This is a genomic window from Massilibacillus massiliensis, from assembly GCF_900086705.1.
GTDB lineage: Bacteria > Bacillota > Negativicutes > FLKF01 > FLKF01 > Massilibacillus > Massilibacillus massiliensis.
In genome coordinates this window covers 981580-1039250 of sequence record NZ_LT575483.1, presented here as the reverse complement: position 1 = coordinate 1039250, position 57671 = coordinate 981580, and the positions used below count along the sequence as shown (strand labels likewise).

The 57671-nt window shown below is 40.5% G+C and carries 53 protein-coding genes (1 of these 53 running past the window's edge); 28 read left to right on the top strand and 25 right to left on the bottom strand.

Annotated elements, in window-relative coordinates; all coding sequences use genetic code 11:
- The 3 genes in view from BN6559_RS05285 to alsE are tightly spaced (at most 53 nt apart) and all read left to right on the top strand, a layout consistent with a single transcriptional unit that may run on beyond the window.
- Positions 1-94, top strand: partial view of a PTS fructose transporter subunit IIB gene (locus BN6559_RS05285; protein WP_110953768.1) — the final stretch only. The gene continues 218 nt to the left of window position 1, outside the view; only the last 94 of its 312 coding nucleotides appear in the window; its start codon lies beyond the left edge, outside the window; the stop codon is at positions 92-94.
- 53 nt (positions 95-147) lie between these two features.
- A complete protein-coding gene (locus BN6559_RS05280) occupies positions 148-1257 on the top strand; it encodes a PTS fructose transporter subunit IIC (RefSeq protein WP_110953767.1) in 1110 nt (369 codons plus the stop codon).
- Positions 1258-1305: 48 nt separating this feature from the next.
- Positions 1306-1998, top strand: a complete 693-nt coding sequence (gene alsE / locus BN6559_RS05275; protein WP_110953766.1) for a D-allulose 6-phosphate 3-epimerase — start codon at positions 1306-1308, stop codon at positions 1996-1998.
- Positions 1999-2217: 219 nt separating this feature from the next.
- On the opposite strand, the gene BN6559_RS05270 is transcribed toward alsE, so the two are convergent.
- The 4 genes from BN6559_RS05270 to dcuC form a co-directional block, all read right to left on the bottom strand.
- Positions 2218-2658: a PTS sugar transporter subunit IIA gene (locus BN6559_RS05270; RefSeq protein ID WP_110953765.1), complete on the bottom strand. Its 441-nt coding sequence runs from the start codon at positions 2656-2658 to the stop codon at positions 2218-2220.
- Positions 2655-4133, bottom strand: coding sequence for a BglG family transcription antiterminator (locus tag BN6559_RS05265; RefSeq protein WP_110953764.1), 1479 nt, complete (start codon positions 4131-4133; stop codon positions 2655-2657). The genes BN6559_RS05270 and BN6559_RS05265 overlap by 4 nt, the downstream gene beginning before the upstream one ends.
- 475 nt (positions 4134-4608) lie before the next feature.
- On the bottom strand, positions 4609-6021 hold the full coding sequence (locus tag BN6559_RS05260; RefSeq protein WP_110953763.1) for an amidohydrolase family protein: 1413 nt from the start codon (positions 6019-6021) through the stop codon (positions 4609-4611).
- Between the two features lie 34 nt (positions 6022-6055).
- Entirely contained in the window at positions 6056-7309 is a 1254-nt protein-coding gene (dcuC, locus tag BN6559_RS05255; protein WP_110953762.1) for a C4-dicarboxylate transporter DcuC, read from the bottom strand.
- 252 nt (positions 7310-7561) lie between these two features.
- Between dcuC and BN6559_RS05250 the strand changes: the two genes are divergently transcribed.
- From BN6559_RS05250 to BN6559_RS05240, 3 genes are all read left to right on the top strand, one after another.
- Complete coding sequence (locus tag BN6559_RS05250) at positions 7562-8479, top strand: LysR family transcriptional regulator (RefSeq protein ID WP_199883759.1); 918 nt, start codon at positions 7562-7564, stop codon at positions 8477-8479.
- A 160-nt stretch (positions 8480-8639) separates the two neighbouring features.
- Positions 8640-10364, top strand: a complete 1725-nt coding sequence (locus BN6559_RS05245; protein WP_199883758.1) for an SWIM zinc finger family protein — start codon at positions 8640-8642, stop codon at positions 10362-10364.
- Between the two features lie 550 nt (positions 10365-10914).
- Positions 10915-12054, top strand: coding sequence for a 5-methyltetrahydropteroyltriglutamate--homocysteine S-methyltransferase (locus tag BN6559_RS05240; RefSeq protein WP_110953760.1), 1140 nt, complete (start codon positions 10915-10917; stop codon positions 12052-12054).
- A 179-nt stretch (positions 12055-12233) separates the two neighbouring features.
- Here the strand turns inward: BN6559_RS05240 and BN6559_RS05235 are convergent, their stop codons facing one another.
- On the bottom strand, positions 12234-12575 hold the full coding sequence (locus tag BN6559_RS05235) for a winged helix-turn-helix transcriptional regulator (protein WP_110953759.1): 342 nt from the start codon (positions 12573-12575) through the stop codon (positions 12234-12236).
- A gap of 105 nt (positions 12576-12680) precedes the next feature.
- Between BN6559_RS05235 and BN6559_RS05230 the strand changes: the two genes are divergently transcribed.
- Entirely contained in the window at positions 12681-13064 is a 384-nt protein-coding gene (locus tag BN6559_RS05230) for a RidA family protein (protein ID WP_110953758.1), read from the top strand.
- Positions 13065-13135: 71 nt separating this feature from the next.
- Here the strand turns inward: BN6559_RS05230 and BN6559_RS05225 are convergent, their stop codons facing one another.
- Positions 13136-13603 (bottom strand): hypothetical protein, encoded by a 468-nt coding sequence (locus BN6559_RS05225; RefSeq protein ID WP_110953757.1) that lies wholly within the window; start codon positions 13601-13603, stop codon positions 13136-13138.
- 744 nt (positions 13604-14347) lie between these two features.
- Here BN6559_RS05225 and BN6559_RS05220 point away from each other — a divergent pair.
- Together BN6559_RS05220 and ppnP are read left to right on the top strand one after the other, a co-directional pair.
- Positions 14348-14761, top strand: coding sequence for a DUF6508 domain-containing protein (locus BN6559_RS05220; RefSeq protein ID WP_110953756.1), 414 nt, complete (start codon positions 14348-14350; stop codon positions 14759-14761).
- A 76-nt stretch (positions 14762-14837) separates the two neighbouring features.
- Positions 14838-15155 (top strand): pyrimidine/purine nucleoside phosphorylase, encoded by a 318-nt coding sequence (gene ppnP / locus BN6559_RS05215; RefSeq protein WP_110953755.1) that lies wholly within the window; start codon positions 14838-14840, stop codon positions 15153-15155.
- 545 nt (positions 15156-15700) lie between these two features.
- Here ppnP and BN6559_RS05210 read toward each other — a convergent pair.
- Entirely contained in the window at positions 15701-16336 is a 636-nt protein-coding gene (locus tag BN6559_RS05210; RefSeq protein WP_110953754.1) for a Vat family streptogramin A O-acetyltransferase, read from the bottom strand.
- Positions 16337-16929: 593 nt separating this feature from the next.
- Between BN6559_RS05210 and BN6559_RS05205 the strand changes: the two genes are divergently transcribed.
- Complete coding sequence (locus tag BN6559_RS05205) at positions 16930-17901, top strand: SMI1/KNR4 family protein (protein WP_110953753.1); 972 nt, start codon at positions 16930-16932, stop codon at positions 17899-17901.
- A gap of 169 nt (positions 17902-18070) precedes the next feature.
- Here the strand turns inward: BN6559_RS05205 and BN6559_RS05200 are convergent, their stop codons facing one another.
- The 3 genes from BN6559_RS05200 to BN6559_RS05190 form a co-directional block, all read right to left on the bottom strand.
- A complete protein-coding gene (locus tag BN6559_RS05200; RefSeq protein WP_110953752.1) occupies positions 18071-18601 on the bottom strand; it encodes a nitroreductase family protein in 531 nt (176 codons plus the stop codon).
- Positions 18602-18656: 55 nt separating this feature from the next.
- The gene (locus tag BN6559_RS05195; RefSeq protein WP_110953751.1) at positions 18657-18950 is read right to left on the bottom strand and encodes a YciI family protein; all 294 of its coding nucleotides are present in this window, start codon (positions 18948-18950) and stop codon (positions 18657-18659) included.
- Between the two features lie 304 nt (positions 18951-19254).
- A protein-coding gene (locus tag BN6559_RS05190) for an IS3 family transposase (protein ID WP_110952830.1) occupies positions 19255-20381 on the bottom strand; the annotation gives its coding sequence in 2 pieces (ribosomal slippage) (positions 19255-20126 and positions 20126-20381; 1128 coding nt in all).
- Between the two features lie 213 nt (positions 20382-20594).
- Here BN6559_RS05190 and BN6559_RS05185 point away from each other — a divergent pair.
- Positions 20595-21881: an RNA-binding domain-containing protein gene (locus BN6559_RS05185; protein ID WP_110953750.1), complete on the top strand. Its 1287-nt coding sequence runs from the start codon at positions 20595-20597 to the stop codon at positions 21879-21881.
- 105 nt (positions 21882-21986) lie between these two features.
- Here BN6559_RS05185 and BN6559_RS05180 read toward each other — a convergent pair whose 3' ends face one another.
- From BN6559_RS05180 to BN6559_RS05145, 7 genes are all read right to left on the bottom strand, one after another.
- Positions 21987-23678: an ABC transporter ATP-binding protein gene (locus BN6559_RS05180; RefSeq protein WP_199883756.1), complete on the bottom strand. Its 1692-nt coding sequence runs from the start codon at positions 23676-23678 to the stop codon at positions 21987-21989.
- Between the two features lie 29 nt (positions 23679-23707).
- A complete protein-coding gene (locus BN6559_RS05175) occupies positions 23708-24505 on the bottom strand; it encodes an ABC transporter ATP-binding protein (RefSeq protein ID WP_110953748.1) in 798 nt (265 codons plus the stop codon).
- 10 nt (positions 24506-24515) lie between these two features.
- Positions 24516-25529, bottom strand: a complete 1014-nt coding sequence (locus tag BN6559_RS05170) for a FecCD family ABC transporter permease (RefSeq protein ID WP_110953747.1) — start codon at positions 25527-25529, stop codon at positions 24516-24518.
- The gene (locus BN6559_RS05165; RefSeq protein ID WP_110953746.1) at positions 25526-26554 is read right to left on the bottom strand and encodes a FecCD family ABC transporter permease; all 1029 of its coding nucleotides are present in this window, start codon (positions 26552-26554) and stop codon (positions 25526-25528) included. The genes BN6559_RS05170 and BN6559_RS05165 overlap by 4 nt, the downstream gene beginning before the upstream one ends.
- A gap of 20 nt (positions 26555-26574) precedes the next feature.
- Entirely contained in the window at positions 26575-27540 is a 966-nt protein-coding gene (locus BN6559_RS05160; RefSeq protein ID WP_199883755.1) for an ABC transporter substrate-binding protein, read from the bottom strand.
- Between the two features lie 338 nt (positions 27541-27878).
- A complete protein-coding gene (locus tag BN6559_RS05155; protein WP_110953744.1) occupies positions 27879-30065 on the bottom strand; it encodes a TonB-dependent siderophore receptor in 2187 nt (728 codons plus the stop codon).
- Between the two features lie 326 nt (positions 30066-30391).
- Positions 30392-32509, bottom strand: coding sequence for a TonB-dependent siderophore receptor (locus BN6559_RS05145; RefSeq protein ID WP_199883754.1), 2118 nt, complete (start codon positions 32507-32509; stop codon positions 30392-30394).
- 417 nt (positions 32510-32926) lie between these two features.
- Between BN6559_RS05145 and BN6559_RS05140 the strand changes: the two genes are divergently transcribed.
- Both BN6559_RS05140 and BN6559_RS05135 read left to right on the top strand, forming a co-directional pair.
- Entirely contained in the window at positions 32927-33922 is a 996-nt protein-coding gene (locus BN6559_RS05140; RefSeq protein ID WP_110953741.1) for a helix-turn-helix domain-containing protein, read from the top strand.
- Positions 33923-33971: 49 nt separating this feature from the next.
- Positions 33972-34964: a helix-turn-helix domain-containing protein gene (locus BN6559_RS05135; protein WP_110953740.1), complete on the top strand. Its 993-nt coding sequence runs from the start codon at positions 33972-33974 to the stop codon at positions 34962-34964.
- Between the two features lie 304 nt (positions 34965-35268).
- Here the strand turns inward: BN6559_RS05135 and BN6559_RS05130 are convergent, their stop codons facing one another.
- Entirely contained in the window at positions 35269-35685 is a 417-nt protein-coding gene (locus tag BN6559_RS05130) for a carboxymuconolactone decarboxylase family protein (RefSeq protein WP_110953739.1), read from the bottom strand.
- 135 nt (positions 35686-35820) lie between these two features.
- Here BN6559_RS05130 and BN6559_RS05125 point away from each other — a divergent pair, with 135 nt between their 5' ends.
- Positions 35821-36264: an Lrp/AsnC family transcriptional regulator gene (locus tag BN6559_RS05125; RefSeq protein WP_110953738.1), complete on the top strand. Its 444-nt coding sequence runs from the start codon at positions 35821-35823 to the stop codon at positions 36262-36264.
- Positions 36265-36565: 301 nt separating this feature from the next.
- Here the strand turns inward: BN6559_RS05125 and BN6559_RS05120 are convergent, their stop codons facing one another.
- Positions 36566-38521 (bottom strand): sigma 54-interacting transcriptional regulator, encoded by a 1956-nt coding sequence (locus tag BN6559_RS05120; protein WP_110953737.1) that lies wholly within the window; start codon positions 38519-38521, stop codon positions 36566-36568.
- A 245-nt stretch (positions 38522-38766) separates the two neighbouring features.
- Here BN6559_RS05120 and BN6559_RS05115 point away from each other — a divergent pair, with 245 nt between their 5' ends.
- From BN6559_RS05115 to BN6559_RS05075, 9 genes are all read left to right on the top strand, one after another.
- Positions 38767-38976 (top strand): hypothetical protein, encoded by a 210-nt coding sequence (locus tag BN6559_RS05115; RefSeq protein WP_110953736.1) that lies wholly within the window; start codon positions 38767-38769, stop codon positions 38974-38976.
- Between the two features lie 18 nt (positions 38977-38994).
- Positions 38995-39306: a UxaA family hydrolase gene (locus BN6559_RS05110; protein WP_267886720.1), complete on the top strand. Its 312-nt coding sequence runs from the start codon at positions 38995-38997 to the stop codon at positions 39304-39306.
- A 36-nt stretch (positions 39307-39342) separates the two neighbouring features.
- Positions 39343-40233: a 4-hydroxy-tetrahydrodipicolinate synthase gene (gene dapA, locus BN6559_RS05105; protein WP_110953734.1), complete on the top strand. Its 891-nt coding sequence runs from the start codon at positions 39343-39345 to the stop codon at positions 40231-40233.
- A gap of 13 nt (positions 40234-40246) precedes the next feature.
- Positions 40247-41128 carry a 2-hydroxy-3-oxopropionate reductase gene (garR, locus tag BN6559_RS05100; RefSeq protein ID WP_110953733.1) on the top strand — a complete coding sequence of 294 codons (882 nt, stop codon included), beginning with the start codon at positions 40247-40249 and terminating at the stop codon, positions 41126-41128.
- A gap of 238 nt (positions 41129-41366) precedes the next feature.
- Positions 41367-42698 carry an MFS transporter gene (locus BN6559_RS05095; RefSeq protein ID WP_110956276.1) on the top strand — a complete coding sequence of 444 codons (1332 nt, stop codon included), beginning with the start codon at positions 41367-41369 and terminating at the stop codon, positions 42696-42698.
- A gap of 24 nt (positions 42699-42722) precedes the next feature.
- Positions 42723-44105, top strand: coding sequence for an enolase C-terminal domain-like protein (locus BN6559_RS05090; protein ID WP_110953732.1), 1383 nt, complete (start codon positions 42723-42725; stop codon positions 44103-44105).
- 30 nt (positions 44106-44135) lie between these two features.
- The gene (locus BN6559_RS05085; RefSeq protein ID WP_110953731.1) at positions 44136-45482 is read left to right on the top strand and encodes an enolase C-terminal domain-like protein; all 1347 of its coding nucleotides are present in this window, start codon (positions 44136-44138) and stop codon (positions 45480-45482) included.
- A gap of 529 nt (positions 45483-46011) precedes the next feature.
- Positions 46012-47397 (top strand): class II fumarate hydratase, encoded by a 1386-nt coding sequence (fumC, locus tag BN6559_RS05080; protein ID WP_110953730.1) that lies wholly within the window; start codon positions 46012-46014, stop codon positions 47395-47397.
- Between the two features lie 188 nt (positions 47398-47585).
- Positions 47586-48974, top strand: a complete 1389-nt coding sequence (locus BN6559_RS05075; protein ID WP_110953729.1) for a hypothetical protein — start codon at positions 47586-47588, stop codon at positions 48972-48974.
- On the opposite strand, the gene BN6559_RS05070 is transcribed toward BN6559_RS05075, so the two are convergent.
- On the bottom strand, positions 48944-50086 hold the full coding sequence (locus BN6559_RS05070) for a GGDEF domain-containing protein (protein WP_199883753.1): 1143 nt from the start codon (positions 50084-50086) through the stop codon (positions 48944-48946). The two genes, BN6559_RS05075 and BN6559_RS05070, sit on opposite strands and share 31 nt — an antisense overlap.
- A 381-nt stretch (positions 50087-50467) precedes the next feature.
- Here BN6559_RS05070 and BN6559_RS05065 point away from each other — a divergent pair, with 381 nt between their 5' ends.
- The gene (locus tag BN6559_RS05065; RefSeq protein WP_110953727.1) at positions 50468-51379 is read left to right on the top strand and encodes a 5'-nucleotidase; all 912 of its coding nucleotides are present in this window, start codon (positions 50468-50470) and stop codon (positions 51377-51379) included.
- Between the two features lie 209 nt (positions 51380-51588).
- On the opposite strand, the gene BN6559_RS05060 is transcribed toward BN6559_RS05065, so the two are convergent.
- Complete coding sequence (locus tag BN6559_RS05060; protein ID WP_110953726.1) at positions 51589-52158, bottom strand: DNA-3-methyladenine glycosylase I; 570 nt, start codon at positions 52156-52158, stop codon at positions 51589-51591.
- 229 nt (positions 52159-52387) lie between these two features.
- Between BN6559_RS05060 and BN6559_RS19630 the strand changes: the two genes are divergently transcribed.
- Positions 52388-52516: a hypothetical protein gene (locus BN6559_RS19630; protein ID WP_267886702.1), complete on the top strand. Its 129-nt coding sequence runs from the start codon at positions 52388-52390 to the stop codon at positions 52514-52516.
- Positions 52517-52653: 137 nt separating this feature from the next.
- On the opposite strand, the gene BN6559_RS05055 is transcribed toward BN6559_RS19630, so the two are convergent.
- Together BN6559_RS05055 and BN6559_RS05050 are read right to left on the bottom strand one after the other, a co-directional pair.
- Positions 52654-53235: an LOG family protein gene (locus tag BN6559_RS05055; RefSeq protein ID WP_110953725.1), complete on the bottom strand. Its 582-nt coding sequence runs from the start codon at positions 53233-53235 to the stop codon at positions 52654-52656.
- Positions 53236-53256: 21 nt separating this feature from the next.
- Positions 53257-53715 carry a DMT family transporter gene (locus BN6559_RS05050; protein ID WP_110953724.1) on the bottom strand — a complete coding sequence of 153 codons (459 nt, stop codon included), beginning with the start codon at positions 53713-53715 and terminating at the stop codon, positions 53257-53259.
- A 113-nt stretch (positions 53716-53828) separates the two neighbouring features.
- Between BN6559_RS05050 and BN6559_RS05045 the strand changes: the two genes are divergently transcribed.
- Positions 53829-54737, top strand: a complete 909-nt coding sequence (locus BN6559_RS05045; protein ID WP_110953723.1) for a LysR family transcriptional regulator — start codon at positions 53829-53831, stop codon at positions 54735-54737.
- Here the strand turns inward: BN6559_RS05045 and BN6559_RS05040 are convergent.
- Complete coding sequence (locus BN6559_RS05040) at positions 54715-55335, bottom strand: lactate utilization protein (protein WP_199883752.1); 621 nt, start codon at positions 55333-55335, stop codon at positions 54715-54717. The genes BN6559_RS05045 and BN6559_RS05040 overlap by 23 nt on opposite strands.
- A 168-nt stretch (positions 55336-55503) precedes the next feature.
- Here BN6559_RS05040 and BN6559_RS05035 point away from each other — a divergent pair, with 168 nt between their 5' ends.
- Entirely contained in the window at positions 55504-55845 is a 342-nt protein-coding gene (locus BN6559_RS05035; protein WP_110953722.1) for a zinc ribbon domain-containing protein YjdM, read from the top strand.
- A 119-nt stretch (positions 55846-55964) separates the two neighbouring features.
- Here BN6559_RS05035 and BN6559_RS05030 read toward each other — a convergent pair whose 3' ends face one another.
- Complete coding sequence (locus BN6559_RS05030; protein ID WP_110953721.1) at positions 55965-56396, bottom strand: hypothetical protein; 432 nt, start codon at positions 56394-56396, stop codon at positions 55965-55967.
- A 380-nt stretch (positions 56397-56776) separates the two neighbouring features.
- Here BN6559_RS05030 and BN6559_RS05025 point away from each other — a divergent pair, with 380 nt between their 5' ends.
- Positions 56777-57349, top strand: coding sequence for a redoxin family protein (locus tag BN6559_RS05025; protein ID WP_110953720.1), 573 nt, complete (start codon positions 56777-56779; stop codon positions 57347-57349).
- Positions 57350-57671 lie beyond the last annotated feature (322 nt).

The following is a 57671-nucleotide window of genomic DNA, read 5'->3' as shown; positions in this document are numbered from 1 at the left end:
TAGTGGTAAGAAAGTCGTAAAAGTGCCGACGCAGACGGCGATAAAATCTCCAAATAAGTTAATTGCTAAATTGCACGAATTAGTAGAAAAATAAGTCTTTTGTTTAAAAATCTCGTATTGTAAAAAGTAAAAATAGGAGGTATTTTTATGACGATAAAAGAAATTTGGAAAGCAGCAAATCCAAAAGGCCATTTACTGACGGCGATCTCCTTCTTGATTCCAATTGTCTGCGGTGCAGGATTCATTATTGCGATAGGTATGGCTCTTGGTGGGACGGCACAGGATGCACTCGTACCGGGAAAATTTGATTTTTGGCAGTCATTGGCAACGATGGGCGGAAAGGCACTAGGACTTTTACCAGTCGTAATTGCGTGTGGTATCGCTGGTTCGATTGCTGGTAAACCAGGGATTGCTCCCGGGTTTGTCGTAGGGCTTGCTGCAAATGCGATCAGTGCAGGTTTTATAGGTGGCATGATCGGGGGATATCTTTCTGGTTATATTGCATTAGGAATTATTAAAAATATTAAAGTGCCAAACTGGGCAAGAGGTTTGATGCCAACACTTATTGTTCCGCTTTTGGCATCGCTGAGCAGTGGTCTGATCATGATTTATATTATTGGTACACCAATCGGTGCGTTTACCGACGCCTTGACATCTTTCCTCAGAAGCATGAGTACTTCTTCTAATTTGATTGTCGGTGCACTTATCGGTGGTCTGTGTATTCTTGATTTTGGGGGACCTATTAACAAGACTTGCTTTGCTTTTGTCTTGACCTTGCAGGCACAAGGGGTTAATGAACCAGTTACGGCACTACAACTGGTCAATACTGCAACACCTATTGGCTTTGGCTTTGCGTATTTTGTGGCAAAACTTTTCCGAAAAAACATCTATAACAATGAAGAAATTGAAACTTTGAAGTCAGCTGTCCCAATGGGTGTTGTAAATATCGTAGAGGGCTCGATTCCGATTGTCATGAATGATATTGTTCGCGGGATTATAGCTGCTGTAATTGGTGGTGCTTGCGGTGGTGCAGTGACGATGGTATACGGCGCAGATGCAACGGTTCCATTTGGTGGATTTTTGATGCTGCCGACGATGTCACATCCACTGTATGGTCTGATGGCACTTTTAGTAAATATCTTTGTAACCGGTGTTGTGTATGCCATTATTAAAAAGGATGTACCGCGTGAAGTAATCAAGGAAACAGATGAAGATGATGAAGAGGATATCAGCTTAGATAATATCAAAATCCAGTAAGCCTTTTAAAAACAGGTCATATATATGAAGAAAGGAACATATGAATAGATGAATGAACGTATTAATATTTCTCCGTCGCTGATGACGATGGATCTGGACCAGTTTAAAGAACAAATTACTTTTTTGAATGACCACGTAGATTCTTTCCATATTGATATCATGGATGGACACTTCGTACCAAACCTTAGCTTGTCGCCATGGTTTGTTGAACAGACGCGTAAATTGACAAATAAAGAGATGTCAGCACATTTGATGGTGACAGATCCTACGTTCTGGGTCCAACAGCTTATCGATGTAAAATGTGAGGTCATCTGTATACCAGCTGAAAATATCAATGGGATAGCATTTCGTCTGATCGATCAAATTCAAGCAGCAGGGCTCAAGGCAGGCGTGGTACTCAATCCAGAGACACCTGTAAGCCAAATTATTCCGTATCTCGATCTTTTAGATAAAGTAACGATTATGACGGTCGATCCGGGATTTGCTGGACAGAGATTTTTAGTGAGTATGCTTGATAAAATCACAGAACTGCGCAAGCTGCGTGAGGATAAAGGTTATCACTATGTCATCGAGATGGATGGATCTACGAATAAGGCGCATTGGAAAGTCATCCATGACGCAAATCCGGATATCTATATCATTGGTCGCAGCGGTCTTTTTGGACTGGCAGATACGATTGAAGATTCATGGAAAAAAATGGTTGATGAGTTCGAAGAAGCTACTGGAAAAAAATTTGTTTGATACAAACCTAATAGAAAAATCCTGTGCCATTTGCTGAAAAAGCTGGTACAGGATTTTTTTATTTGGGCAGGAGCTGTCGCATAAAAAAATTTTTGATATATATCATGGAAACCTGGCAAATGAATCACAGCATATAGTGGTGATTTCGCTTGGTGCGACAGTTCCATGAATATCGTTTGTATAGAAAACCGGTTGCCTTGGCTATAAGCAACCGGTTTTTTATAAGGATAGGATAGCTTTGATTTGAGCGGCTTTGCCTATGTTTGTCAGTTGACTTAATATCTCATCATCTGCTAAAGCATGCATGAGGGAATGGATGGACAGAGAAATTGTTTTGTCCGTAGTGGGAGGAATCAGCATGAGCAGAACGATTTTTACCGGAGGTTCATCAGTATTCCAAATAAAGGGAGTGTGCAAATACGCTGCACCTAGAAAAAAGCTTTGACAGGCAGCAGTTTTTGCATGAGATAGTATGACTCCATGGGCAATGCAGGTGTCCCCAAGTGATTCTCTTTCCATAAGTGCAGTTAGGATTTCTGGAAGGTTTTGCGCAATGCTGTCTATTTTTATTGCTTGCAGGATACGTTTTAGAATATCTTCTTTGGCACTGACTTCATGCAGGATATCTAAGGAGATAAATGAAGTATTTGTTTTTTTCATGACTGTGTAAGCTCCTTAAGGATATGGCGTACCTTTTCTTTGTCTTTTTCAATGAACAGGGTATTTACCAATACGACGGGGACTGACCAGCCATCCTCTATTTTTATAGTGGTCAGAACAAGGTCGATTTTCTGCTCCTCCAAATATGCTTTTGTTACGGTTTTAGCCGATAAGGTCGCAATGACATCGATTTCAGGAAAGAAGCGTTGGATTTTAACCTTCAGAAGTTCGGAGGTCCCCATGCCTGTAGTACAAACAATAAATACGCGTACCTGACGAGGATGCAGTTCCATATAGCGGGCAAAATAAAGTGTAATAAATCCGGCTTCATCGTCATCTATTTTCGGTAAAGAAAATTTAACGGGTACGGCATCTGATACTTGACGCACAATCGTAAAAAGATGGTTGTATTCCTGTCGGATGTTATCGAGTAACCCATTTTTGACAATTAAGCCGGATTTTAAACGATTCAGCATGGGTTTGATATGGCTGGCCAGCTCATTGTGGATGATACCAGCTTGCATGGGGGTTTTTGCTAAACGAGAAAATTCTTGAATATAAAAATTGGTAACCTGTTGCACTTCTGACGTGATGTGAGGTGAAGCGGCTGGTATTTGAGGTTCCATGCGAGCTCCAGATAAATAGCAATAGATGTTAGCGGTTTCTGATGTGGGTAATTTCTTACATAGATAGCCTTCGATGCTTTCTTTGATTTGTTGAGCGATCGGATAGTAGGCATCCTGCGTATTATCATTTGGCATATCAGTTTGTTCACAGTAATCGAAACTTCCTTTTCGTATACGATAGATCAAGATATAAAGATGTGTCAACAAATTGATGTTGTATGGAGCTGGTATGATACTGCCAATGCGCTCCTCTATAAATTCGAGCTGTCTTATAACAAAACGGAGATCATTCTTGTTGAAGTCAACAGCAATGCTTTGCAAATCGTCAAAATTCAAGATATCTAGTTTCATCAAAAGCTTGATCAAAGCACGACGAACCAGATTTTCTGAGCCGATGACAGATAGACGATTATCTTTCTTTTCCAGTTTTAACCCCAGTTGCTGGAGCTGTTGCTGAAGGATGTCTTCATCGGTATAGATGGCAGAAGGACTTAAATAATAGCGGTCAAAAAGTTCGGACTCTCGGATAGATGCAGGCGAGTGAAATAATAATTCTTTTAATATGTGCATATGACGTTCAATCGGAGAATAATTATAACGTGTTTTTTCTGTGGAATCTTTGCGATTAAAACGACTTTCTAAATAAGCATCATAATTGAGACGAATGCCTTTGCCTTTTTCTGTTTGAATTAATTTTCCATTTAGGTGACAGTCATTTAATTTTTTTATCATGCGATACACTGTTTTTGGGGATATTTCCATTTGTTCTGTCAGGCTCGCAACCGTAACGAATGAAGACTGCTTCAAAAGATATTGAATCAGAAATTCTTCGCGATGCGTTGTTTTCATATACTAACCTCTTCTTGAAAATATTTATAAGCAATTCTTATTATAGCATGCATTTTTACTGAGAATTATTGTGAAATGTCCATTGCAATAGACATCTACTGCAGATATAGACCCTTCGGTAGTGCAATGTGTGCTTGCTTTCAAGATAACATTTTGTGAGGAATAAAAATGTATGACAAAGGTATTATGACAAAGGGACGTCAGACTGTGTGAAAAGTCGTATAAATAAACACATATGAAAAAAGGGACGGTGGTAATGTCTTTTAAATATAAATAAGACAGTTCCACCGTCCCCTTGTATTCCCCTTGTATTGCAGATTCCACCTCACGATGGACACCCTTGCTGTTCAGCTAATGGTTTCCACTATCATGCTCATAGCGGACTTTCACCGCCAAGTTACTGCGCATACCGGGCAAACTATAAAAAGAGGATGTGACAAAATGATTTCTCATTTTGTCACATCCCCTTCTTTTTTTATTCTGTTCGCGACTGATAGAGATCGCTGGATGCGATATCGACAACGGTGGCAGGAAGACCAAATTGTTCAACATAATGTTTACCCTGCTCTGTGGTGATGATGTTTGTGCCGCGGCCGCAGACGTAACCTTTATACATGATCACGGCTCCGTTTACAATTGTTATTTCAGCGGCTTGCTGGTCGTAATCAAAAACGGTGATGTCTGCGTCTGCACCAGGCGATAAATGCCCTTTGTTCTTTAAACCAAGAATTTTTGCTGGTGCATAGCTGCTTTTTAAAACAAATTCTTTTAAGGTAAGGGCATGCAATTTAACCAGTGAAAGGCCATGCTCTAAAATTACATTTCTAGGAATTCCTCCGCCGTCTGTGCCAATTGCATCAATGACAAAGCCACCTGATGGACGTTTTGCTGTAGCAAAGCGGATTCTGCTGTCAGAAGGGTTTACCGAGAAACTTACCGTTGTATTCGTTTCATGATTGCGCCAATAACTTACGGCATCAGATCCATCAATCAGGGAAATATATCCACCGTTTTCCTGATTGATTTTTGCCCAACCGTTTAATATCGCCTGTTCCAGTCCTGCTTCTGTAGCTGCAAAACCGCCTTTTTGCAGCGCTTTGCGGGTTACAATACTTTCCGGCTCGCCTTTAGCGCATTTTGCGCTGGTTCCATTAAATGGTGACAAATAAGATTCCATACGAATTTGCGGATTTTTAAGCAGGCTTTGAATGACAGTATCAATTTCCTGATTGCATTCTTTTATTTCACCACGGCAATAACTATTGGCATGAGCAAAATGAAATGGGTGCTTGTTTGAAAGTTCAACTATTTCCAGAAAACCTTCCAGATTTGAACCAGCGTTTAAGGTTCCTGCATGAATTGCAAGATAAGCTTTATTCTCGCAGGCTATTTCAATTGCAAGTGCGGTAGCCTCTGAGGTCAGCGGATAATGACCTCCTAAGATTTTTAATCCTAAGGAGCCTTTGTGCATAGCACTTTCTAAAAGTGCTTGAATTTCATTGCGTCCGGGATTATGATCTTTTACTGTGTGCTGTGGTCTGATATATTCTATGGATGCCATATTCAGGCCAGCGCCATAATTTTTAGAGAAATCAAGGACAGAATCTATCGGGCCGGACATATCTAGGGCGGTGGTCACGCCTTTAGATGCCATCATACGATGGGAGTATTTACCTCCCAACCAACTGGAGGCGTGTACATGCATATCCACGATACCTGGCATAGCTATTTTCCCCGTTATATCTATAACTTCCTGGCTTTTCGCCGGATCAATATCCGGCGCTTTTTCCACGATAATGCCGTCTTTTATTGCGAGATCACATGTTTCTTCCGTATCATTTACATAGTCGACTAAAGTACCGTTTTTTAAGAGAAGATCATATAGCAAAGTAAATACTTCCTTTCTTTCTGCAGGTTTGGGCTTACATTAATGTGAACATAACGATGAGTGTTGCTACGATGGTTGGAATCATATTCCTTTTGGCAATTTCAATTGGATTGATACCAGCCATTTTTGCCAGAATAATGGCTGAAGGTGCTACCGGCGACATTGTGCGTCCAAGTCCTGCACCGATTTGAACCATGGAGCCCATTTCGATAATGCCATAGCCAAAATCTGCTGCATGCGGTGTAACTGCACCGTTAAAAGCAAGTGCGGCAGCGTTACCGGTGCCGGAAATTGCACCGATAATAAATGGGCCAAAGGCCGACGAGAATTTAGCAATTTGCTGTGAGTTCTTCATCACATCGAGAAGTGCGCCCGTCAGACCAATGATTTGCATTCCCTGAATAAACATTGCAGCAGCAGCGATAATACCGACAACATCGCAGAATCCATCGCCCGTCCCCCGAAAAAATTTTTTTATTGTTTCATTAAAATTCTTGCGGGTAACAATCATACCAAGGGCTGTTCCCAGGATCATTGCTTGTGGGACTGTAAATTCAGGAATAAGCTGCAGCTGCTTGCTTCCCAGCACTAAAATGATAATTGGTATTGTAGGCATCAGCGCATAGAGATAATTGACTTTGATTGCTTGTGTATCCGTAGCTGCATTTTTTAATAGCTGGCTGCCTACACCTTCTTTATTTTTATAGGAAATCAGCATCAGAATGAGTGCTGCAATGAAGGCGGCGAAAAGTACTTGTTTGGAAAAAGCTGAAATTACAGTCATCACATCTACACCCGCCATTGCAGCGACTTGCGGATTGAACATGAGGCCAGGACTCATAACACTTCCCCAGGTACCAAGAAAAACTGCACTTGCTGCCATAGCAGGGTGAACGCCCATGGATAAAAGTGTAGGAATCAGAAGCGTACCGACTGCAGCGGCCACACCTGCTGCACTTGGCAGGGCAATATTGAGAAAAAAGGTAACGAGAACTGTACCAGGAATGATAATCAGCGGGGTTTTTCTGAGTAAATTGGTCATAAAGGTGACCAAATGTTTGCTGCAGCCGGTGTGATCCATCACGTAGCTGAACCCCATAACGATACAAATGGTAGGAACCAATCCTGCATTTGTGAATTCTTTGATAAAAGCGTTAATCGGGCTGACGATATCTCCGCCGATCAATGCCATGAGCGCGCCGGAAATAAATAGGACCAATCTTGTTTCATAGTTTTTGATGATAAAATAAAAGGTAATGACAACAATCGCAATACCAAGCCATATCATAGAAAATTCCTCCAATATTGTTTTGTCATAAAACACATGAATTATTTTAAAATTTAGAATAATTAAAATAAATGGTTCAGTGTTTTTTTTTACAAAAACATAGTACGCGCGCTTGTTTAAGCTGTATGATAAACCACACCAGGTGTATAATTTCATTATATAGAGATGCTTCTAATAGTTAAAATACTTTTAAAGATATCAATAAATAGGATGAAAACTATATATAACATAGATCAGAGAGGAAAAATGAAGATGGGATCGAAGGAATTAGAGTATATTACAGCGATATTGACAGAAGGGAGTTTTGTCAATGCAGCACAGAAGCTGTACATTGCACAGCCGTCACTGAGCCAGTATATTAAACGCATTGAAGAGAAATATGGAATTGAAATTTTTGATCGTTCAACGAAACCATTAGAATTGACGCATGAGGGAAAAGTATATCTGGAGACAGAAAGACAGATTGCACAGTTAAAAAAAGAGCGGCGTCAATATTTTGATGATCTTTCCAATATGACAAAAGGACATTTGCGTATCGGCAGTTCTCAATATCGTAGTTATTTTTTATTAACAAAAATTCTCCCTGTATTTAAGGCAAGGTATCCTCGTATATCGATTACTCTGGAAGAAGGGACAACTGCGCAATTGGAAGAATTCGCACTTAAGGGGGTTACAGACTTTTCGCTGATTATCAATCCGGCCACTTTTCCGGAAATGGAATGCAGGGAAATTTTTAAGGAAGAGGTACTTTTAGGCGTACCGAGAAACCATCCATTGAGTGTGCGAACATGTGTAAAACGAGGCGAAGATCCTTATCCGAGGATCGATTTAGCGTTGTTTAAAGATGATCCGTTTATTGTGATGAAGACAGGACAGGTTTTTCGCAGATATTTTTTTAAGCTTTGCGAATTGGCGAATTTCAAGCCGGATATTTTATTGGAAACACATAGCATCATTACAGCGCATGCGTTGGTAGGGGCTGAGGTCGCACTTGCACTTATTCCGGACACGCTGGCCAAATATCACATTTTACAGCAAAAGCCTTGTTATTTTTTGCTGAATACACAATTGCCATCCAATAAAGTGGTTGTCGCCTATAATAAAAATCGCTATTTGTCAAAAGCGGCACAAGCTTTTATTGCAATTATGCAGGAGCAGTTAATGGGCTGAGTAGTAGACAAAGTGACAATTCTTTTTATCTTGTGTAGCTTTGAATGCAGCTGATGGTGTAAACAACAAGCGGTTTTTTTTTCGCAAAAATATTTAATTCTAAAAACCTTATCGCAGAGCAAAGATCTGTTATAGAATGCCAAATGGAGGAGGAGTTTTGATGAATCTTGACAATTTTGAATACTATATCGACGCTAAAATCATTACAAGAGGATCGGATTATTTTGAAAATCACTGCGTCAATACAATCAAAGAAACAAAGAAAAATCTTTATGAAATGGAAGTGGAAGGCACAGAGCTTTACTTCGTTGAGGTTGAACTTGATGACGAAAAAAATATCATCAGTACCCAATGCGATTGTCCTTATGACATGGGAGCGTATTGCAAGTATCAGGTCGCAGCATTTTTTGCATTAAGGGAAATGAAAACAATGGATGATCATAAACAAACCGATGTTTTAAAAACTACGCGTAATTCGGAAGTGGAAGACAAAGCTTCTGGTTCCGCCAAAAAGAAAAATCATGGGATTGAACATATTCTTTTCAGAAGAACCAAGGAAGAATTGATTGCATTTTTACTAGATGCGGCAGGCGAAAACATGGAGATAAAACAACGGATTGAATGGGAACTTGATACTACAAATGATGATGATGAAATCAAAAAATCACTTGAATTGATTCGTACTTTTATCGATAAGTACGCTGACTGGGATGGTTTCATTTCTTATAGGGATACGTATGAAGCCATACAAGGTGCCGATATGGTACTAAAGAAGGCGCAAACTGCTGTCCAACAAAAGAAATTCCTGCATGCTTTAGATCTTAACTTATGTGTAGTTCATGAACTGATGGATCAGTTGGACTATTGTGATGATTCTGATGGCATTGTAGGGACGACAATTATGGAAAGTCTTACGCTTATAAAAGAAATGGTTGATGAGGAAAATTTCAGCCCGGACATAAAAGAAAAATTTTTTGAAAAAATTTTGCATGAAGCAGCCAATAAACGATATGATGGTTGGGATGATTGGAGATTTGAATTATTAGAAACTTGCTCGGCACTGGCGAATAGTTCTTCTTTACAAAATAAATTGGAAGCTTGCCTGCAATCAATGCTGAACGATGTAAAAGGTGATTCCTGGAGCACCAAATATTTTTATGAGAAAATATTTCAAATTAGATATAATCTGATATTACAGAATGAAGGAGAGAAACAGGCACTCAATTTCGTGGAACAAAACCTTCATTTTGCCAGCTTTAGAAAAATGGCTATAGAACGAACCATGCAGAAAAAGAATTATGATAAGGTAATCAAACTTGCCCTTGACGGAGAAGAATTGGACAAGGGATTATCGGGACTTGTGAATGATTGGAGAAAATATCGATACACAGCCTATAAACGCTCGGGAAAAATGGATGAACAACGTGCTTTGGCAATAGGTTTTATTTTAGATGGTAATTTTGAATATTACAGAGACTTGAAAAAAACTTACAATAGTCAAGAATGGGTCGATATATATCCTAAACTAATCACCAAAATGGAAGAACAAAAGAAAACCCATAGCACCGTCTATACTCAAATCCTCATTGTAGAAGGTGAAAAGAACAAACTACTTGTGTATGTTCAAAAAAATCCTTCAGTTGTCGAACGGTATTATAAATATCTTCTGCCTGAATTTAAAAAGGAAGTCTGTTCCATATTTTTGATCTATATTGAACAAATGGCTGCCAGAGCGCGCAATAGAAGGGATTATCAAGGCGTATGTAGCATTATACAAAATCTCAAAAAAGCAGGTGGAAAAGAAGAAACGTCGAAAATCAAACAGATGCTTCGTTTAAAATATGCAAATAGACCTGCATTTAAGGATGAGTTGACAAACGTATAAGAAGACAAACTGCTAATTTATAGAAATATTAAAAACAAAAAAACAACGAGATGGACGCATTGTATTTTGCATCATGGATCATTGTCTCAAAAAAAATTAGCCGTCAACTTGTGTTTGACGGCTAGCGAATATGAAAGCTATAATAATAAAAGCAAGCACGGCTGACACCGTGCTTGCAAACTGAATACAGGAGGTGATATCCTTGAAGCTCCGCATAGAACTCTTACTAAGTGACGCGGTACTTATCAAGGTAGTGGCACTGACAGCTTTTATCTTGAAAGTGCTGTTCACCTGATCCTGATTCACCGAAACGTCCTGTTAGCGCAGGGCGTTTTTGGTTTATTTAGTATATGCTTATTATAACGGATTCAATCATGTTTGTAAAATAATTTTGCAGTTCGCTTAACTACACATGTTGAAGAAAACCGCCATCCTATCTTTTTCGATATATAAATAAACTATATCTAAGTATAAAATTTATGTGTTACGCTATAACTTTTTTTCATGCTATACTAATATCAAATTCAAAACAGCAAGGAGAAGTTATAAAATGAGTCATAATTTTGTAAATACAGATAAAATAAATGAAGCGCCTTTTCGTTATGATGTTGTTGGAAGTTTTTTGCGTCCGCAAGGTCTTAAAGAAGCAAGAGAAAAGTTTTTAAAAGGGGAAGTTACAGAAGCTGAGCTTATAAAAGTGGAAGATGAGCAGATAAAAAAGCTGGTTGAAAAACAAAAAGAGGTCGGATTAAAAGCCGTTACAGACGGAGAATTTCGTCGCAGATATTGGCATCTTGATTTTTTAGCTAGTTTAGAAGGTGTAGAAGAAATCAAAGCCGATCATTGGTCCGTGGATTTTAAAGGCCATCAGCCTAAGGCCGCAACCTTAAAGATCGTGGATAAGATAGATTTTACGACGCATCCTTTTATTGAACACTTTAAGTTTTTAAAGGAGATTGCTGGGGAGCATGTAGCCAAGATGACAATTCCATCGCCATCTATGCTGCATTTGATTGCTTGCGTTAGGGCGGAACAATATACACCAATTAAGCGTTATGAGAATAATGATGCGCTGTATTTTGATATTGCAGCAGCGTATCAAAAGATCATTCAAGCTTTTTATGATGCAGGGTGCCGTTATCTGCAGTTAGATGATACCTCGTGGGGAGAATTCTGCGATATGGAAAAAAGATCGGCATATGCTGAAAAAGGTATTGATTTAGATGGGATTGCAGAGAAATATGTAGACATGATCAATCTAGCAGTACAGAAAAAACCAGCGGATATGACGATAACGATGCATGTTTGCCGTGGAAATTTCCGTTCTACCTGGTTTTCTTCAGGTGGATATAAAACAGTAGCGGAGCCATTATTCAGTAAATGCAATGTTGATGGTTTCTTCTTGGAATATGATACGGATCGTGCCGGTGATTTTACTCCGCTAAAAGCCGTTTCTAAGGGGAAAAAGGTGGTTCTTGGCTTGGTTTCTTCCAAAACAGGCGAAATTGAAAATAAGGAACAAATTATCGCTCGAATTCATGAAGCATCAGCGTATATTCCGTTGGAGTCCTTATGCTTAAGCCCTCAGTGCGGCTTTGCCTCTACTGAAGAAGGCAATATTCTGACTGAAGAGCAGCAATGGGGAAAAATTGCTTTTATTAAAGAAGTTGCGGAACAAATATGGGGATAGGCGCTCACGTCAAAAGGGCGGTGGAAGTGTGTTTCAAATAGAGAATTAAAAACAATATTCCTTTGTCTTAATTTCTAAAAAAAATGAATCGGCTGATAATCGCGAAACGAATCGTGATTATCAGCCGATTTTTGATTATAAGGCCAATGGCTTAAAATGGGACTATATGACAGGGCGGATTATTTATTTTGGTTCTTCGCTCCCCATTCGCATAATCCTTCCAAAACAGGCAAGAGTGTTTCTGCTTTGGCTGTCAAACGGTACTCAACTTTGGGCGGAATCTGAGGATACTCTTTTCGTTCTACCAAACCATCTGATTCTAGCTCTTTCAATTGTGAACTCAATATCTTAAAGGTAATCGAGCCGATTTGTCTTTTTAGTTCATTAAAGCGGACGGGCTGGTTTTCTGCCAAAAGGTAGATGATAACCATTTTCCATTTGCCACCAATCAATGACAAAGTGTATCCAAAAGGTGTATCTTGAATATTTTTTACTTGGCCCTTATATGCAGCCATTCCCATAATTGACACTATCCTTTCTAATAGCACCTATCATACAAGTGCGTACTGTTTTTTTATTTATTGTCTTGTTATACTAAATTTACCTTAAAGTGGAGGAGAGAGAAAATGGCTACTATTAAAACTTATAATCATAATCTTTGGGATCATGGTATTTCCCAAGCCTACAGCGTGAATGGCACGATTTATATTTCTGGACAATTTTCCCACGATTCAGAGGGCACATTTATTGGCGAAGGGGACATTGAAGCGCAAACTCGCCAAACACTTGAAAATCTTGACCATGTATTAGCGGAGTTTGGTGTCACGAGATCCAACCTCGCTAATGTAAAAATTTATCTGGCAGATGCTGGGGCGCATTCGGATTCTGTTATTAGACTGTTCAAGGAATACTTAGGAAAGCACCGTCCAGCAGGTACTCTTGTAGGTGTGTCGTATTTTGCTTTTCCGGCACAATTAATTGAAATAAGTGCTGTCGCATATATAGACTAATGTATAAAACAATCTCTATCTGGCTGCCAGGTAGGGATTGTTTTATATAGAAATATTGCAGAATTTCCTGGTTATCTGTTTCGTCTTCTAACCTTTGATTGAACCAGATCTTTGAGCCAAGCATCAAATTTATTATGATTTTCATATTCGCAAACATCATATTCTTCTGGATACATTTTTTGAAAAGCTGCTTTGAATTCATCCATATTAAAATCATCAATATTTATCTTTAAATGGCTTGCCACTTTAAAGATTTTTTTATTAATAAACTTGATTGAACTTACTTTAGGCTTTTTATCTAAATAAATCGGTTTGCCATTCTTTTCTACTCCAAAAGCTTGGGCGACTTCAAAAGCCCGTTCTTTTACTTTGAAAACTAAATCACTCGTGGCTAACTGTGTAATGATAGCAATGGATTCCTCACACTTCCACTTACTTAGTTCCTCTACTGCTGATAATCTATTAGGCCAATTTGTTTTATCACTTGCCTGCTTAACCAATTCGTCAATATTCGCAGGAGTTTCCAATGTGAAATCCATAGATGAATACCTCCATTTTATCGCTTTTAATCAATACTTGTTTCTATAATATGAACGAAATCCTTTTAAATTAAAACCGTTATCCTAACCGAGAGCGGCTTTTCGTATTCATTTCATCGTATTATTTTACCACATGGTAAGGGGACGGTGAAGCTATCTTTCGAATATAAAACACGACAAGGGCACGGTGATACTGCCTTTGAAATATAGAAAGTACCATCGTCCCCTTATCATGAACTTATCTTTTTAGATTTTTTGATTGGTACACGGACTAGTGTATTGCCCAGGAAAATAGCAATACACTTACAACTAAACCTATACTTGCTTTCTTTTTAGAATGTTGAAGTACGAGAGCGGATATTAGCCACAAAAAGCATATGACTATAGAAAATAATGATAATACGCCGATCAATGCCACCATAGAAATTGATGATACTGCCACTATAGAATCCATCCTTTTTATTTAAAAATTACTAATATTATAGCAGAATTTGTTAATAAAGAAAAGTACTTACATTTATAAGTCGCAACAAACGCAGGATAAGGGGACTTTGGAATATAAAATAGGAAGGCGGTATTGCTGTTTGTCTTTTTCAGGGATTAAATAATAGTTTCGTACCAGTCTTTATTGTCGAATTGGGTTATTGTTTTGTAAAAAATACAAAGAGTTGTAGCAGGATATGAAGATGTTGTGAGAGAATGTAGTGTTTAAGTTCCGATGATGAGATACTGAGGAGGACAAGGATGCGTAAATTTGATATTTTGACAAAATATATATCGTTAATCCAAGCAGATCACATTGGCGAATGGGTTGTTGATAAAGAAAACGATGGCACAGTGGATCATCCTATACAGATGCCTTTTGTGGGATATTCCGAAATGGTACATAACTTCATCAATGACGTTCATATCTTTGAAGAAAACAATAAAGATATGAATCTTACCCATTACAAAGATATTCTCAAAGATAACGGCCTTGAATGGGGTGTGGAATCTATGGAGAATACGGACGTTTCAAAATTAAATGAACAATGTGTACTTGCACTTATTATGGGGGCTGTTAGGGCCGAGCGCTTTTGCGATGGCGCGTTGTTAAGTTTCTTTAAGAGTGGTTGTATATTGAAATGGCTTGAAAGATTAAACGGTAGTAAAATTTAAATCGTCAGATGGAATATCTGGATAAGCGATCAACGTTAGTATTGAAAATTAAACAAAGTTATTGGAGGTAATAAAAATGGATAAAATGAAAAATGTAACGATTGTGAAGAAGGCCAATGTATATTTCGATGGGAAAGTGACAAGCCGTACTGTTTATTTTGAAGATGGCACAAGAAAAACACTGGGGATTATTTTACCTGGAGAATACGAATTTGGCACAGCGGACAAAGAACAGATGGAAGTGTTAGCAGGTAAGATCAATGTATTATTTCCTGACAGCGAAACATGGACATCCTTTGAAGCTGGACAAAGCTTTGAGATTCCTGCAAATTGTAAATTCAAAATGGCGGTTGATGAAGTCGCGGACTATTGTTGCTCTTATATAAAAGAATGAGTGATGACTATTTGTAATTACCAGTCGATTTTTATTTTACATTGTGTATAAAATCTAGTATAATAAGCATATAATTAAATAAACCAAAAACGCCCTGTGATCAGCAGGCCGTTTCGGTGAATGCATTAGGTGAAAAGCACTTTTAAGGTAAAAGCTATGAGTGCTACTACCTTGACAAGTACCGTTCCATCTAGTTCGAGGAAGAAACGAAACTTCAAGGAAATCACCTCCTGTATTCAGTTAACAGGCACGGTGCTCGCCGTGCCTGTTATTATTATAGCGTCGAGAATTGTCACCCGTCAAATAAACTTGACGGGTGTTTTTGGTTTGTCCGACGTACTTGGTGATGCATAGTAAGGGATGGTAAAACTTTATTGCAAAGATAAAGTAGAGTGACATAATAAAGTAATGAACAGCATTAAAGAGTGGGAATTCATACTTATAAAATTGATAAGTGGTGAATCAATAGAAAGTGTTGCATTAAAAACGATAGTTTTCCTAATAGCATCGAAGACGGAAAGATAGCGTCTGATTTGCAATAAAATTTACGTAATATTTTTAATAAGGCTTAAGTCTCCACTACAAAGAGCTTCAAGGTTTTGAAAAATTTTTTCTGGAGGCCAGTCCCACCATTTTATATTTAATAGATGTACGATAAGGTCATCATCAAATCTTTTTTTTATAACTTTACAAGGGTTTCCTCCGGCAATATGAAATGCAGGTATATCTTTGGCTACCACAGAATTTGCAGCAATTATAGAGCCATCGCCGATGTGTACGCCTGGCATAATGGTGACATTTTGTCCAATCCACACATCATTTCCGACTATCGTATCGCCTTTAAAAGGCAAGTCAGATAATGATGGTGTGGCTTTCTCCCAACCATTTCCCATGATATTGAATGGATATGTTGTAACACTGCACATTCTATGGTTTGCACCATTCATTACAAATTCAATCCCTTTGGCAATAGCACAGAACTTTCCTATAATTAGTCGATCCTGCAAAAATTCATAGTGATGTGTGACATGTTTTTCAAAATTTTCAGCACCATTCTCATCATCATAATAGGTATAGGATCCAACGAGAATGTTAGGGCGGGTAATTACATTTTTAATATAACAAATGCTTTTTATTTGCTCATTGGGGTAGATCGCATCAGGATTTGGTCCGAATATCATAAAATCGCTCACTTTCTTTCATCATAAAGTCAATGCTTGTTAGAGAAAACAAGCCGCCATAACAATAGTTTAACAAAGATTCCCCGTAATCCAAAGTTCATTTTTTATTTATCTTTTCCTTGAAAATAATAATAAATCACAGGGGGCGGAAAAAATTTTTTCGAATATAGATGAGTGTGAAAACACCGTTCTTTTGGTGTAATTTATTCAAAAATAGAATCGGCTGATAATCGCGAAAATTATCGTGTGTGTCAGCCGATTTTTCTTTTTAAATCTAGTAGTTTACGATAGGACTATATTTCTAATTTTGTCCAGAAGAGTTAAAAATAAAAGGGGAATTTTAATAAACTTAGAATGTTCTAAAATATGAAATTATACTTATTGTAGATGATGTCGATATGATTTTGGTAAAAACTCGTGATCGGATCGTTTTAGATTTTATAATGAAGATTTTTGCATCGTTTTATATTAAGAAAGGGAAAGTAGAATGTTAGCGGTAGCTTTTATTTTTTACATAAAGAGAATGGGCGTTTATTTTAAGACAAATAGCCCTACCTTTGTCTATGAATAAATTGATTTGAGGTGGATCGATAATGAAAAAGTATTTTGACAAGTTTGATTTCTCAAGTTTTTGGGATGATCGAGATTATGCGGTTAAAAATTATGTAAGTGAGAAACCGTCGGACGAACTCATAGAATCTATTGAAGCGGAGCTAGGATACAAATTGCCAGCTTCCTATATCGAAATGATGAAGATTCATAACGGAGGAATACCTTTAAACACTTGTTTTCCGACGACAGTGTCGACTTCATGGGCAGAAGATCATGTTGCGATTACAGGGATTATGGGGATTGGAAGAGAAAAGAGGTACTCTCTTTGTGGTGATTTTGGCAGTCCATTTATGATTGAGGAATGGGGGTATCCAGATTTTGGGGTCGTGATTTGTGATTGTCCATCTGCCGGACATGATGTGGTAATGCTGGATTATCGTAAGTGTGGTAAAAAAGGAGAGCCAGAGGTTGTTCATGTGGATCAGGAGTGTGATTACAAGGTTACCTTCCTAGCTGAAAATTTTGAAACTTTTATTCGCGGTCTGGTAAATGAGGAAGACTATGACGACTCTGAAGAGCGTAAACAGGTTGAACTTGAGAAAGTGAAATATAGTGCATTTTCGCCGTTGTTGACAAAACTTTGCGAAAATGTAGTAGAGGTTGAAAATATAGAAGAGAAAATTCGAATTGTATGCCGAAAAATGGTGGAGGAGAAGGGGTATTTTGCTCTACATGCAGATGAAATTTCTATGTTGATGTATGATTTGCAATTTTGGTTGTATACCAAATCAGAATCCAATACTTGTCGAGATCAGTACCTAAAAGATTATAAAATGATATTAGCCTTTAGTGGTGAATTTAGCACAGGAGGATATGCTCCTCAATTTATAACTGATTGGCTGGATGATCGTATAAATAAAGGTTGGATTTTTCAAACAAACCAAGGTATCCAGTTTACTAAAGAGGCAGAGGCTAAACTGTTGTCAGCTTTAGCTTTTCATGCGGAAGAGTGATTTAAGTAGTCTGTTTTATAATTTTATTAACAATAATATAGCGAACCCTGATTATCATGAAATATAAAAAATATGCTGCCGATAGACGGTCAGCCTTGAAATAATAAGCGAATAAGTAAAGGGCGCCAACTTCAAAATGAAGCGGCGCCCTTTAAAATTTATGTGTGTCTTATTTCTTATTGTCAAAAGATCCATAAAAAGTGGTCTGCGAAATGTCGAAACGTTGATGATGCAATTTGTTCGGAACGGCATCGTCAGCGGGATATCCCATTAACAGAATTGCAACCGGAATTATATTTTCCGGGATATCAAAAGTATTTTTAATTTTTTCCGGATCAAAATGACCAACCCATGTAGATCCAATGCCCGATTCAGAAGCTTGCAGCATCATGTGAGTTGCGACAATACTTGCATCAATCTCGCCCTCATCTTTCCCATCAAAGCTTCTTTTCCAGCTTATAGTTTTGTCATAGCAGACGATTAAAGCCAACTGTTGGTTAAACTTGTATGGTGTGCAAAGGCTGAGCTTCGATAAATCTTCATCGTTATCAAGAATAAGGATTCTTTGCGGTTGGTAGTTACAAGCAGTAGGGGCAATGCGTCCTGCTTCAAGGATTAAATTTAACGTATCCTTCTCTACTTTCTTATTGCTAAATTTTCGAACAGAAAAGCGCTTTTGTGCTAATTCTAAAAAACTCATTTTAAACCTCCTAGAATAATGTTGAATCAAAATTACTTGGGAATTTTAAATTTTATTATGATTTGCCGAGGGAACCGAACATTGGATCCCATTCATTCATATTGTAATTAGCTACTAAACCTTCATACCAAAATGGATCTTTTTGTATTAAATTTTGTAATTCATTAAGATCTTCAACATAGAAGATGAGCAATGCTTCTTTTTCTCCATTTTTACTGTCTTTGATGGGGCCGGATACGATAAGTTTTTTATGTTCGACGAGCTGCTCTAAATATTCTATATGGGCGTTTACATGCTTTTCCCACCCAATTAAATCTGTGTGTAAATATCTAACTAAGTAATACTTCATAATTTATTCCCTCCCATCTTTTCGATTATCTTTATTAAGTTATAAAAAAACACACTTGTAGTTTAAATCATAAAAATTGATAAGCTACGTTTTTACACCACGTGAAGCAGCCTCTTCTAATACTTTATTTTGAAGAATGGCTAAAATGCCTTCATTTTTCACCTCCTGTAAATATTTTAAAAATCTGTTTTATAAATTATACATTATTACAAAAGAATAAGTAAGTATGCACTTTTAAGATATATACTAACCAAAGAGTAAGTGTGACGAAGGGACGGTGGAACTGTGGACTGTCAACAGTTTTTTAGACAACTTTTTTAAGGGTATTTATTCTATACTTCACCGGTGTTAGATATCCTAGTGAAGAATGAATCCTATGATTGTTGAACCAATTTACATAATCAGCTAACTCAATCTGCAGATGGTTTAAGCTGTGAAAAGTCTGGTTCCTGATAAATTCTGTTTTGATTATTTTAAATGTTGCTTCTGCCACTGCATTATCATAAGGACACCCTTTATGACTGAGAGAACGCTGAATTTCAAATGCTTCCAAGATTTCTTCAATGGTCCGATTTTTAAATTCGTTGCCACGGTCCGTGTGAAATATCTGGATATCTTTCAGATTTCCCCTTACAGTCTGAAATGCCTGTTTTACAAGGTCTGCTGTTTTATTACGTCCGGCACTGTAACCAATTATTTCTCTATTAAAGAGGTCAATAAGCACACAAATGTAGTTCCAGCTCATGCCGACTCTGACATATGTTAAATCGCTTACAATAGCATTTCTATATGGTTGTTCACTGAACTGGCGGTCAACAACATTTTTGGTTTTTGATTCATTACAAGTATCCTTTTGAGGACGGAACTGGGCAGTCGTATAACTTGAAATCAGTCCTTCCTGCCTCATGATTCTGCCGATGCGGCGGCGTGAAGCAATGATATTTCTATCTTTTAAATCTGATTTTATTTTTCGGGTTCCATAATTATTTCGGCTTGCTTTAAATATATCAACAATATTTGCCACCAGCTTAGATTCATCTGGATTTGCTTTTGCCTCATAATAATAGGTGCTTCTTGGAATTTGTAGGACTTTACACATTGCTGATACAGAGTATTTGTGGATATTGGCTTTAATCACATTTACTTTCGTCCTAAGATCAGCGCTGCTTGCTTTAAAATATCATTCTCCATTTCAAGATATTTGTTCCGTTTGCGAAGCTCAATCAGTTCTATCTGTTCAGTTGTAAGATTATCTTTCTCCTTGAAAGAGCCACTATTGTTAGCTTGCTGAATCCATTTGTCAAGCAAGGACGATGCGATATCATATTCACGAATAATGTCACACTTACGTTTTCCGTTATTATATAATTGTACAACTTGTTTTTTGAATTCGTCCGTATAGCTACGACGAGGGCGTTTTTCAACAGTCATGGGCCTAGCTCCTTTTGTTTTATTATTTTATTTTACATGCCCTTATAATAACTGTCCAATTAATTGTAGCCTATCCACTGTCTTTCAACTATAGAGTAGGATGGAAACACTGTTTCTTTGTCGTAATCTGTCAGATGATTTTTATTGCTTTCTATCACTTGTTGTGTTAGTATTGTGCTAGAAATGATAGAACCCGACAGAAGGAGTGATACTATGGAGCTGTATGAAAGCGAAACAGTTGAGTTAAAAGAGATTTATACTTCTGATTTAAAGAAAGAAATTGTTGCCTTTGCAAATACAAATGGTGGGACAATCTATATCGGAGTCCGGGATAACGGAGAAATCATGGGTGTTGAGCATGCTGACATTGTAATGCAACAAATTTCTAACTCTCTAAGAGATAGTATCAGACCGGATGTTTCGATGTTTACTCATATTGCGTTATTACAAGAAGATAAGAAGTTTCTTATTAAACTGACGGTTAGCCAAGGTACGAAAAAGCCTTATTATCTGTCAGATAAAGGTCTTAAGCCAGCAGGTGTATATGTTAGAAGTGGAACAACCTCTGCCCCCGCATCTGAAGATGCTATCCGTATGATGATAAAAATAACAGATGGTGATGCATTTGAGACAAATCGTTCTCTAGTTCAGGAGTTGACTTTTGATAGATTAGAAGAGGAGTTGCAAAAAAGGGGTTTAGAATTTACTGAAGTACAGATGAAGAACTTAGGCATTCTTTCTGCTGATGATATTTATACCAATTTGGGGTTGCTTGTTTCAGATCAATGCAAACACGCAATCAAATTTGCAATTTTCCAAGGCACAGATAAGTTAGTGTTTAAGGATAGAAAAGAATTTACTGGTTCCCTATTTGCGCAGCTCACAGACGCCTATAAAACCATTGATTTTTATAATGCTACAAAAGCCTCCTTTCATGATTTGCTGCGTACAGATGAACGGGATTATCCAGAAGATGCTGTTCGTGAAGCATTGCTGAATGCCATTGTTCATCGAGAATATTCCTTTAGTGGCAGTACCTTCATAAATCTATATGCTGACCGTTTAGAGATAATTTCCTTAGGTGGACTAGTACCCGGATTATCTTTAGAGGCAGCGATGTTGGGAGCGTCTCAGCCTAGAAATGAAAAGCTTGCAAGCTTATTTTACAGAATGAAATTGATTGAAGCATACGGCACAGGTATTAGCAAGATTATGAGTTGCTATAAAGGTTTTACGGTGCAACCCAAGTTTGAAAATGTGGAAGGTGCATTTAGGGTGATTTTACCTAACCTACATGCCCAAAAAGTAAGTGTAGAAGATGAAAAATATTTACCGATAATTGGATTGTTTGAAAGTCAGAGAGAAATCACGCGTAGTGATGTTGAAAATGCCCTTGGGATTGGAACAACACACGCAATTCATATGCTCAAGGAAATGTTGGAAAAAGAGCTTATCAAAAAAATTGGTAGTGGTAAGTTGACGAGATATGTGGAGAAGTAAAATATCGTTTGTTTAAAAACGTCCAAGTTTTCAAGATCGGTCAAGACCGCAGAAGTAGACAAAAGTGACGGTTATTGTTTTTACAATAACCGTCACTTTTGTCTGTTAAGAGGCTTGCGATGCATGGAGTTTGGCGTATATGCCACCGAGGTGGAGTAAGTCATCATGTGTGCCTTGTTCTGCTATTCCATTATTGTCCAGAACTACGATCACATCGGCATGACGAATGGTGGATAATCGATGGGCGATAATCAGCGTTGTTCTTTGTTTCGATATTTCGTCGAGTGCAGTTTGAATTTCTTTTTCCGTTTGCATATCTAATGAAGAGGTAGCTTCATCTAGGAGTAAAATAGGTGTATTGCGAAGCACAGCGCGGGCGATGGAGATTCGTTGTTTTTGCCCACCTGAAAGTCGAGTGCCTCTTTCGCCGATGCGTGTGTCATAGCCGTTTTCCAGATCCATGATAAACGCATGAGCATTAGCGGCTTTCGCAGCTGCGAGTACTTGTTCATGAGTAGCTTCTTTGCAGCCGTAGACAATGTTTTCGTATACTGTACCGTTAAACAGGAAGGTGTCCTGCAATACCATGCTGATGCTGTCGCGCAAGCTGCGCAGCGTTACCTCTCGGATATCGACACCATCAATGAGAATAGAGCCCGCGACGGGGTCATAAAAACGATTTAGGAGACTGCTGATCGTGGTTTTGCCAACGCCGGTAGTCCCTACCAGTGCTACTGTCTGTCCTGGTTCGATTGTTAGCGTGATGTTATGTAATACCGGAATTCCCGGCGTATAGTGAAAGGTTAGATTGTCAAATTTCACTGCACCTTTCACGTCTTGCAGTACTTTGGCATGTGGTGCTTCTTGCACCTCAGAAACCTCGTCGAGTACTTCAAATACCCGCTCGCATCCGGCAAGTGCATTATTAAGATTTTCATTAATGCCGGAGAGATTATTAATAGGAACATAAAATAATCCTAAATAAAGTGTAAACCCGACAATTTCCGCAACGGTCATCTCCCCGATCGAGGTTAGATAACCTCCGTATACCATTACCCCAACCATACCGAGAGAACTGAAGAAACCGATGAGTGGAATCACAAATTCATCGGTTTTAACGGCGGCGAGAATCGTTTTGGCTTCTTTCTGAATGATGTTGCTCATTCGTGTCTTCTCATAGTCGTGTTGGTTGAAAACTTGAATTTCTTTCATGCCAGATACATTATCCTGCAAAGCACCGTTCATGATACCCATAATTTCTGAATTTTTTCGCCAGCGCGGCAAAGCCGCTTTAGAATATAGTACATTGGCAAAAATAATGAACGGAATGGTCAAGAGGCTGATTACGGCGAGCTTTACATTGATGGTAAAGAGCATGATACCTACAGCAAGGAGTGTCAGGGCGTTGACAATTAAATCAGGGAGAACATGTGCAATCAGGCGTTCTGCACTGACCGTGTCTCTGGCAATGCGGCTGACAATTTGCCCGCTTTGCTTATCAGCGAAGTATCTAAGAGACAAGTTTTGCAATTTGTCGTATAAGGCAAGTCTTAAATCCGCCACGTAACAATAGGCACCGAGGTGCGTAAAGTAACCTTTGATAAAAGAGCATACGCCGCGCAGGATATAGGTGGCGAGGAGGATTAATCCCATGTGCAGTGACTTTGCAGCAAGATCGGGGTCCTGACTTGTAATGAGTTCGGTCAGCTTTTGCATGGCCCAAGGTGCATATAAACTGGCAGCAGTAGAGACAAGGACAGCCAGTACGCCGATAAAAATAGATTGCCAATATTGCATAGCGCCTCGGAGGACTCTTAGTATAATGTTCATAGTTCACCTTCTTTCAGTAAATCATAGGTAATACATACCGGTCTGCCGGTACGCGGGTCTGTGCCAATTTCCGCGTCAATATGGAAGGCTTGCCGCAGTACTTCAGGAGTCAATACTTCTTTGGCTGTGCCGTGTTTAATAATGGCGCCGTTGCGAATTGCAATGATATAGTCAGAAAAACGGGCGGCAAGATTTAAATCATGTAGCACCATTGCAATCGTGCAATTTTGTTTATGGTTCAGCTCATACAGTAGTTGCAGCACTTCCAATTGATGCGATAAATCCAGATAAGTGGTCGGTTCATCCAATAAAATAAGATCTGCTTGCTGGGCTAGTGCCATCGCAATCCAAACCCGCTGACGCTGGCCGCCGGAGAGGGAATCTACCTCTCGGTATTCCAAGTCTTGCAGCTTTGTAACTGTCAGAGCCCAGGTTACAATCTTTTTGTCCTCAGCCGTTAGTTTGCCAAAACCGCGTTGATGGGGAAATCGGCCGTAGTCTACCAACTCACGGACGGTTAAGCCGCTGGGAGCCAGTGGCGTTTGCGGTAAAATTGCCATCTTTTTGGCGATTTCTAGAGTAGAGAGCGTTTTAATATCTTTGCCGTTTAAGCAGATCTGTCCGGTAGCTGGTTTTAAAATACGCCCTATCGCCTTTAAAATTGTCGATTTGCCACAGCCATTAGAGCCAATGATGGAAGTAATCTTGCCCTGAGGAATCTGCATATGCAATTTATCGACAATTAACGTCTCGTCGTAGGCGATGGCTAGGTTTTCGGTAGTAATACTGTTCATGATGATCTCCTTAATTTGCTTTCGCTAAAAGGTAGAGGAAATAGGGAGTGCTGAGAATGGTAATGATGATGCCGGTTGGAATATCAGCGCCGAAGCTGATGATTCTTGTTATGGTGTCTGATAAGAGGACGATCACTGCCCCGGTGAGCGCAGAAGCAGGCAGCATCAATTTGTGATTTGGTCCCACCAGTTTGCGTGCTAAATGTGGCGAAATCATTCCGACAAAGAAAAAGTTACCGCCGAGTGCTACGCTGCCGGAAGATAATGCTACTGCAGCTGTAGCCAGTTGCAAGAATTCTTTTTTTACGGACACGCCAAGTCCGACAGCGGTTTGACTGCCTAGATACAGGACGTTTAGTATACGAGATTTGTAAAATACATAAACCGATAATAACAGCGTCCAAGGGAGTAGGATTGCTAAGTAACCCCATTCGTCGCCCCATAAGCTGCCGGCACCCCAGCGCAGGACAAAGTCCAACTGCTTTTCATTTAGATTAAGCGTTAATAAGGTCGTGAGAGCACCGTAACCGCTGCCCAGAGCAACACCTGTTAAGATCAAGCTTGTTGGAGAAACATCTTTGCCTGAGCGGTAAGAAAGCAGGAAGATCAAGCCGGCAGCGCTCATTCCCCCGACAAAGGCCAGCAATGGTAAAAGAACTGCAGTTGAAGCACCTTGGGGCGAAAAGAGTACAACAAATAATAGGACGAATAAACCGGAACCGGAACTGATGCCTAATGTTCCGGGGCTTGCCATATCGTTGCGCAGCAGGCTTTGCATAATACACCCCGCAGCGCCCATGCCAATGCCGACAAGTACGCCTAAAACAATGCGCGGCAGACGAATATCGAATACAATCAGGTTTTGCTTTGCTGTGCCTTTTCCCAGCAAGACGTTTAGTACTTCTATGGGTGGAAGATTTATTTTGCCGGAATTGATGCTGATGATCGTAATGAGTAGAATCAGCAAACTCATGATAGCGAGGACGAAAATCCCTTTTCGTATGTTAAAGCGTTGATTTTTCATTCGAACTCCCTCCGCTGGTTACGTGCAAGGTAGAGAAAGCAGGGAACGCCGATTACGGCAAAAATGATGCCCATAGGAGTTTCAAAAGGTCTATTCATCATGCGCCCAATCAAGTCGGCTGCTACCGTCAACAGGGGGCCGTAAAGTGCCGCCGCCGGAATTATGTAGCGATAATCTACGCCGACGAAATGACGTGTCAGGTGTGGGACGATCAAGCCGACGAAGCCCACCGGACCGACGATGATGACGGAAAGACCAGTCAATACGAGTACAATAAGTGTGGACAAAGCTTTGACAAGTCGGATGCGCATGCCCAGTCCGGTAGCGATTTCTTCGCCGAGGCTCAGCACGGTTACTGATGGAGAGATGGCAATGGCTGTTAACAAACCGCCAAGGAATAGTGGTGTTGCCAGCAGCAGTTCATTCCATTGTGCTCCGGCAGTACCACCGGCTGACCAGTAGGCGAGTGATAAGCCGATTTTATAGGTAATGGCAATATAAGAACTAAATGCACCAAACAGCATTGAAATTGAAATGCCGGCGAGAACCAGTCTTTGCGGTGTCATGCCACGTTTGCCGAGAGAAGCAATAAAATAGGTCATTGCGGTTGTAACAGCTGCACCTAGACAGGCAAAGAGCATCGTTAATCCATAGGTGCGTTCCGGCAGAAAGGCCATGCAGATTGCCACAGCAAAAGTAGCACCACTGCTGATGCCCATCAAACCAGAGTCGGCAAGTGGATTACGGGTTGTACCTTGCATGAGTGCACCGCAGACTGCCAGGCTGGAGCCTACGATGATATCCGCTAAAGTGCGGGGAAAGCGTAGGGTACGGATGATTTGATGTTCGGTTGAAGTCGAGTCAAAGTTGAAGAGGGCGCTCCAGGCCGATTGCAGCTGCAAATCAGCGGCGCCAAAAGAAATAGAGGCAGCCACCGCAAACAGCAATAAAACGGTTCCCAACAGCATATAAACGGTGAATTTTAATATATTTTTTTGCTTCAAGTGCAGTTTCGTAGTTGGCATAACAGATTCCTTTCAGAGAATTATTGCTTGTCGGCGGTGGCACGCAGTTTATTAACGATATAATCAAGCTGTGCGGTCATACTGGCAACGTCAGAGTAAAAGAACAACCCACTGTAGTGAGCGGGAATTTCGATCAGATGTCCGTCACGTACAGCCGGGATATTTCGCCAAACATCGGTTTCGGCAAATTCAGACTTGACATTATCCATAAGAAACCACAGTACGTAATCGCCTGCATAATCTGCGACTACTTCATAGGACAGGGTATCACGTGTTTTTTTGCTTATTTCTACTAAATGACGGAGTTTTTCCGGCTCTTTCAAACCCAGATGCTGATACAGCAAGGTACCGCCGCGTGATTCGGTTTCGTAATAGATACCGTAAGAGCCGCTGCCCCAGTCTTGAAAAATACTGAAAGTCTTATTGGCGAACCCGTCTGAGGCAAGTAGCTTTTTTGCTTCGTCACGTTTTTTTTCAAAGGCAGTAATGGCGGCTTCGGCTTCGGCTTTGCGTCCTGTGGCATTGCCAAGAAACATGAGTCGTTCAACCGATGACATACCAGTTTCCGGTACGACAATTACAGGCGCAATTTTTGATAGCTTGGCATAATCCTCTTCATTGTACGTAATGATTAAATCGGGATTATGTGCGAGAATCGCTTCTGTTTCCCAGTTTTCAATTACAGGTATGCCGTCAAATTTTTCATAGAAAGGCATGGTTTCCTGTGACCATCCCGCGAGCGCTGCTGGTGTAAAACCAAGGGTAAAAACATCACCAACGTACCAATTCACAACGATTCTTTGCGGATTCGTCGGAACTGTTACATCACCCATCACGGTATGGACAATGCGAGTTGCAGAAAGATTTTCTGAATTTGTCGAAGTGCTTGGCGCTTGAACGGAAGAGGTACAACCGGCAACAGCGGTCAAGATAAAAACGAGTAAGCATGAAAACAGTAAGTTTTTGCAGAAAATGATAGACTTCAAATTAAAATCTCCTTTGTAAATGAATCGTGTAATGGTTTTAAGTCGACGAAAAAAGAGGCAGCTTGTCGCAGCTGCCATCGTATCCTAATTCAATAAATCCTATAGGGTTACCTAATAGAATGCATAATATCGATAAAGATAATCATTATCATATTGGCGTTTACCGGATTATTATAGCAAGCGTGGATTTATTATGTCAACGGATTGAAATTGTCTATCAACTGAGGTGACTAGTGAATCCTGCAACGACTAAACTGGGATATGTCTGATTTGGCGGACGTTTCATTGCCAATCAGGGTGTTATTTAGGAGTACAACTATATCAAATTGGAGTATTTGCTACCAATTATATGTGGCAGTGAGGCGGATTTTACGGCCTGTATCTACTGAGTCATAATGTGCCCAATAATCCTGAGTGGTAACTACATAGTGCTTGTCGAACAGATTTGTCACGTTAAGTGCATAACGCCAAGCACCACTGTCATATCGCACCATGGCGTCAGTCAAAATCACGCTGTCAAATTTTCGTGTATTGTAGTAATTATAACGGGAGCCGATATAGCGCAGTCCCGTACCGAAGCTCCAGCCTTGTACGGTTTCACCGGGTTTAACCGTATCCAGCCATAGTGAGGCGCTATGACGCGGCACATCTTGGGTTCTGCGACCGACGATTGCTGTATCCATGTCCTTTGAAACCTTATTGTTCAGTAAAGTATAGGCTAAGGTAAGGTTTATATTTTTAAATGCCTGCATGTTAGCTTCGAGTTCAAGTCCTCTTGAAGTGATTTCACCTGTTTGTATTTGAAACATTGTATCAGCTGGATCGGTGTTCATTACATTTTGCTTTCTCAGATCAAATAGTGCTGCTGTAAAACGAGCATTGCTATTTTGGGGCTCAATCTGTACACCCAGCTCATATTGCTTGCCGGTGGTTGGATCGAAAGCATTACCATGACGATCAGAACCGCTCTGCCCTTGGAAAGACTCGCTGTAGCTAATATAAGGTTTAATGCCATTGCCCGCGTCGTAGACAATACCGGCCCGTCCGCTAAAGGCGTTCTGATCAGTTATTGTGGTTGTGCCGTTGGAGAGATTTCTAAACGTATTGTCATAGCGGTCATAACGTCCGCCTAAGATCGCGGTCCATCTTTCGCCAAATTTGAGTTGATCCTGGAGATAATAGCCGTTTTGTTTTGTCGTGCCCTCCGTAATATAAGAATAAGCAGGTGTTGGAATAGACTGCCCGTAATTGATGGCAGTTAAATTAAGATCGGGAGCTGAACCACCGCCCCAGCGCCAATTGTAACTGCCTTTTTGATAATCAAAGCCAATGAGTGTGGTATGATTGACAGCACCGTTTGACCATTTAGCCTGAAAGTTTGTATCAATGGAATCTGAGTTGCCATATCGCCCGGTAGCTTTGGTGGAGCGTGTAATGATCTGGTTGATCGCATCCAAGGAATTGGCTGAAACACCTTGTTGTGTCATGGAAGTATGAAAATGGTTGACGGTCTGCGTCGCAGTCCAAATATCATTGAGCTTATGTTCTAAAATGTAACCGATTTGGCTTTGATTGGTTTTGGAACGATCAAAACTTCGATCACCGAAATAAGTTTTACTGGAAATACCTGAACCATAAAATGAACTTCCCGGTAAATAGACTCGTTTGTAATGTTCTTCAGTCGCGCCCCGGCTGTCATCTTGTTGAAAATAGGATAAAACAGTGAGACTGGTATCTTCAGTTGGCTGCCAAGTCAGTGCAGGTGCAATGAAGGAATGTTTTTTTGTACTAGAATCTATGTACAGGTCTTCATCCGATTTGAGGGCCGTGAGGCGAAACAGCAATTTGCCGTCATCGCTGGCCGGGCCACTGAGATCCAGTGCGCCGTTGAATTGCTTGTTGCTGCCGGATTGAAGATGAAGTTCTCGCAATGGTTCTTTGGTTGGTCGCTTAGAAACATTGTTGATGATGCCACCCGGGCTGCCGGCTCCGTAGAGTATAGAAGCCGGACCACGCAATACTTCCACTCGTTCCAAGCTGTACATGTCAAAATTGCTGCCATAGTAGCTTCCTAAGCGACCCGAGCCGTTGTTATAGGCTCCGTCGTAGGCAAAACCGCGAATGTTCATGCTATAAGTATTACTTTCGCCGCTGTAAACTGCTGAAGTGATGCCGGGCGTATATGCCAAAGCTTCCGTAAAATCAGTAACACCGCGGTTGTCCATTTGTTCCCGGGTGATAACGCTAATCGATTGAGCGGTTTCACTGAGCGGTGTATCTGTCTTGGTACCAATGTTGTTGCGTTTGGCGACATAGCCTTCTTTCGGCATTCGTTCTCCTGTTACTTCGAAAGCATCAAATGTAAATTCAGGATAGGTATCTTCGACAGTTCGTGTATCACTGCTTGTTTGTTCCGGTACTTCTGATAGTGCCTCGGCTTGTATTGTGGCCGGTACAGGCCACAAGAGCGTGCTGCCAATTAATCCACAGAGCAACCTTCTTTTGGCTGGAATAAATTTTTTCATATGATCAATCCTCTTCTTGTTAAATGATGAAGTAACTTCATGTGGAGAAAGATAATGAGCGTAGAAGGCGCCTGTTCTAAGCTCGCTTGCGCCAATTATAACAAAGGAGTTTCCGGGCAGTCAACGAGGCAAAAGGCACTGGAATACAGGTTCGCTAAAAAGGTGCTTAATCGCGAATTGAGAAACAATCTCACTTGGAAGGCTCTTATTGTCTTGCTATCGCCGTTTAAAATGTGCAGTACTATGTCAATTTGGGACAGGTGGCTTTCTAAAATAAAAAGACTGAAATCATACATCTGCATGATTTCAGTCTTTTGTTTTTTAGTTTACCAATTATAGGTTGCGGTTAGTCTAATTGTACGGCCTTCGTCGATGCCGTAATAACCGCTTGAAGCCCAATAACTGGAGATATACTCACGGTCAAATAGATTGCGGATATTCAGTGCATATCGCCAGTTGTTGCTATCATAGCGGATCAAGGCATCAGCCAATACGAGTCCGCCCAGCTTAGTAGTATTTGAATAATCATAGCGCGAACCAATATAACGCAGTCCTGCGCCAAAGCCCCAGCCGTCTTTCTTCTCTTGCGGAGCAGCGGTGTCAAACCATAAAGCCGCGCTGTGCCGAGGAATATTGGCAGTCTGTCGTCCAATCAGCGTAGGGTCGGTGTCTTTGGTAATTTTCTTATCCAACAAGGTATAAGAAGCAGTGATGTTCATGCCCCTAACTGCAGCAAGATTGGCTTCGAGTTCCAGACCCCGGGCGGCGATTTCACCTGTTTGCACTTGATAACTCTCGTTAGACGTATTGAGTGGGTCGGTTGTCAGTGCGTTCTGCTGGCGCAGATTGAAAATAGCAGCAGAATAGCGGGCATTCTTGTTTTCGGGGATGAATTGTATACCAAGTTCATACTGCTGACCGGTCAGGGGATCAAATGAATTGCCAAATCGGTCGCGACCGGATTGCGGTTCAAAAGAGCGGTCATAGCTAAGATAAGGCTGAACTCCGCCGCCTGCATCATAGGCTACACCGATACGTCCGGTAACGGCATTTTGCTTGAAGAGGGTTTTTTCGCCATTCATGAGATTTGTTTCATTCTGTTTATACCAATCTTTGCGCCCTCCGGCCGTTACTGTCCAGCGCTGGCCAAATTTAAGTTGGTCCTGGACATATAAACCGCGGCGTTTATTGATGGTATCGCGCATGATGACAAAGTCGGGATCCGTGATAGACTGCCCGTAATTGAGTGTCCGCAGATCAAGCGTTGGTCCATCTCCTCGGCGATAACGGTAATTTTGTTCATCTTGGTGAAAATCAAAGCCAATCAGAGAGGTATGCTCGATTCCTCCGTCAGCCCATTTTGCTTGAAAATGCGTGTCAATCGTATTGCCGCTGGCCTTATCAGTGTCATAACGGGTGGAACGATTGGCGGTATATCCATCAGGTTCTAAACTATCAATACTCAATGATCTGTAATCCATAGAAGAACGATAATGGCGGGCTGTTTGTGTTACTGACCAAGTATCGTCGAAACGGTGCTCTAGGATATAGCCCAATTGGGACTGGGTTTTATTGTACCCATCATAATTTGGATCTCCCTCCAGTAAAGTACCGGGATGTCCATAGAGGATATTATTTGGGAGAAATACTCTGCGGAAGGCAAGGGAATCTCCTTTAACAGATTCCTTCTGATAACTGGTTAATAGCGTTAGGGCGGTATCGGTATTAGGTCGCCAGGTCAAGGCAGGTGCAATATAGTGACGTTTCAAGGAAGACATGTCTGTGTTTAGGTCTTCTTTGTAGGAGCGGCCTGTCAGGCGGAAAAATAGTTTGCCGTTGTCATCGGTCGGTCCGCTGATATCAAAAGCACCGCTGAATTCATTATTGTTGCCTGCTTGCAGCTGAACTTCATGGAAGGGTTCCGTGGTTGGTCTTTTGGTTACCCGGTTGATCATGCCGCCGGGGCCGCCTGCACCATAGAGCAGTGAGGCTGGGCCGCGTAATACCTCGATCTGATCAAATCCGTATAAATCGATATTGGATGCCGAAAATTCGGTTGGAACCCGCAAGCCATCTGTTGTGGTCAATCCGCCAGTGAAACCTCGGATTGTGGGGCTTGTCCATACACCACCATTGCTCATCGTAACACCTGGCGTATAGTCGAGTGCCTCTTTCAAATCCAGTGCGCTGCGAGTCTCTAATTGTTCTTTGGTAATGATGCTGATGGAACGAGCGGCTTCGCCAATGGAGGTATCGGTTTTGGTTGCAACCGTACCGCCATGTGCATTGATGTTTTTATCTCTTGAAATCGCAGTCCTTTCACCGATGATTTCCATTACGTCAAAGTTAAACGTATTTTCCGGTGCTTCTGATTCATGGGCGGCAGGCAGATCATCGGTGGTGTCTTGTTCGGTCGATGCCGCCATTGCTTGTACCGGTAACAACAGGCTGCTGCCGATCATGGCATAGAGAAAATTTTTTTGTATATAAGTCGGCTTTTTGATGTAATCATCCCCTTAAGTTTTTTTTGCAGCTCATATGAGAATCATAAAATAATAACAAAATTGATCGCATTGCAATGCGGTTGCCGGCGTGGATTTAATGAATTCACTAACTAACGTCACTCATTATATCAAGGCAATTTTTGCGTAGTCAACACGCGTAAAATGAGAGCAAAAAAAACTGAGGGATGAGAACAATTCTCGTTTGATAAGGCGAAAAAGGCAGAAAAGTTGACGAAAATGGATGCTATAAGGACAATTTGGGACATTAAATAAGAATAGGCCAGCTTTATTCAGACCTTGGTACGTGCTATGATTAACAGAGTAGTTATTGTTGTATACCGGACAGGAGGAAAGGCAGTGGGGACAGAGGAATATAGTACCGGCAGTGCCGGACTGGCGAAGCAATTGCGATGCAGTGATGCAATATATGGCAATGGTGTACGTTATCGCCTGCCGACAGAAAATGGAGACAGTTGGTTAATTGATATGTGCCCTAAGCCTGGTTTGGCTTTTACCGATGCGTATGTTACTCTTACGGATAAAATTACCCGGAAATATGAGATGGCGCAGCCTGGTATATGGATATGGTCGCTGGCGAGTGGTGAAGTCAGTATTGTAGAACAAGGGAAGAAACCGTGGCGGTTGGCATCGGGAATTAACGTGTTGATCAATCGGGGGAAGCCGTTTGAAATTATATATGGAGCAAGCCAGCCATTATGGTGGACAAGTATGCTGCTAAGCAATGATTGCCGAGAACAGTATTTTCAGGCGCATTCGGAGGAGCAATCGATCGTTTTATCCTGTTTAAAGGGAGGGAAGACATCGATGTACAACACACCGGACATGGTAATGGCTTTTGAACAGGTTAAATATGCGATACGCAGTGCATTTGATACGGCACTGCCGTTATTCTATTACGAGTGCAAAATGGGAGAAATATTGGCGTTTATTTTGCGTATAAGTCAAAATGAAACCTATTGGAAAACCTATTTGGAAAGAAGTCGTAATCAAAGTCACATGACCTATCAAAACCGAAAATATATCTGGCGGGTTAAAAACGTATTGGACGAGGATATTTTGAGGCCGCCTACGTTAGAACAGTTGACGGTAGTTGCCGGCATGGGAGAAAGCAGATTGCGTCGCTATTTTAGGCAGTGGTACGGAATTACAATTGCTGACTATATTCGGCAGGGGAAGTTGCAGTATGCCTTACGTTTATTGTCTCATGACGAAATGAGTATAAGTAATATTGCCGCAGTCGTGGGATATGAGAGTGCCAGTAAGTTTAGTGCCGCATTTAAAAAAGTTTATCAGGTTACGCCCAGTGAAGTCCGCAAATCGTTTCAAATATGATAGCAGAACACACTGTCGGTTGTGAAAGAGATGAGAAAGGAGATGGACTGTGCAAACGGGAGAGTATTTGACGGGCAATGCCGGTTTAGCAAAGCAGTTCGGCTGCAGTACAAAGAATTTTGGTAATGGTGTGGTTTATTCGTTTCCGCCTGAAAACGGCAATAGTTGGCTGGTAGATATTCATCCGTCGCCGGGTTTATTCTTTACGAATGCTTATTTTACCCTAAAGGAAACGGTGATCAGAGAATATAGCATGGAACATTCCGCATTGTGGATATTGTCGGTGGCTTACGGAGAGATCACCGTAATTGAGAAAGGGAAAAAGGCGCGTACGCTGACGCAGGGAATTCATTTGCTTATCTGCCAGGATAAGCCGTTTAAAATGATCTATGGGACTTCACAATCTGTACGGTACACGGGAATGTTAGTATTTGACGACTGCTTGCAACGTTATTTGCAGGCACATCCATTGGAATCACCATTTACCTTGATCGAAGCTGCCGGTTGGGATCCAGTCCAATATAATACGCCAGATATTGTCATGGTTTTTGAACAGTTGACGTATGCAATTCGTAATGCGATCGCTCCGCTGCCATTCATGTATTATGAAAGTAAAATGGGTGAACTAATAGGACTGATCTTGCGCAATACACGGGTTCCAAATTTTTGGGGAAGCTATTTGCAAAAAAGCCATAATCAAAAGCATTTAACCTACCAAAATAAAAAGTATATTTGGAAAGTTAAGGCTGAACTCGACAAAGATATTTTGCATCCGCCGTCGATGGAAGCACTTTCTGCTATTGCCGAGATGGGCGCAACGAAACTGCGGCAGTGCTTTAAGTTATGGTACGGAATTACGATTGCCGGCTATATCAGGCAGCAGAAGTTAAAGTATGCGCTTAGACTGTTGTCTGATGATGACAGAAGTATCAGCAATATTGCAGTGATTGTTGGATACGAGAGTGCCAGTAAATTTGCGCTGGCGTTCAAAAAAATGTACCATGTCAGTCCCAGTGAGGTTAGAAGGTCATTTCTAATTTAGAGGTAGATACAGTTTTTAAGTATTTTAAAGGTTTGCTATCTGGATTTTTTTGCTGGTTATAACAATGACCGAAAGACATTTATAGGTTTAATGTGATGCGCTGATAGGGGAGGTAGGAACCGTCTTTCCAATATGTATCATAGGATGAAAGTACGGCAGACTGTATGAAAACGTTAAAGACGCCAAATTTAAGTTCAAAATTTTAAGTTAATGTAAATTTCACATTATTAATTTATAAATATCTTATTTGAACATTAGAATGAGTTTTCACACAGTCTGACGGTTCTTTTGTCTATAATCTGTGTCAAATTTGGCAGCTTGGTTCTAATCCCAGTAAGGCGCCAAATCGTTGGCAAGCGGTTATAAAACATATAAGTGCCAACAGTTCTGAAATTTCGTTGTCTGTGAACACTTCTTTAAGTTTAATGAGTTCTTCGTTATCAATATGTGCTGTCTGGTTTGATAGAGTTGCAAAATGAATAGCCAATTGTGTCTTTGGATCCAGTATATTTTTTGAAGGCTTCCCTTTAGCCATGCAGTATTCGCAACCATTATAAAAAGCGAGTGTACGTCGAACCTCTTCTTTTAATTCCGCGGAGAATGTAGTGCTGGAAAAAATACATTCTTCCAGACGCGTCCAGTTTTCTAAAATATTTTTATTATACCCTAATAGTTGTTGAAATGGTGTAATACCTTCCTGTGAAAAAGAAATTATAGCCATAAGTTTCCTCCTTAAATTACGTATTGATTGACAAGTAAATTATAACAGATATAAAATAGAAATTGTATTTTATATGTTAAGTTATTATATGAAATATATTTTTATTGATACGTTTTTTTATAAAAGGAGTTTTAAATGAAAATAGATGAAATAGATATTCAAATTTTGTGTGAATTGCAAAAAGATAGTCGAATTTCTATCAGAGAGCTATCTAAACGGGTAAATCTTTCACCGCCTTCTGTCAGTGAAAGGGTAAGACGGCTTGAGGAAAAACAGATCATTGAAGGATACACAATACGTTTAAACAAAAATAAGTTAGGTTTTGTAATCAAGTGTATTATTGAAATTACAATGAGAGATGGGCAATATGAGAAATTTAAAAGTTTTATCAAAGAATATAAATACAGCGAATGCTGTTATCGAATTGCTGGGGATGTTTGTTTCATAGTTAAAATGACCGTTTCTTCTTTAGGCGATATTGAACAGTTTATCAACGCTGTATCCTCATACGCTATTACAAAGACATACGTTGTTTTTTCAGAAGTGGAGGTCAATCATAGTATAGATAAGTTCGTATAAATTAAGACGGATGGGAAATGGAATATCTGCAGTAATCTTGTTCTCATTTTAAATGAAAAAATATAACGCTGTATGTTAGGTTTTAATATGCATTGCTTCAAAAGAGCTGAAATATGAATATTGAACTGAAGTTTTTCAATGCCAAAGCTAAAATTTTGATTTTCAGCGAGGACGATTTCAATAATAAGTAGATGAAATACAAGAAATAAAATATAGGTAAAGTGACTGTGGCAGTCCTATGGACTGAGCAGAATAAAACCAGGTGATGCAAAAGAGTTTCTTCCTTTTGCATCACCTGGTTTTATGTATAGGATTTTTTTACTTCGATTTTGTAGTGCTTTAGTTTCCGGTAAAGTGTGCTCCGATCCATATGGAGAGCTGCGGCGGTTTTCGAGATATTCCCTTGTAGGCGCTGGAGCTCGGTCTGGATTTTTTCTGGTTCGTTTTCTGCGATAACGGCATTTGCAGGCGGTACCTGCTCGGATGGTTCCGTCGACTCACTGCGATCTTCCCAATAGTCGGCAAGGGCGGTCGCAGCGATGGAAAATTCTTTGGCAACGATGATGAGCCGTTCAATAAAATATCGAAGTTCACGGACATTGCCCGGCCAGGAATAGGAAAGGAGCATGCTTTCTGCGGATTTCTCAAGTTTATGCGGTCGTTGATGCTTGATCGCATAGTGTTGAAGAAAATGGCGTGCCAGGTAGATGATATCGCCGGTTCGCTGGCGCAAGGGCGGGATCGTCACCGTCAGGATTTTGAGCCGGTAGAAGAGGTCTTGCCGGAAAGCGCCTTCGGCAACGAGTTTTGGTAGTTTTTTGTTGGTGGCGGCAATGATGCGAACATCGATCGGAATATATTTATCGTCGCCCAAGCGCATGACTTGTCGTTCCTGTAAAACGCGCAGCAGACGGCTTTGCCCGTAGGGGGCCATTTCAGAAATTTCATCGAGGAAAATTGTTCCCCGGTGCGCCATTTCAAAAAGTCCCGGTTTGCCTTTGCGCCGAGCACCGGTGAAAGCGCCGTCAACATAGCCGAACAGTTCACTTTCCAAAAGATTCATTGGTAGAGCGGCACAGTTTATTGCGACAAAGGGGCCATTGGCACGCGGGCTGGCATTATGTATGCTTTGAGCGAAAAGTTCCTTGCCGGTGCCGGATTCCCCAAAAAGGAGCACAGTAGCATCGACGCTGGAAAATTCTCGGGCTTTTCTTTTTGCTTCGGAAATCTCCGGTGATCCGCCGCGGATATCATCGAAAACGTAGCGGGCAATAAATTTTTTCATCAATACTTCATTGCGGATTTTGATTTCCATTTCCTGAATTTGTGTGACATCTTGTGTTGTGATGGCAGCACCCGTAATTTTTTCGTTGACGATGATCGGCAGGAAATTGAAATTTATCCAGAACGGCCCGATTTTTAAGATTTTATCAATAATTTTTTTGCCGTTTTCGAGGCAATCATGGATGTAGGGAAAGCAGTCGTGCAGAATATGCTCCGGATGAATGAAGTCATCGATTCTTTTCCCGGAGAGTTCTTTTTGCGATTTCTGGAGAAAGCTTTCAGCGGCGTGATTGACAAATTGGAGTTTTCGATCGGTATTAACGCAGAGAATACCTTCTCGCATTGCGTTAATGATGGTACGGAATTCTTCGGTACGTTTTCGCTCACTGCTGCGGGCGAGCAGGACTTTTTCTGCCGAGCGAAAGGCTTCGCGTAGCGCGCAGTCTCCGGACTGTACAAGCTGGGTGACAAAACCGCGTGAAGCGGCATAGCGGACAGCTGTTGCACCGCCCATTAATATATCGGTACTGTCCGGGGAGAGGGTATCGATGGTTTTGCGAATGTCTTCGGAGGTGTTCAGTTCAAGGACATGCAGATCGATGTCGAGGATTTTGGACAGGCGGATGATGTCATTGGCCATATTGCCGAAGGCAAGATAGGTGAAGCGGGGGTGATCGAGGTTGACGGATTTTTTTGCTTCATAAATCGCTTGGGCAAGATCCTGCCCGGTAATCATGACTTCGATGATTGGGATAGTGAGATTTGCTTTTGAAAGCAGATAAGCAGTTCCGTAGCGGGAAATAATCGCATCGACATCTGAATGCGAAGCTTCTAATGTTTGGGCAAGGTTCACAGCGTCATTTAATTGTGAAGAATAAAAATCGGTGTCTTTATAACAATTGAGTTCGAGCGCGATTTGCTTGCTGTCTTCTAAAAACTTCATATCCGGAGCAATGAATGCAATTTTTGCCATTTGCACAATCCTTTCTGTGGTAACTTTTAATATCCTTATTTTACCATAAATCTTATAAATGTACGACAGATGATGCGGAAATTACAACAATTGTTGTTGTTGTTGTGCGTTGTTTTATAAACAGTAATCGATAAGCAGTTGATTTGAGGGGATGCTCTAGTTGGCATGAAAAATGCAATTAAGAAAGGCAGACAAAAAAATAAAAAAGATAAAAGCTATGGAGTTTGAGGAGAGCGGGTGAATGAATGGAAAATGAGCGACAAGTGATACCTCGTTGTATTAAGGTTTTCCCGCAGGATAATGTGGCTGTTGTCGCCAGTGAAGGCGGCCTGAAGCAAGGGACCATGGTTGAAAATATCCTTTTGCTGGATGATGTGCCGCAGGGACATAAAATTGCCCTGTGTCCGATTGCAAAGGGTGAGGCCGCGAGAGCAGCCAAAAGCAGCACCGCTTGAAAAAGAGTATACGTTTTTATCTGCGGTACGCAGCAACTGGCTTCCGGCATGCATTTACAGGTGTTTAGCACTGGCAGGGGAACGACGTACGGGCTGGCGCTGGCCCCGGTTATCAAGGTTTCGACGCATGATGAATTGAAGGAGCGTTGGAAAGATCTGATTGATGTGAATGCCGGACAGATTGTCAGTGGCGAAGCTTCAATTGAGGATGTAGGACAGGAAATCTTTGCATTTATTCTCGACTCGGCCAGTGGTAAAAAAGAAACCTGGGCAGAGCATTGGCAGCTCTATAATGATCTGTGCCTGTTTAATCCGGCACCGGTAACCTGATAAATAAAATAGAAGGTTGAAAAGGAGAGAACGCGTATGTTAGAAGTAAAAGGTGTTATACCGCCACTGATTACCCCGATAGATAAAAATGAAAGGTTGGATGAAGCTGGTTTGCGTCGCTTGATCAATTATGTCATCGATGGCGGTGTGCATGGAATTTTTGTCATTGGCAGCACTGGGGAGTTTTATGGTTTGAGCATAGAAGATAAAACACGTGCGGTGGAAATAGCGATGGAAGAAGTCAATGGCCGAGTTCCTGTTTATGTCGGTGCCAGTGCAATTACGACCAAAGAATGCATTCGGCTCGCCCAAATGGCGAAATCCTATGAAGCGGATGCGATTACTGTTTTGACACCGATGTTCATATCTCCGAATGAAAAGGAATTGTACGATCATTTTGTTGCGATTGCTAAAGCAGTAGATATCCCGAATGTCATCTATAATAATCCGGATCGGACGGGCGTGAATATGTCCGCCACTGTTGTAGAAAAACTTGCCGATATTGATAATATTATTGCGGCGAAAGATACCAGCGGCGATATGTCGCTTACAGCGGAATACATCCGCCGAAATCGGGGCAAAGATTTCTCTGTCATGGCCGGCAAAGATACGCTGATTTTATCCACTCTAGTTTACGGTGGTAAAGGCTGTGTGGCTGGAACTGCGAATGTTCTGCCGAAGTTGGTGGTAGAAATTTACGATAAATTCATGGCTGGAGATTTGGCTGGTGCGCTTGATGCACAATATCGGCTGACGCTGTTTAGAAATACTTATAACTTGGGAAGTTTCCCGATTGTACCGAAAGATGCCCTGAATATTTTGGGCGTTGATGTCGGGCATCCGATTCGTCCGATCCAGCATGTATCAGAAGAAAACCAAGAAAAAATACGCAATATTTTAAAAGAAGTTGGCGCGCTTAAGGATTGAGGAGGAAGATGGCATGAAAATTGGATTTATTGGTCTTGGCATTATGGGGAAACCGATGAGTAAGAATCTTATCAAGGCAGGGTATGAAGTAATCGTATCAAATCATAACCCAAAAGCAGCAAAAGAATTGGCAGCGCTTGGCGCAGAAGTTATGGAAACGCCGAAACAAATTGCAGCCGCAGCGGATATCATCATAACGATGCTGCCAAATTCTCCGCAGGTGAAAGAAGTTGCATTAGGAAAAGATGGCTTGATTGAAGGGGCGAAAAAGGGCAGTGTCCTCGTCGATATGAGTTCGATTGCACCGCTTGCCAGCCGTGAAGTTGCCGAAGCACTCGGAAAAGTGGGCATGGAAATGCTGGATGCACCGGTCAGCGGCGGTGAACCCAAAGCAATTGACGGAACAATTTCCGTCATGGTCGGCGGCAAACAGCAAATCTTTGACCAATATAAAGCTGTGCTGCAGGCAATGGCAGGTTCCGTTGTCCGCACGGGTGATATCGGCGCCGGCAATGCCACAAAACTTGCCAATCAGATCATCGTTGCCGTCAATATTGCCGGAATGAGTGAGGCTCTTGTTCTTGCGAGTAAGGTCGGCGTAGATCCGATGCTTGTCTATCAGGCGATTCGCGGTGGGCTGGCCGGCAGTACGGTACTGGATGCAAAAGCACCGTTGATTCTTGATCGGAAATTTGATCCGGGATTCCGTGTCAAATTACATATTAAGGATTTGCAGAATGTATTGGATACTTCTCATGAAGTCGGTGTAGCTTTGCCGATGACGGCTGGTATAATGGAAATTATGCAGGCACTCAAGACAGATGGACTTGGTGAAGAAGACCACTGTAGTGTGGTAAAATATTACGAAAAGCTTGCGCATATAGAAGTCAAGTAGTAAGCAGAGCCGGAAACGGCAGATTTTACAGAGCTGCCGTTTCTGCCTGCTTCTATGTTTAAAATAAATTGAAATTTCAGAAAGTTGAATATTGTGGAAATTTGCGACTCGTACCTTGACAAGGTACACAATACTTATCAGATATCTACTTAGAATAGAGTTGGAGGAAATAAGTATGATTTCAGAAAAAACGAAGACTCCGCAAGGCCTATCGATAGAGACTCCTGCGAGTGCAGCCATGACAAGACCAAACCCAAGGAAAAAAACAAATGTCCGCTGGCTGGTGGTCGCCATCCTTTTTATGTTGACAGCTGTAAATTATGCTGATCGGGCGACGCTTTCAATTGCCGGTTCGGCAATACAGAAAGAACTGGGCCTGAGTAGTATTCAGATGGGATATATCTTTTCTGCGTTTGGCTGGGCGTATGTTGTCGCACAGCTTCCTGGTGGCTGGCTCCTTGATCGATTCGGTTCCAAACGAGTTTATGCGTTTTGTCTTGTTTTTTGGTCTTTATCGGTTGCCTTGCAGGGCAGCGCTGTATTTTTTACCGGGGTTACTGCAGCGGCTGTTTTATTTGCTTTTCGTTATCTTATGGCTACCTTTGAAGCACCGTCTTTTCCGGCGAATGCCCGCATTGTAGCCGCTTGGTTTCCAAAACAGGAACGCGGTACGGCATCATCCATTTTTAATGCTGCGCAGTATTTTGCGACCGTTATCTTTGCGCCGCTCATGGGGTGGATTGTACATTCTTTTGGCTGGCATCATGTATTCGTCGTCATGGGAGCAACAGGGATTGTTATGCTTTTTTTCTGGCTGAAATTTATCTATGATCCCAAAGAGCATCCGATGGCAAATCAGGCTGAAGTCGATTATATCGAAGAAGGCGGCGGCCTTGTCAGCATGGATATGAAAAAAGACGGTGAAGCTAAAAAAACTGGTCCGAATTTAGCTTTGATCAAGCAATTGCTTACCAACCGTATGTTTATTGGTATCTATCTGGCACAGTACTGTATCAATGCGTTAACGTTCTTCTTCATCAGCTGGTTTCCGGTGTATCTTGTGCAGGCGAGAGGTATGGATATCCTGCATGCAGGGTTTGCGGCAGCAATTCCGGCACTTTGTGGTTTTGGCGGCGGGATTGCCGGTGGGGTATTTTCTGATTTTCTGCTACATCGGGGGTATTCTTTATCAGTGGCAAGAAAACTGCCAATTGTTGCCGGTATGCTGCTCAGTATGGCGATGATCGGCTGCAATTATGTAGATTCTATTGGGCTTGTTATCTTGTTTATGGCACTTTCCTTTTTTGGCAAAGCGTTTGGTGCGCTGGGCTGGGCTGTTGGTTCGGATACTTTTCCGCGGGAAATTGCCGGTCTGGCTGGCGGACTGTTTAATATGTGCGGTAATTTGTCGAGTATTACGACGCCAATTGCCATTGGCTATATTGTAGCAGTAACAGGGTCTTTTGAATGGGCGCTTGTCTTTACGGTTGTACATGGTTTGATTGCTGCTTTCAGCTATCTTTTCCTTGTTGGTGATATCCACCGGGTGGAATTGAAGAAAGTAAATTAAAATAAAAAAAGAGGTGCATTTTGGATGACGATGCCAGTTGTAACAAAAATGGATGTTATTCCGGTAGCAGGTCATGATAGTATGCTACTCAATCTTTGTGGAGCACATGCGCCGATATTTACCCGCAATCTAGTTATCTTGAAAGACAGTGCCGGGCATACCGGTGTTGGGGAAGTACCTGGCGGTGAAGGTATTCGTCAGACACTGGAACGATCAACGGAGCTGGTGGTGGGGAAAGAAATCGGACGTTATCGTGATATTTTGCGTGATATTCGTCAAATCGTTCTGGGCGAAGGTAGTAATCAGGCAAAAAATATCGTGCACAAAGTAACTTCCGAATCCGAGGCAGCTGTACTGAAACAGCCGCATGAAATCAATCTGCGGACGGATAATGTAATCACGGCAATTGAAGCGGCGCTGCTTGATCTTTTGGGAAAATATATGGAGATGCCCGTTGTGGATCTTTTGGGAGATGGACGCCATCGAGATGAAGTGCGGATGCTGGGGTATCTTTTCTATGTTGGTGATCAAAATAAAACGGATTTATCCTATCTTTGTGAAGCCGATAGCCAAGATGAATGGTACCGCGTTCGTCATGAGGAAGCGTTGACACCGGAACATATTGTTCGTCAGGCACAAGCTGCTGCGGCAAAATACGGATTTAAAGATTTTAAATTAAAAGGTGGTGTGATGAGCGGGGAAGCGGAAATTGAAGCTATCGCTGCACTGAAAAAGGCTTTCCCGAGCGCCAGAATCACGCTTGATCCAAATGGTGCTTGGCTGCTTGAGGATGCAATCCGCTTGTGTAAAGGCCGCTCAGATATTTTGGCCTATGCAGAAGATCCCTGCGGGCCGGAACCGGGCTACTCCGGACGTGAAATCATGGCAGAGTTTCGGCGGGCAACGGGTTTGCCGACAGCAACGAATATGATTGCGACCGACTGGCGTCAGCTGGGGCCTACCATAGCTTTGCAGGCTGTGGATATACCGCTGGCAGATCCACATTTTTGGACGATGCAGGGAACCGTCCGTGTGGCGCAGATCTGCCATGAATGGGGACTGACTTGGGGGTCGCATTCTAACAATCATTTTGATATATCGCTGGCGATGTTTACGCATGCCGCGGCTGCAGCGCCCGGTGAAATCACGGCGATTGATACACATTGGATATGGCAGGAAGGTGCGCAGCATTTGACGAAGAACCCGCTGCAGCTGGAAAACGGCGTTGTCAAAGTACCGGAGGCACCGGGACTTGGCATTGAAATCGATATGGATGCGGTGGAAAAAGCCTATGCATTGTATCAGAAATATGGAAAAGGTGCCAGAAATGATGCAATGGCGATGCAATATCTGGTTCCCGGCTGGAAGTATGATCCAAAAAAAGCAGCATTTACGCATACCATCTGAAAAATAGAAGCAAAAAAGGAGCGTTGTATCATGGATATCAATCGTAAAGAAAGCTCACCGATGATAAAAGATATGAAAGTGATTCCGGTTGCTGGTCGTGACAGCATGTTGCTCAATCTCAGTGGTGCGCATGGTGTTTTCTTCACCCGGAATGTTGTGATCTTGACGGATAGTGCGGGGCATACCGGAGCTGGAGAGGTTCCGGGCGGTGAAAAAATTCGCAAGACACTGGAAGATGCAAGAGAATTGGTTGTTGGGCGTCCAATTGCCATTTATAATCATATCTTAAATGATGTTCGGGAAGCCTTTAAGGATCGCGATGACGGCGGGCGCGGATTGCAGACCTTTGATCTGCGGACAATGATTCATGCAGTTACCGCGATTGAAGCCGCTTGTCTTGATTTATTAGGAAAATATCTCGGTGTTCCGGCAGCCGAGTTGTTAGGTACCGGTCGGCAACGTGACGAAGTAGAATTTTTGGGCTACCTTTTCTATGTTGGTGATCGCAAAAAGACAGATTTGCCGTATTTTAGCGAAGAACATGAAAAAGATGCTTGGCTGCGTCTACGGCATGAAGAAGCGCTGACGCCGGAAGCTGTTGTAGAACTGGCACAGGCATCCTATGAACGTTATGGATTTAAAAATTTTAAATTAAAAGGTGGTGTTTTATCCGGAGATGAAGAAATTGAAGCGGTAACCGCTTTGAAAAAAGCTTTTCCGGATGCCAGAATAACGCTGGACCCTAACGGTGCCTGGACTTTGGAGGAGGCTATCCGTCTTTGTAAGAACAAAACCGATGTCTTAACTTATGCGGAAGATCCTTGTGGTGCGGAAAATGGTTATTCCGGCCGGGAAATCATGGCGGAATTCAGAAAGGCAACGGGGCTGCCGACTGCAACGAATATGATCGCAACGGATTGGCGGCAGATGGGACATTCGATGGTTTTGCATTCGGTTGATATCCCACTGGCGGATCCACATTTCTGGACGATGCAGGGAGCGATACGCGTAGCACAGCTCTGCAATGCATGGGGGCTGACGTGGGGCGCACATTCTAACAATCATTTTGATATATCGCTGGCTATGGTTGCACAGTGCGGGGCGGCAGCACCCGGTGATATCACAGCGCTGGATACGCATTGGATTTGGCAGGAAAACACGGAACGTCTGACCAAAGAACCAATGCCGATTGTCAATGGCAAGATCAAAGTGACGGAGCAGCCGGGTCTTGGCATTGAGATCGATATGGCAAGAATTGAAGCGGCACATGATTTTTATTTGAAACATAACCTTGGGGCGCGTGATGATGCCAGAGCTATGCAATGTTTAATCCCGGGCTGGAAGTTTGATCCGAAGCGTCCTTGCCTCGTCCGTTGATAAAAACCAAAAGATGAATGCATGATTCTTTCTATCTAATATTTATGAATAAGGATATAAATTTGCTCTGGGCAACTTCTAAGGAATTAGATTGTTGTTCAGAGTTTTTTATTGTAAGGATATAAAGAAGGGGATTGTGTACATTACATAACGTTTTTTGCAGACTCTGCAACAGATATTGTAAAAGGATTTGTAGAAAATGCGGCATGCTATCTGAGGGGTGTATAGGAAAAATTGTTGATAGCGTATAATTTAGATGCTTTTGTTGAAACTGATGATGAGATGAAAAGCTGGAAGCATAAATTTTCAATTGTAAAATTTAATAGACAATCCAGTATGATAATTTTTCAGCGGATTCAAAGCGACGGAGCAGTGAATTTCGCAAAATAACACGTGAAAGCTTGTTTATTGGTGTAAAAAATTACATTGATTTAGCAGGAATTTTGTTTCTGTATGAGAATTTGTAAACTTAGTAAGAAGTTTAGTTTCTGATGAATCTAAAAATAAATTTATTTAAGGGGTGGTTATTTTGGAATATCGCGTAGAAAAAGACTCTATTGGAGAAATTAAGGTACCGGTCGATAAATTATGGGGCGCTCAAACACAACGCAGCTATGAAAATTTTCAAATTGGCACTGAAAAAATACCGATAGAATTGGTACATATTTTTGCCATTTTAAAATCTGCTGCCGCTCATGTGAATAAAGAATTAAAATTAATTGATGCTGTTCGTGCAGATGCGATTATAAAAGCGTGTGATGAAATAGAAGCTGGCAAACTGGATGCACATTTTCCTTTGGCGGTGTGGCAGACTGGAAGCGGAACACAGTTTAACATGAACGCGAATGAAGTGATTGCCCATCGGGCAATGCAAATCCTAGCAGAAGAGGGAAATCCTATCGATATTCATCCGAACGATCACGTTAACCGTTCGCAAAGTTCAAATGATATATTTCCAACGTCACTTCATGTTGTTGGTTTGACGCTAATCAAAAAGAATTTGTTTCCAGCGATTGATGGCTTAATTACTACATTAGAAGCAAAGTCGTCAGCGTATATGGACGTTGTAAAAATAGGACGTACCCATCTCATGGATGCTACGCCGTTAACTTTGGGACAAGAAATCAGTGGCTGGGTAAGGATGTTAAAACGAAACAAAGAAATGCTGCTGGCCGGAGTCGAGTTTTTACGTGATTTAGCCATGGGGGGAACCGCTGTAGGTACCGGCATTAACACTCATCCGGAGTTTGCTGTAAAAGTTGCAGCTGAAATTAGTAAATTAACAAAGGAAAACTTTCAAACGGCGCCGAATAAATTTCAAGCTTTGTCCAGTAAAGATGAACTTGTTGCTGTGCATGGTTTGCTAAAAGCGCTAGCAGCTGATCTGATGAAGATAGCCAATGATGTACGTTGGCTGGCCAGCGGCCCGCGCTGTGGAATTGGTGAAATCACGATTCCGGCGAATGAACCTGGCAGCTCTATCATGCCGTCCAAAGTAAATCCAACGCAAGCAGAGGCACTCACGATGGTTGTCACCCAGGTTTTTGGCAATGATACAACCATCGGTTTTGCGGCTAGTCAAGGGAATTTCCAATTGAATGTATTTATGCCAGTTATCGCGTATAATCTGATCCAAAGCATAAGATTATTGAGTGATAGCATAAATTCATTTAATCATAACTGTGCTGTTGGCATCGAACCTAATTTGCAAACGATACACCATCATTTACATCAATCCCTTATTTTAGTTACCGGGTTAGTTCCTTTAATCGGCTATGATAAATCGGCTGAAATAGCCAAAAAAGCTGCCAAAGAGGGCATCACATTAAAAGAATCTGCATTAGCACTCGGGTACGTGAACGAAGCTGATTATGATCGTTACATGGATGTAAATCATCTGATAAAGCCTGAGTGATTGTTTAGCTGACAAATAAAATTTAGCATCAATAGAATTATTCCATTGATGTGCATAGAAAAGGCATAACTAGTATTTGTATCTGCTAGTTATGCCTTTTTCGTCAAAATCTAGCAAATGATGTATTCATCTGGTAGGTTTTTCTTTGATGATAGAGAAATATAATAAAATATGGAAAGAGGTGTGTTATGGTAAAAAAATGTGTGAGCTCAGTCTTGTGTTTAATGTTATGTTTTATTTTGCAAATTGGGTTTGCTAAGGAATATTTGCCTGAGGTCTTTGAGTATGTGCAAAATGATGGCACGGTTATTCTTTATGCAGGGAGAATTGGCGAAGATCCTGCCGTTGAATTTAATCGGATTTTTAAAGCAGATGGGGAACAATATAGTGCTCTGCGCATAGCTACCAGCCGAGCAAATAGTGAAAATATGAATGTAGATTTAATTTTGGATGGAACCAGTTATCCATTAACGATCATGGAAGAAGCGAGAAAGGATCCTTTACCTCCGGGATTGCAGGAAAAATGGTACAAGGTTTCAGTCGAATTGGAAGAGCAGTTGCAGAAGGTCCAGACCGCATCTGTTCGTATGCATTTGAGTAATGGAAAAATTGATAACAAAGATATCAAGCGTACTGCATTACAGTCGTTAAAATTTATTGCTTCTGTGCATGCAATAGATGATGCCAAGGAATATGTAAAAAGAGTCGATAAAGCGACAGAATTTAGAATTTTTATTCCGAATAAAAAGCCAGCAGATATTGCGCCAGCTTTAATTTATCAAGCAAATTATTATCCTTTAGGAAAATTCAGCAATAGCGATTATTATCATGCAAAGTTTTCAAATGATTGGACAACGGGATCATTTGAGGATACAAACCATATATATGAGACCTATATGTATCCCTATATATGGTCAGAATTAAAAGAAGAAAAAGATGGTACACTTGTAAGTTTAAATTTATTCAAAAAAATATATCATTACAGTACTGTGACGGATAAGTATACTGGTGTAAGCTATACGAGACTCAATTCTATAAACTATGAATCGATGAAACCGTCGGATAAATTACATAGTCAGGGGCAATATGAACTAAATATGTGGGCGTATTATTTAAGAAATGTATATACCGATTTATATGGGACATATTCCTATGGATTGAAATGGGACATGACGCCTAAAAATAATTCAACAGAGCAAGAAGGAAGAGCGAATTGGAGTACAGCGCCTTATTTTATCACATCCGTTGATCGAGATGATTTTAAAGAGTTGCATGATGTATCCGCAGGCGACCAGCTTGTTGCAATAAATGGGAAAGCAACTGAAGGAATGTATTTTTATCAAACCTTGATGGAAACGGAGTTTGCGGGACATCAAGTTGTGTTTACTTTACGTGACAAAGATGGTACTGAAAAAGAGATTACCATTACGCCTACTTTTATGCCTACAACAAAACAGATGAATTATTTGGAAATTCTTAATAAAGATAAACGTCAATTAAAATATGTAAATTTGTATGAAGGTTATCCTTATGATTATTTCAGAACCTATGATCCATTGGGACAAGGAGATATATAAGTCATTACTTGATTTCTTCCTTGCTCTTTGGCTTTATATAATGCTAAATCCGCTTGCTGGAGCAGGACTTCTTGCATGGTGTTTTCGGTAGGAATAATAGATGAGACGCCAATACTTACAGTAACCCACGAACAAATCTCAGAGGTCTCGTGAGAGAGCTTTAAGGATTCGATGCTTGAACGGAGTGTCTCTGCTAGATTTTTAGCTGCATCTAGTGTACATGAAGTCGCGCTTACGATAATTTCCTCACCGCCATAACGAGCAACAAAAGCATTGGGCAGTGTAGTTTTTTTTACTAATTCAGCAGCTACTTTTTTCAAGACCTCATCACCGTATGGATGCCCATAAGTATCATTTAATTTTTTAAAATAATCAATGTCTAATAAACAAATTGCAAGCGGCTTTTTATTTTGCAGGCAGTATAGCCAGTTTTCTTGTAATTTTTCTTGAAAATATCGCCGATTGTATAGTCTAGTGAGCGCATCAATGTTTGAAAGCTGAAAAAGTTGATAATCTTTTGCATACATTGTATCTGCATAATAAATTCCGATCAAATTTACAAAGAACAGTCCCATATATAAAGTGCTAAATCCAAGAATTTGCGGGGACGTTTTATAAAACATATAGATGCAGGCTAATGAAACACTGAATATGATGGGAGGGAGAATGCGGAGTATCCGTTTATATTGAGGAATGATTAAATACATGGAAAGAATCACGGGAATTTCGATAACTGAGGTGAGGTAATACGTCTGAGGACGGTTTAGGTTTGAGAAAATAGCGATGAAAACAATGCATAGCTCCCAGATGAAAACATATTTCGCATAATGCGGGTGTGCTTGTTTGTTTAGATTGTTTACAAGCCATAATGCGAAAAGCAGTGAGATCAGAAGGGTGGCTCCTTTAAAATTATATAAGCAAAGTTTGGTAAATTTATTTATTGCAGATTGCTCATGGGATATTAGCATGAAGTCATGCCACAACCCTAAAATTGTCATACCCGAAATCATTCCGATATAAAGAAGGAGCAGTTTCACGTCTTTTTTCCAATGGCTATTATAGTAATCACAGTGATTGATTTGTGAAAAGGTATAAGGTGTATTTTGCAGCAATTTTGTGTTCCTCCATCTAAATTTGTTGTAGTTTGGGTAGGAAAAATGTGTAACGAAGTGGCGGAGATTTAGTGAACTTCGCAATGCTATCATTCTATATTTGGCTATTTAGTCAATTTATTCTTATAAAAGGCAAAAAGTCCTGCTGGGTGCAGTGATTTTGCTCAAAGGTAAAATTAAGCAATAGGACAGGAAGAACCGCCAGCGCATGTGAAAAATGGATGTCTACATATAATATGGAGAAGGGAAAGTTAGTTAATTATTACCAATTTAAATGTAGATGATGCGTCAATTTTGGTTTAAGCTTTAGATTGTTAAATAGAGGAAAATACATTATACTTTTCTTAGATCGTACAAAAGATAAAGCAGGAGATGAGTGATATGGCTTTAGATCTTTCGAATACGCTTGTGATTGGGATTTCTTCACGGGCTCTTTTTGACCTGGAAGAAGAAAATGAAATTTATGAAGGTCAAGGGCTGGAGGCATATTCAGCGTATCAAATAGAACATGAAAACGATGTATTAAAGCCAGGGGCGGGTTTCCCGCTTATTAAGGCTTTGCATAAATTGAACGCTTTAGTTGAAGGTAGAAGATTGACCGAAATCATCATTATGTCTAGAAATAGCGCGGATACAAGTCTGCGAATCTTTAACTCAATCGAACATTATGGATTAGATATTAGCCGTGCTGCACTTGTTGGTGGAAATTCAATAGCGCCTTATCTTGATGCTTTCAAAACAGATTTATTTTTATCTGCAAATGAAGAAGATGTGCAGAAAGCAATTAATGCGAACATCGCGGCTGGTCTAATTTGTACACAGAAAGATATGCAGTTCGATGAAACAGACGCTATAAAGCAGATAAAAATAGCTTTTGATGGTGATGCCGTCCTATTTTCTGATGAATCAGAGCGTATATACAAAAGTCAGGGACTGCCAGCATTTGCTGAACATGAAAAGGTAAATGCACAAAATCCTTTACCAGAGGGACCGTTTGCGAAACTTGTGAAAACGATCTCGTATCTGCAAGCAAACTTCGATCCTAAAGATGCTCCGATCCGAACTGCGCTTGTCACGGCAAGAAATGCACCTGCACCTGCACATGAACGCGTGATCAGAACCTTACGTGCATGGAATATTCGTATTGATGAAGTCTTCTTCCTGGGCGGGATCGAAAAGGGTGAAGTGCTGAAGGCCTTTGGTGCAAATATATTCTTTGATGATCAGCCGATACATATTGATGCAGTATCAAAGATCGTGCCTTCGGCAAGAGTACCTTATAAACAGGCATAACATTCGTTCGTTGGCATAGTATGTTTGTAAGATTGTAAAGAAAAATCAGGCTCGTGAATGAATAGAGATTAAAATGAATTTTTATATAAATTGATAATAGATTTGGATGAAAAATTTTTTTGCATGCTAAATAAAATAAAAAGAGAATCATTACGTTTCATTGCGTAATGATTCTCTTTTTATTTTATAAGTTTAGCTTCGTTTTAAGATTATGAACGATGATAAAAGGCACAAGAAGTTAAGTGATCATTTACCATTCCGATGGCTTGCATAAATGCGTAAATTGTAGTGGTGCCAACGAACTTGAACCCACGTTTTTTCAGATCCTTGCTGATCGTATCGGAGAGCGGTGTACTCGCAGGGACCTCATCTATTCGCGTCCAAGCATTGATGACAGGGCGATGCTTGACATAAGACCACAAGTAATGATCGAATGAGCCGAATTCTTCACAGAGTTTAAAGTAGGCATTGGCATTAGTGATTACGGCGTTCACTTTCTGACGATTTCTAATGATTCCACTGTTTTGCAAAAGCATCTCGATCTTTTCATCATCATAGTGAATAAGGCGTGCAGGGTCAAAGGCATCGAAGGCGGCGCAAAGCGTGTCCATTTTTGCTAAAATGGTTGACCAGCTTAATCCAGCTTGTTTACTTTCTAAGATTAGGAATTTAAACAGTGTTCTATCATCATGAACTGGAATACCCCATACTGTATCATGATATTCTTCTTCCAGTTTGTTTTTTAATGCCCAATCACAGCGGATAATCTCATTTGTCATATCGCAAATCCTCCCAAATTTTAATAGCCAGACATAAAGAATGTGTATTTGAAAAATGTGTGTGTTCCTATTACTATAAAATATGAAGTTCATTTTGTCGATGTAATTTACCTCATTCATATAAAAAAGACAGCTCGAAAATTCAGCTGTCTCAAATGGAAATATTAAGATATAATAATAAAGGACGCAGCAGCAACTACGTCCTTATAACTGAATAGGAGGTGATACCGTGCAGTTAGAGATTGGCAAGTTCAAACCAGTAGTTTTTGCTAAATTCATTGCAGCACTTGCGATGAATTTAGCAGGTAGTCAACAACCTACTCAACCGAAACGTCCTGGAGAATCAGGGCGTTTTTAGTTTATATAGTATATGGTTATTATATGCGATTTTATTCGCAATGTAAATAAATCCGTGTAGGGTTTAAAGATAAAATGCTGTATATCCAAGAATTAAAGGGGTGAAATGAAATAAAACGCTAGAGAATCACCCGCTTTTTAGCGTTCTAACGCACGCCATTTGATACCTAAGTCCGGTGGTGTATATGCTTTCATTTGATCAATAAGGTGGTCGGGACTTTTATCGATCAACAGTAGCTGGACATTTGCCGGCTGCATAAATCCTTCTTGAATTGTTCGCTGTATCATATCAATCAAAGGATCAAAAAAGCAAGCTGTATTTAGGATACCAATCGGTTTTTGATGGATTTTTAGTTGTGCCCAACTAAGCATTTCAAATAATTCTTCGTAGGTTCCAACTCCGCCGGGCAATGCAATAAAGCCATCGGCTAAATCGCCCATTTTATGCTTTCTTTCATGCATATCCTTGACTTCAATAAGTTCGGTAAGATTTTCATGAATAATTTCTTTTGGAAAAAGACCTTTAGGCGTTATGCCGATCACTTCTCCGCTACTTGCAAGTACTTGGTTTGCCAGTTCACCCATTAATCCTACTTTGGAGCCGCCGTAGATGAGTGAAATTTTGTTTTGCACTAAGATTTTACCCAATTGTATTGCACAATTTTTATATTCAGGTCTGTTTCCTAGATTAGACCCTGCGTATACACAGATTCTTTTCAATCATGAACCTCCTAATAATCATTAAAATTTTTGTATCATATAAACGCCGAGGATGAGAAATAGGATTCCGAGCATTCTCTGTGGTGTAAGGAGATGAATCTCATTGCCTAAAAATCCGAAATGATCAAATAGAACGGACAGCATAATTTGCCCGCAAATTACTAAGCTAAACATATTTGCAAAACCGATTTTTGGGGAAACCAAAATTGTAACAAAGATGTAAAAAGCGCCTAGCAGTCCGCCTATCAGCATCCACCAGCGAATCCCTTTCAACATCGCCGTACCATCGACAAGTGGATAAGTACCGCTTAACAATGAAGAAAACAGCAATCCCAGACCAATTGTACCAACAAGAAAACTGATAAAAGAAGAAAAAATAGGATCACCAACGATCGTGCGAAGTTGTCCATTGAATCCTACTTGTAATGTCAGAGCCATTCCGGCAATCAGTGCAAGAGAATAATAATAGAATAATGCCACATCTGTACCTCCTTTTAGTGTGTATATTGCACTTACTGGATTCCTAAATTATAATAAGTTATACTATATAAGTAAAATAGCTATTTTATATAGGAGGTATATTAAAATATTATATGTCAATTCATTTAGAACTTTATAGAATTTTTTATACAACTGCAAAAATGGGCAGCATTTCTAAAGCGGCAAAAGCATTATACACATCACAACCCGCGGTCAGTCAAGCCATTAAACAGCTTGAAAAAAAGCTGGGTGGTGAAGTATTTTATAGAAATGCAAAAGGGGTATCTCTGACGACTGAAGGGGAGGTCTTATATCGCTATATTGAACAGGGGTATAGTTTGATACAGACAGGGGAACAGAAATTTTCAGAACTTAAAAAAATGACGGCCGGACAACTGAGATTGGCAGTTTGCAGCGCGGTTTGCAAATATGCTGTATTAGAATATATCAGTCAATATAACGAGCGTTATCCCGATATTTATCTTCAAGTCAAAGACGAGTCCAGTAAAGAAATAGCCCGGTTGCTCAATATGGGGAAAATTGACCTGGGGATTATCAACCTAGACCATCTTGATCATGATCAATTTGAAATCATCAGTGCCTTAAACGTGCAGGATTGTTTTGTTGTTGGAGAACATTATAAGTTTTTATGTAATACACCGATCTCCGTTCATACACTTGCAAAAAATTATCCGCTGATTATGCTGCAAAAAGGAGGCAATACGAGAGCGTATATCGATGAATATTTCTTTTCGCAAGGCATTGAGTTGATGCCACAGATTGAATTAAGTAATTTGGATTTGATCGTTGCGTTTACGATCAAAGGGATGGGGGCAGCTTGTGTCATGGAAGAATACGTACAAAAAGAGCTGGAAAGCCAATCTCTGTATAAGCTAAAGCTGCAAGAGGAAATACCACTGCGGAAATTGGGGGTGGTTATCAAAAGAGATATGCCGCTTTCTACTGCGGCTCGCAATTTTATAGAATTGATGCACGGGTCTAATATCCAAGTTCCTGATTAACGATGATTACTTTTATTCTGTCTTTGACAAACTGGCCTGTTATTAAAACAAAATCATTGCAAATTCTTTCTTTATGTTTACAATCTGTGCAACGATTGAGTAAAGTGCAGGGGGGATTTTTCCCTAACCGTTTTGCATCTAAAGGAGCCGCGATCTGTCTGACTCTTTTGATCGCAGAATCCACATCAGGGGTGATCTTATTTGTGCCAACTACAATGATTACTTGTTTCGGTCCATAAAGTATAGGCGCTACACGGCTGCCGTTGCCATCAATATTGAAAATCTTTCCGTCGGCAGTTATGGCATTTGCTCCTGTAATAAAGGTATCAACACTAAAATTTTTCCGATAGAGTGCTTGCTTATCTTCTCGTGACAATGAAGGATCGAACTTATCTAAAAAGATAAGTTCTCGCTTTCTTAAAAAATCAAAAACATCCAATTGTTCAAGCGTAACAGAATCCCCACAGCCAACCGAGGTACCATCCTTAATGAAATCGAGCAATAAATTGCGTAATTCTTTTTTGTCATTTACGAAATAACCGGCAATATTATTTTGCTGAAAGCATTTGATCAATTTGGCAATGTCAAAATCCATCATCGTTCTCCTCCATAGCTTCGTGATAATGCACATCCATAAACTCTATCATATCAAAAATTGCAGTAGAGTGCTATTCGGAGTGTAAAGCGAGAAATTCCCCTTAAAGTTGTCAAGATGAGATACTTATGATACGATATTGAACAAATCATAATGAATGGAGAAAGATACATGAGTGATATGCCAAATTGCCCTAAATGTAATTCTGCGTATACTTACGAGGATAGAAGCTTGTTTGTTTGCCCAGAATGTGCACATGAATGGAGTGCAAATGATGTAAGTGGACAAGTTGATGAATTTATCGTAAAAGATGCGAACGGAAATGTTTTGCAAGACGGTGATGCTGTTATCATTGTAAAAGATCTTAAAGTAAAAGGTGCATCTTCCGCGTTAAAAGCTGGTACGAAAGTGAAAAAAATTCGCTTAGTATCAGATGGTGATCATAATATTGACTGCCAGATTGAAGGTTTTGGTGCAATGCAGCTAAAATCTGAATTCGTAAAAAAGGCGTAATTATATCTTTGCTTCATCCTTCGGAACGTAGTTTTCCAGGAGAGGCCAAGGCAGAAAAAGAAGGTGCCGCATTTTATTTATGCGACACCTTCTTTTAGATAATACACGAAGTATTTTGGTTATATTCCTCGCGAATATAACGGCGTTATAATGTTATACTTAAAATCAGCAGGTATGCTGTTTTCGATTAATTTGCTTGTAGTTTTCGAGTTGCTGTAAACTTTTAAAGCGATTACTTTTTTTTGTTCGCTATTAAAGCATACATTTGTGCTCAGCTGCAGATTATGTGCTTTTAATTGATCCGCAAAAGCTTTACCGGATTCGAGATTCTGCGATGTTACTTCATATACGAATAATTTATCTTTACCTAAGTAATTTAATATTTTAGGCGGAAGATAATTACCCAAAAACGTAGCTAAGAATATCGCTACATAGACATATTCACCAGTTTGCTGTGAAGCATATACGAAAAATACAACACTGAGAGAAGCACATATAGCAGCAGAAAAGTATTTATCTTTACATACAAATATTGTTTTGAAAACATTCAACGCGCAATCCACTAATTTGATAAAAAATAGTGGTATTAAGGATATTACGATACTAATTATTTTATCACCAACATTTCAATATTTAAGCATTCTTCATCACGTATAAAAAAAATGAACCCATCTCGCTAACAACTAAGCAAGTGACTTCATCCTAATAGCACCTATATAGTAAAGTAAAAAAAGCTTATTCAATTATATTATCTTATAAAGAGATGTTTGTCAATTGTTTTGTTTTTGTTAGCGATATCCAGCGTGCTTTACCTTTTACCTTGAATCTTTTATGATAAAGAAGAGTGGAATACTTTCTATACGATTCAATAGTGAATATATGTTGAAAAGATGCAAGATAAAAAATAGTTTTAATCTATGGAGGCGATAGTATGGCAAGATTAGTTGCTGGTGACAAAATGCCAAATTTTACATTTAATACAGCCTATGAAAACGGAAAAACAATAGAGTCTGTTCTGAAAAACAAGAAAAGAACGATTTTTTGGGTACTGCGATATATTGGATGCCCGACTTGTCGTTATGATGTTCATATGCTCGCTATGCGCTATCAAGAATTTCTCGATTTAAATACGCAAATTTTTGTTGTGATGCAGAGTGAACCGGTCAATGTGCGCAACGATTTGAAGGATACAAAATTGCCTTTTTCAATTATTTGTGATACAGCTATGGAAATTTATCATACGCTTGAAGTTCCTGCAACAGGCTCTAAAGAAGAACGGATGCCTAAGCTTTCCGCAGAAATTGCGAGGTTGGAGGAAAAGCGTAAAGAAGTTAAGGCATTGGGGTTTGTACATGGAAAGTATGAAGGCAATGAGCAACAGTTACCTGCTTTATTTTTAATAGAAGACGATTCCACAGTACGTTATGTTCATTACGCAAAGAATAGTATTGACATGCCTACCATTGATGAAGTTTTGGATTTATTAAAAAATAGCACCAAGTAAAATAGAGCTGCAGCTTTAACAATGATAAGTAAATTTTAATCATTTTATAGCTTATTTTTAAAGCTGGTTTTTTGTATAAAAAAACAGCTTTATGGTTAGTTTTGCTTGCAATCCCAAGGAAATGTAATATAATTAGGAATAGGTGGAAATTAAAAAAGTCGCCGTGTCCTGAGAGTGGTGGAGCACCCTTAGGCACGCGCAGGTGAATCGGCACCTACACGTAACAGCGAACTGTCTACGACGACAATTTATTATACCGTGCTTTTTCCTTGAAAACAAGGTAAGAGTGCGCTTCGTGTGATAGAGTTGAAGTTTTTGGCAG

Coding starts and splice junctions, on each gene's coding strand:
- BN6559_RS05280 (WP_110953767.1), top strand. CDS start 148: ATGACGATAAAAGAAATTTGGAAAGCAGCAAATCCAAAAGGCCATTTA.
- alsE (WP_110953766.1), top strand. CDS start 1,306: ATGAATGAACGTATTAATATTTCTCCGTCGCTGATGACGATGGATCTG.
- BN6559_RS05270 (WP_110953765.1), bottom strand. CDS start 2,658: ATGAAAAAAACAAATACTTCATTTATCTCCTTAGATATCCTGCATGAA.
- BN6559_RS05265 (WP_110953764.1), bottom strand. CDS start 4,133: ATGAAAACAACGCATCGCGAAGAATTTCTGATTCAATATCTTTTGAAG.
- dcuC (WP_110953762.1), bottom strand. CDS start 7,309: ATGATATGGCTTGGTATTGCGATTGTTGTCATTACCTTTTATTTTATC.
- BN6559_RS05250 (WP_199883759.1), top strand. CDS start 7,562: ATGGGATCGAAGGAATTAGAGTATATTACAGCGATATTGACAGAAGGG.
- BN6559_RS05245 (WP_199883758.1), top strand. CDS start 8,640: ATGAATCTTGACAATTTTGAATACTATATCGACGCTAAAATCATTACA.
- BN6559_RS05240 (WP_110953760.1), top strand. CDS start 10,915: ATGAGTCATAATTTTGTAAATACAGATAAAATAAATGAAGCGCCTTTT.
- BN6559_RS05235 (WP_110953759.1), bottom strand. CDS start 12,575: ATGGGAATGGCTGCATATAAGGGCCAAGTAAAAAATATTCAAGATACA.
- BN6559_RS05230 (WP_110953758.1), top strand. CDS start 12,681: ATGGCTACTATTAAAACTTATAATCATAATCTTTGGGATCATGGTATT.
- BN6559_RS05225 (WP_110953757.1), bottom strand. CDS start 13,603: ATGGATTTCACATTGGAAACTCCTGCGAATATTGACGAATTGGTTAAG.
- BN6559_RS05220 (WP_110953756.1), top strand. CDS start 14,348: ATGCGTAAATTTGATATTTTGACAAAATATATATCGTTAATCCAAGCA.
- ppnP (WP_110953755.1), top strand. CDS start 14,838: ATGGATAAAATGAAAAATGTAACGATTGTGAAGAAGGCCAATGTATAT.
- BN6559_RS05210 (WP_110953754.1), bottom strand. CDS start 16,336: ATGATATTCGGACCAAATCCTGATGCGATCTACCCCAATGAGCAAATA.
- BN6559_RS05205 (WP_110953753.1), top strand. CDS start 16,930: ATGAAAAAGTATTTTGACAAGTTTGATTTCTCAAGTTTTTGGGATGAT.
- BN6559_RS05200 (WP_110953752.1), bottom strand. CDS start 18,601: ATGAGTTTTTTAGAATTAGCACAAAAGCGCTTTTCTGTTCGAAAATTT.
- BN6559_RS05195 (WP_110953751.1), bottom strand. CDS start 18,950: ATGAAGTATTACTTAGTTAGATATTTACACACAGATTTAATTGGGTGG.
- BN6559_RS05185 (WP_110953750.1), top strand. CDS start 20,595: ATGGAGCTGTATGAAAGCGAAACAGTTGAGTTAAAAGAGATTTATACT.
- BN6559_RS05180 (WP_199883756.1), bottom strand. CDS start 23,678: ATGCAATATTGGCAATCTATTTTTATCGGCGTACTGGCTGTCCTTGTC.
- BN6559_RS05175 (WP_110953748.1), bottom strand. CDS start 24,505: ATGAACAGTATTACTACCGAAAACCTAGCCATCGCCTACGACGAGACG.
- BN6559_RS05170 (WP_110953747.1), bottom strand. CDS start 25,529: ATGAAAAATCAACGCTTTAACATACGAAAAGGGATTTTCGTCCTCGCT.
- BN6559_RS05165 (WP_110953746.1), bottom strand. CDS start 26,554: ATGCCAACTACGAAACTGCACTTGAAGCAAAAAAATATATTAAAATTC.
- BN6559_RS05155 (WP_110953744.1), bottom strand. CDS start 30,065: ATGAAAAAATTTATTCCAGCCAAAAGAAGGTTGCTCTGTGGATTAATT.
- BN6559_RS05130 (WP_110953739.1), bottom strand. CDS start 35,685: ATGGCTATAATTTCTTTTTCACAGGAAGGTATTACACCATTTCAACAA.
- BN6559_RS05125 (WP_110953738.1), top strand. CDS start 35,821: ATGAAAATAGATGAAATAGATATTCAAATTTTGTGTGAATTGCAAAAA.
- BN6559_RS05120 (WP_110953737.1), bottom strand. CDS start 38,521: ATGGCAAAAATTGCATTCATTGCTCCGGATATGAAGTTTTTAGAAGAC.
- BN6559_RS05115 (WP_110953736.1), top strand. CDS start 38,767: ATGGAAAATGAGCGACAAGTGATACCTCGTTGTATTAAGGTTTTCCCG.
- dapA (WP_110953734.1), top strand. CDS start 39,343: ATGTTAGAAGTAAAAGGTGTTATACCGCCACTGATTACCCCGATAGAT.
- garR (WP_110953733.1), top strand. CDS start 40,247: ATGAAAATTGGATTTATTGGTCTTGGCATTATGGGGAAACCGATGAGT.
- BN6559_RS05095 (WP_110956276.1), top strand. CDS start 41,367: ATGACAAGACCAAACCCAAGGAAAAAAACAAATGTCCGCTGGCTGGTG.
- BN6559_RS05090 (WP_110953732.1), top strand. CDS start 42,723: ATGACGATGCCAGTTGTAACAAAAATGGATGTTATTCCGGTAGCAGGT.
- BN6559_RS05085 (WP_110953731.1), top strand. CDS start 44,136: ATGGATATCAATCGTAAAGAAAGCTCACCGATGATAAAAGATATGAAA.
- BN6559_RS05075 (WP_110953729.1), top strand. CDS start 47,586: ATGGTAAAAAAATGTGTGAGCTCAGTCTTGTGTTTAATGTTATGTTTT.
- BN6559_RS05065 (WP_110953727.1), top strand. CDS start 50,468: ATGGCTTTAGATCTTTCGAATACGCTTGTGATTGGGATTTCTTCACGG.
- BN6559_RS05060 (WP_110953726.1), bottom strand. CDS start 52,158: ATGACAAATGAGATTATCCGCTGTGATTGGGCATTAAAAAACAAACTG.
- BN6559_RS05045 (WP_110953723.1), top strand. CDS start 53,829: ATGTCAATTCATTTAGAACTTTATAGAATTTTTTATACAACTGCAAAA.
- BN6559_RS05040 (WP_199883752.1), bottom strand. CDS start 55,335: ATGATGGATTTTGACATTGCCAAATTGATCAAATGCTTTCAGCAAAAT.
- BN6559_RS05035 (WP_110953722.1), top strand. CDS start 55,504: ATGAGTGATATGCCAAATTGCCCTAAATGTAATTCTGCGTATACTTAC.
- BN6559_RS05025 (WP_110953720.1), top strand. CDS start 56,777: ATGGCAAGATTAGTTGCTGGTGACAAAATGCCAAATTTTACATTTAAT.